The sequence below is a fragment of the Methylobacterium sp. WL7 genome (assembly GCF_008040085.1).
GTDB lineage: Bacteria > Pseudomonadota > Alphaproteobacteria > Rhizobiales > Beijerinckiaceae > Methylobacterium > Methylobacterium mesophilicum.
The window spans coordinates 1-56,769 of the sequence record NZ_VRVG01000018.1 but is presented as its reverse complement, the minus strand read 5'-3'; the positions used below and the strand labels follow the sequence as shown (position 1 = coordinate 56,769).

The following is a 56,769-nucleotide window of genomic DNA, read 5'->3' as shown; positions in this document are numbered from 1 at the left end:
CCTTGAGATCGGGCGATGTCCATGAAGGCCCGCTTGTCAGGCGACCCTTCGCCCTCGATCAGCAGGTCGATGTCGAGGGCCGTTTCCAGGGACTCCAGCATACCGCGCGCCTCGATCGACCGGTTGATCGCCCGCTTTGTCTCCTTGACGAGGTTTGGGTCGATCGCTGCGATGTGCCGGGCGAGATGCATCGCGCTGTCGTCGAGATCCGCGGTGGGGACTACCCGATTGACCATGCCGATCTCGTAGGCTCGACGCGCTGGGATCCGGTCTTCACCCGTCAGGATGATCTCTTTGGCCACCTTCGGACCGACGATCCACGGCAGGATCATCACGACGATGCCGGCCCCAAACTTCAGCTCCGGCTCGCCAAAGAAGGCGTCCTCGGCCGCCACGGTCAGGTCGCAGGCCAACGCCAGCTCGCAGGCACCCGCGAGGCACGGGCCGCGCACCGCCGCGATCGTCGGCTTCGGGCAGTGCCAGAAGCGCATCGGCACGTCGAAGTCCTTGCGCAGGATCGGGCGCCATTGGCTCACGCCCTCGGGGCGCAACGCCATCTGGTCCTTGAGATCAAAGCCCGAAGAGAAAGCCGTCCCGGCCCCGCGCACGATCACGACGCGCACCGCAGCGTCGGCCTCTGCCGCGTCCATCGCCAGCGCGAGTTCGTCGAGCATGGTCGCACTGATCGCGTTGGTTCGCTCCGGACGATTCAGCGTGATCCGGGCCACCGGCGCGAGCGTCTCGTAAGTGATTGTCGTGAAGGCCATTGACGGATTCCCTCTCGTTGTCACTTGCGTCCTCCGGCCAGTCGCGCGGCCTCAGGAAGGCGTCGCAACCGCAGCATCGAGACCAGCCCGAGGAACGGCCCGATCGCGAGCAGCGCGAAGGCGAAACGCCAGCCGAGGTAGGTGCCTGCGAAGGCGATGAGCTGGATGCTGACGAGCGTCAGCAGGAAGCCCACGCAGGTCTGGACGGTCAGCATCGTGCCGATCAGTCGGCGGTCGCTGAGCTCGCTCACCGCAGCGGAGAACTGCGCCGAGTCTGCGATCACCGCCACGCCCCAGAGCACGCCCACCGACAGCACCGCCCAGGCAGGGCCGCCGAATAGGAAGCCGACCGCGATGGCGCAGCAGCCGCTGGCGAGCATCGAGGCGCCGGTGACCAGGGTGCGTCCGAACCGGTCCGCTGCCCAGCCACCAAGCATGGCGCCAAATGCTCCAGCTGCCACTACGGCGAAGGATGCGAGTTCTGGGGGGAATGGCGGAGCGTTGCCGTAGCGTTCCCGAAAGCTCGCCGCCATGAAGGCGCCGATCCACGCCCACATCGCGTAGAGCTCCCACATGTGGCCGAGGTAGCCGAGGTTGGCGAGCCGCACGCCGCGGTTACGCCATGCCTCCAGCGCGTTTTCCAGGCGCAGGGGCGGCGCCTCGGACCGAAGCGGGCCGAGGCGTACAAAGCGAATCAGGGCCGCCGACAGGAGCGCACCCAACGCTGCGCCGAACACGGGCAGGTGCCAGTCGAGCTGGCCGAACGCGGCGACGAGGTGCGGCAGCGCCGAGCCGAGAGTGAGTGCGGCCACCAGCAGGCCGATCAGCAGCCCTAAATCGCCCACCGCCCAGGTCGCGGCGATCTTCATGCCGACTGGGTAGACGCCGGCCATGCAGGCTCCGGTCACGAAGCGCAGCAGTGGCACCACCGGCGAAGTCGGCTCGAAGGCCAGCATCGCCAAGTTGGCAAAGCCCGCCACTACAGCGCACCAGCAGAACAGCCGGCGCAGGTCAAACCGGTCGGCGAGGCCGAACAGAGCACTGACCAGGGTGCCGGCGACGAATCCTGCCTGCACACTGTTGGTGAGCAGGGCCTCTTGGAAGGGGCTCAGAGGCCAATGCGTGCGAATTGCCCCGATAGAGGCCGTGGTCGCGAACCACGTCGCCATCGCGGCCACCTCGCTGAGGAGCAGCAGCACAATCGCTGTCCGTTTGCCGGTGGTAGCCGCGGTGTCGACGACGTCAGGAAGCGCCATGGCCTCAGCGCCTTACTTGGCGGCCGTGTGGGCAACGAGGGAACAGCCCCCGTCGGCGATGGGCCGGAACGCTTGGTCACCGGGGATGGTATCGAGGAGCTTGTAGTAATCGTACGAACCCTTCGATTCCGCCGGGCTCTTGACCTGGAACAGGTAGAGGTCGTGGATGGTACGACCGTCGGCACGAATCGAACCGTGCCCGAACAGCGCGTCGTCGGTCGGCATTAACTTCATCTGCGCGACAACGTCGGTGCCGTGATGCGCCTTGTCCTTGTCGATGGCGGCAACTGCCTTCATCCAGTGGAGCATCGAGGCATAAGTGCCCGCCTGGTTCATGGTCGGATAGCGACCGCCACTGCGGGCCGCGAACCGTTTCGCCCAGGCGCGCGTGCCGTCGTTGAGATCCCAGTAGAACGCCTCGGTCAGGGTAAGGCCGTGGGCGACCTTCAAGCCAACCGAGTGAATATCCGAGATGAAGGCCAGGAGTGCCACAAGCTTTTGGCCGCCATCTGTAAGTCCAAACTCTGAGGCTTGTTTGATGGCGTTAATAGTGTCTCCGCCGGAGTTGGCGAGCGCTACGACCTGCGCCCCACTGCCCTGAGCCTGGAGCAGGTAGGAGGAGTAGTCAGTGCTCTGGAACGGGGCGAGGACGTGCCCGAGGGACTTGCCGCCGGCCTTCGTCACGGCTTCAGTCGCGTCACGCTCGAGGGCGTGGCCGAAGGCATAGTCGGTAGTGAGAAAATACCAAGATTTTCCGCCTTGCTTGATCACCGCGCGCGCGGTGCTGTTGCCCAGCGCCCAAGTGTCGTAGGTCCAGTGGACGTTCGTGCGGGTGCAGTTCTTGCCGGTCAGATCCGAGGAACCGGCGCTGGCGATCAGGAAGGCTTTGTCCTTTTCGCTGGCGATGTTCGACACGGCGAGCGCTACCGACGAGGTCGGCACGTCGACGATGGCGTCTACGCGGTCGACGTCAAACCAGCGCCGCGCGATGGCTGCGCCGACGTCGGCCTTGTTCTGGTGGTCGGCCGAGAGAACCTCGACGCGGAAGCCTTTGTCCTCCGGCTTGAAGTCTTCGACGGCCATGCGCGCGGCCTCGACCGAGCCGGGGCCAGCGATGTCGGCGTAGAGGCCGGACTGGTCGTTCAGCACGCCGATGCGAAAGGTCGGCAGCGGATCGGCGTACGCAGCAGCCGTGCCGCCGAATAGCATCGCCAGGGTAAATACACCCTTCATGGTCGTTCCTCCATTGTCATGATCGGACTGCGGTTTTTTTAGTCAGTCCGGCGGCGGCGCCGCGCTGGTCGTCAAATCATCGTATTCAGATCTTCCTCGAACTCTCGACAGGTATTCCAGCAGCCGAACCGCCGCGTCGGGTCGAGACCACTAGCGATTGACGTCAACGACCATACGGCCGCGTACCTGGCCCGCCATCAGGCGTTCTGCGGTAGCAACGACATCCGTCAGGCCAATCTCGTCCGTGATTGCGTCGAGCTTGGCCGGATCCAGGTCACGGACAAGCCGGCCCCAGGCTTCAAGCCGCTCAGGCCGCGGGCACATCACGCTGTCGATGCCGATCAGGCTGACACCACGCAGGATGAACGGGGCCACACTCGCCGGCAGGTCCATGCCCTGCGCTAGACCGCAGGCCGTGACGACGCCGCGGTACTTCATGGCAGCACAGAGGTTCGCGAGGGTGTGGCTGCCGACCACGTCTACGGCGCCCGCCCAGCGCTCCCGGGCGAGCGGCTTGCCCGCCTGCGAGAACGCCGCCCGGTCGAGCACCTCGGCTGCGCCGAGGCCGCGGAGGTAGTCGGCCTCCTCCGAACGTCCGCTTACCGCCACGACGGTATAGCCGAGCCGCGACAGCAGGGCGACCGCAGTGCTGCCGACGCCGCCAGCCGCGCCGGTGACGATGATCTCGCCCTTGTCCGGGCTTACGCCGTGGCGTTCGAGCGCGATCACGCACAGCATCGCAGTGTAGCCGGCGGTGCCGATGGACATCGCTCGGCGCGGCGTGAAAGCCTCGGGCAGCGGGACCAGCCATTCACCCTTGACGCGCGTGACCTGTGCCAGCCCACCCCAGTGGGTCTCGCCGACGCCCCAGCCGTTGAGGATGACCTGATCACCCGTCTTGTAGTCGGGATTCCGAGACTCGCGGACGGTGCCGGCGAAGTCGATGCCCGGCACCATCGGAAACTTGCGCACGACCGGGCCCTTGCCGGTAATCGCGAGTCCATCTTTATAGTTGAGCGTCGAGTAGTCGACATCGACGGTGACGTCGCCTTCAGGCAGTTGCGCTTCGTCGATCTCGCGCGAGTCGGCACGGTAGCCAGCCTCGTCCTTTTCAATCACGATCGCCTTGAACATACGGTGCACTCCGCAGGGGGCGCTCAGCGCGCCAGATTGGCTAAGAACAGGTTGGCGAAGAGGTCGAGGGGCTCAGGGCTGCGCTCGAGTTTTGCGCGGAGGACCGCGCCCTCCCAGCCGATCCAGAAGAAAGCCGCCAGCGCCGTGCAATCCGCGTCCGCCGCGATCTCACCGGCGGACTGAGCATCTCGGAGACAGCGCTCCGTCCGCGTCTGCCAGTCCAGCAGAACCCCATGTAGGCGGTCCCGGAAAAGCTCCGGCAGGGCACTCATCTCTTGCCCGAGATTGCCGACTACGCAGCCGCGGCGGAACTCGTAGCGCGCCATACCGACACGCGCGTCGGCGACGAAGTTCCTGATGCGCTGGAGTGGGGCCGTGCTTTCGTCGAGCAACCAACGGTCGAGCTTGCGCGCGAAATAGGTCGCGTACGCGTCGACGAGTTCGGCACCGAAGACGTCCTTGCTCGCGAAGTAGTGGTAGAACGAACCCTTCGGCACACCGGCGATGCGTAAGACCTCTTCGAGGCCGGTAGCCGAGTATCCCTTCTCCGACAAAAGCGCGACGCCGGCCCGGATCAAGGCCTCCCGCGACATGCCGTAGGCTGGTTCCGGCCGCGGGGGGCGGCCCCTCTTACGTACCGTGACTGCTGAGACCGATTCGGGCTTCATGATTTAGAAATAGACCGGTTAATTATTAAATGCAACGGCGTATGAGTACAGGTCCTGAATCTGTCTCGTGCCCAGCTGTTCGGCGAAATCGGGGCACGGGCCGTGAAGGGTTGAGGCCTTGTTCCGGAGCTACAGCGGCGGGCCAGGGCCAGGGCCGAACACGCTTTCGCAGCGAAGGTAGGTCGATAACGGCGTGTCGGCTTCCACCTGTGCAAAGCCACAAAGCGGACGTGCTGCTATCGGCCAGTTCCGGTCCCGTCGGCGGGCGCCTCCGAACAGCTGGGTTGGGTGGTTTGCGGTCCGTCGGCTTCGGAGCGGAGCCTGCGTCAAAGCCAACATTGCTCAAGCAGGTTCACCAGCCTCAATCATGCGCCGAACCATTGCGTCATAGCTTGGCCGATGGCCGCCGCGTCGGGCGCGGTGTCACCTGCCCAGGCGACGATCCCGTCGGGCCGCACCAGCACGGCCTGCAAGCCCAGCCGGTCCTGCACGTTCCCCGCGACATAGTCGATCCTTACGGCTCGTCGGTCCGCTAGCGCCCGAAGCGGCGAACCGGGAACGAAGTCCAAGAGCAAGCCCCTGCCTTCGCGCAAGGGGCTGCAGGCCCTCCGCCCGTCGCTCAGCACGAAATCGGGAACGCTGCACCCCGTCAGCGGATGGCTGCCGCCGAGATCGTAGCGGATTGAGACGCCCCACACGCGCTCGGCGAAGTACGTCGCGCCGTCTGGGGTCTGGATAAGGTCGCGGATGATGGCTTCGAGCGCGCGCGAGCTTCGGCTCGGCCGCATCAGCGCGACCTGGGCCCGCGACCAGTCGAGGACGCGTGCACCGACCGGATGCCGTTCGCGCTCATAGCTGTCGAGGAGGCCCGCCGGCGCATCACCGCGGATCGTGGCTGCGAGTTTCCAGCCCAGGTTCATCGCATCGCCGAGTCCGAGGTTGAGGCCCTGCCCACCCAGCGGCGAATGGATGTGAGCGGCGTCGCCGGCTAGCAGCACGCGGCCGGTGCGATACGCGCTCGCCTGAAAGGCGCGGTCGGTCCAGGTGGTGGCGAGTTCGAGCTTGGTCACGGTGACATCGACGCCCGAGATCCTGCGCAGGACCGCCTCAACGTGTTCGCGCGTGATCGGCGTGGTGCGATGGAAGGCGCCCCCGTCGAAGTCGGCCATCGCGATCGTGCCGGGCGGCGTGAACAGGTACATGCCCTCCGCGGTGTAGTGGCGGCCGGGCGCGAGCGCGTCCGCGCCGGCTAAAGCGGCTTGGATGGAGTACCCTGTAAATTCAGGCTCGGTGCCCTCAAAGCCGATGCCTGCCGCCTTGCGCACCACGCTGCGGGCGCCGTCGCAGCCAACGAGCCAGCGGCCTTGGAACGCCTGACCGCCTGCGTGGACGACAACGCCCTCATCCGTCTGAGCGAAGCCCTCGACACCCCTGCCTCGTAGGAGCTCTACGCCCGACGCCTGCACGCGCGCGGCCAGCACGCCTTCGATGCTCGCCATATCCGCAGCCAAGTTGCTGACCGGGCCGGGAAGGCGATGTGGCCAGCGCGCGGTGTCGATCTGGTCGTGGAAAAACTGGATGCCGGCAAAATGGCCGCCCGGACGGCGCGGCTGCTTCATCCCATGCGCTGTCCCCGGCGTTGCGCGGGTGGCCGCGCGGGCCTCAATCTCGCCCAGCAGACCGCGTCGGTCGAGGCTTTCGATCGTCGGGACCGAGAGGCCACGCAGCCCGAACGGAGCACGCTTCAAGGGTGAGGACGGATCGCGCGCCTGTTCGAGGACCAGGACAGAGCAGCCGGCTAGCGACAACTCGCAGGCGAGGAACAGGCCGACGGGACCTGCGCCAGCGATGATCGTATCGTAAAGCGTCGTTGATGCGGGCATTATTGGGCTCCGATGTCGATGTTCGACCGGAGCGTTTCCCGAACCTGAGACCCGCACGGACGAACAGCCGGACGCGCCAGGGCGTCCTTCGTTCGTCGTGGGGATCTGCGGCACGGAGCCAAAGACCAGAGCTTTCGTCACCGAAAGGACTTGGGCTTACCAAACCAAGTCTGCCTTTTCCGACGTCGTCAGGATAGCGCGCCCGCAAACAGGCTGCAATGGCCACGCTGCGCAGGTTGGAGAACCGCGTTCTCAACAAGGTCCGCTTGCGGGTACGGCACAACGTTAGTCCACCGTCTGGCTAGGGTCGGTAGGAGCTCGTCCGCTTTTGCGGCCGGTCTGCTCCGAAGCGGACCAGCCGCTTACGGCCAGTTCCAGTCCCGTCGGTGGGCGCCCTTGAATGGCTGGGTTGGGTGGTAAGCTGCCGGTCCGCTCTCGGCGTCGTGTCGCTGAAAGCGGACCTCGCGGCCAAAGCTCACGACGCGGAATACTGTCCTTCGGTGACTTGCTCCACCCGAGAGCGAGTGAGCGAGGAAGGGGTTTCCTCAGAGCATCTCGTTTGGGGCTTGAACCTGCGCGCCGCCGAACACGACGGCCTGCCGCAACGACGGTCGGGACAGGCCGTAGATCAGACGCGGCTCCACCGGTGCGCTGACCGCATCCAGGGCGGCGCGATGCTCCGGGGAAAGCATGAGATCGAGCGCGGCGATGTTGTCGGCCACCTGCTCCGGCCGGCTCACCCCCATCAGCGTCGAGGCGACACCCGATCGTCCGACCACCCAAGCGAGCGCAACGCGCGCCGGCGATTGCCCGATGGCCACCGACACCCGGCGCACACCTTCGACGATGTCCCAGTTGCGCGGCGTGAATAGGCTGTCTCCGAACGGGTTGGACCCGTCGAGACGCTTGTCGTCGGCGGGGCGCGCCTCGCCCGACTGAGCAGCATCCTTCGGCAGGCCGCCTGCCCGCGGACCCGCAGCCTCAACCGTCACGCGATCGTACTTGCCGCTCAACAGCCCGTAGGCGAGCGGCGACCATGGCACCACGCCCATGCCGAACTCGGCAGCGAGCGGGACATGCTCGTCCTCCACCTCCCGGTTCACGAGCGCGTAGAAGTATTGCAACGCGATCGGCCCCGGCAGGCCTCGTATTGCGGCCACCGTCGCGAGCTTGGCGACGTACCACGCGGGCGTGTTCGAGAGACCCCAGTACCGGACCTTCCCGGCGCGCACGAGACCAGCCATGGTCTCCAGCAGCTCCTCCGCCGGCGTGATCCCGTCCCAAACGTGCACCCAGTAGAGATCGACGTAATCGGTCTGCAGGCGACGTAGTGAGCCTTCCAGCGCCGCGTGAACATGCTTGGCGCCGTTGCCGCCCGCGTGCGGCCCCTTGCCCGTGGCAAAGCCAGATTTCGTCGCGAGGACGATCCGGTCGCGCAAGCCGCGCTCGCCGATGAAGCGGCCGAGCATCGCCTCGCCCTCACCGCCCGCGTACACATCGGCTGTGTCGATGAAATTGCCGCCCCGCTCCAGGTAGGCATCGAACACGGCGCGGCTGCCGGCCTCGTCCAGCCCCCAGCGCGCGGTGCCGAAGGTCATGGTGCCGAGGGCGAGCGGACTGACCGCAAGGCCGGAGCGGCCGAGCGTACGGTAATGCGTGAGGTCCATTGTTGCATATCCCTGCTGATACCCCACAGGATAGAGCCGCCGTTCGTAGGCGATTAGCCCCAAACATCGGCAAGGGCTTGTGAGCGGAGTTCAGGAATGCGACGGGGCACGCTCGATGATCTCGCGGCCTTCGCGGCGGTCGCGCGCACCCGCAGCTTCACGCGGGCGGCGGCCGAGCTCGGCTTGTCCCCCTCGGCGCTCAGCCACGCCGTGCGGGGGCTGGAGGAACGGCTCGGGGTCCGGCTGCTCGCGCGCACCACGCGTAGCGTCGCGCCGACGCCGGCGGGCGAGCGGCTCGTGCGTTCGCTGGCTCCGGCGCTGGCGGAGGTCGAGCGCGGGCTTGCAGCGCTTGCCGACTGGCGCGGCGCGCCGTCTGGTTCGCTGCGGCTGACGACCTTTTCCTCGGCCGCGCGCCAAGTGCTCGACCCAGCCCTGCCGCGCTTCCTCCTCGATCATCCGGCCGTCTCAGTTGAGGTCGTCATCGACGACCGCCTCACCGACATCGTCACTGCCCGTTTCGATGCCGGCATCCGCTTCGGCGAGACGGTGGAGCGCGACATGGTAGCGGTGCGGCTGGGACCGGACCTGCGCACGGTGGTGGTCGGCACACCCGCCTACTTCGCGCGCCATCCGCGGCCCGGGACGCCTGCCGACCTGGAGGCGCACAACTGCGTCAACTACCGGCTGGTCGGCGGGGGTGGATTGCTGCCGTGGGAGTTCGCGCGCGACGGCCAAGACGTGCGCGTGCGTGCAAGCGGGCAACTCACCGTCAATGATGCGGCCCTTGGGGGGGCGGCCGTGCGGGCCGGTGCCGGGCTCGGCTACATGCTGGAGGAGGATGTGGCCGCCGACATCCAGGCGGGCCACCTCGTGCAGGTTCTGGCGGACTGGTGCACGCCCTTCCCCGGTTACCACCTCTACCATCCGAGCCAGCAGGCTACCCCGGCGCTCCGCGCCCTGATCGACGCCGTGCGTTGGGTTGAAGCACGACCTGTTTAGGTCGGACACGGTCGAATGCTCCTCCGACCGCGGGGAGTTGGAGCGACTACTTCGCGGCGTGAATGTTCGGCGGCCCGAGATGCTGGAGAAAATCCGGCTTGCCGAGGCTCACGCCAGCGCCGCGGAGGATCCCGTAGGCTGTTGTCACGTGGAAGAAGAAGTTCGGAAGCGCAAAGCTGGTCAGATAGGCCTGCCCACTGAAGCGGTATCCCATGCCATTCGGGAACTTCAGCTCCACCTCCCGGTTCGCGCCTGAGGCCAACGCCGCCGGATCGATGCCTTCAACGAAGGCGATCGTCCTGGCGCAGCGCTCCTTGAGTTCGGCGAAGGTCGCCTCGACGTCGGGCATCGAGGGCGCTTCGATCCCGGCGAGCCGTGCCACCGCGTTCTTCGCACTGTCGGATGCCATTAGATACTGAGCAGGCAGAGGCTTCATGTCGGGAGCCAGCCGCTGGACGAGCAGCTCGGCTTCTGGCTTCTCCGATGCCGCCTTGTCGAGCCAAATGCTCATGTTGCGAAGCGCGTTGACGAAGACGGGGACGCTGACGTCGTAGATGCTGATGCTCATCTGGGCTCCCTAAGGCACCTGCTATAAAAGACGCGGTGAGAAGGCGCACACCGCAAAAGGGTGCATCGAACGAAGACGCTAGACCGCCGACGAACGGCCGCTTCGGAGAAGCGACGGGAGGGGTCCGGGCGGCTAGGTTGGGTCGAAAAATGACCGTCCGCTTGTCGTTTTGGCTGACGGCAAGCAGACGACATCGGCTCAGTTCGAGGGGCGCGAATAGTCCATCCGCTCAAGGTCGGAGATCAGCCCCTGTCCGGTCGGCTGCCAACCAAGCCGGTTCCGTGTCTGCACGCTCGACGCCGGCATATCGAGGCCCACGAACGCGGATAGCCATCCGAAATGCTCCGCCGCCGCCTCCGATGACAGGGCGACCGATGGCACTTTCAATCCACGACCGATGGCCTCCGCCATGTCGCGGGCGGCGACACCTTCCTCGGCGACGGCGTGGTACCGGGCACCCGCCTCGCCCTTGTCATACGCGAGTGCATAGAGGCGAGCGACATCGAGAACGGGAGCCGCTGGCCAGCGGCTGGCTCCGTCACCGACATAGGCCGAGACGCCTTTCCGGCGGGCAAAGTCGACCAGATAGGTGATCAGCCCCTGTTTCACCGTATCGTGTACCTGCGGTAGGCGCACGACCGACACGTTGACGCCAGCCTCCAAGAGCGCGGCGCCTGCCATTTCGGAAGCGATGCGGGGGTTCGGGTGCTCCACATTGAAGACGTCCTCGGTCGCCAGTCCGCCCCCCGTGGGGCTGCCCATACCAGTGCCGGACGTGATGAGGAGCGGTCGATCCGATCCCTTCAGCGCGGAACCCAGGGTCTCGATGACGCGCCTATCCTTCTCGCAGTTGGCGACGAAGTTCGAGAAGTCGTCGTGATCGAACGCGGTGTGGATTACCCCGTCCGCCTGGGTCGCGCCGCTGCGCAGGCTGTCCAGGTCCATGAGGTCGCCACGATGGGGTTCGACGCCGGCGTCGATCAGTTTCTGAGCGCCCGCGGCCGTTCGTGTGAGTCCGAGCACCTGGTGCCCGGAACGGATTAGTTCCGGGATGATCGCCGAGCCGATGAAGCCGGTGGCGCCGGTGAGGAAAATGCGCATGAGTTGCAATCCGATGTCGTCTGGACGGCCTCTATCAGCGCACAACCGATCCCGTTAAAGTAGTGACCTTATCCCGGTATAGTCACCAACAGGATCGCCATGCCTGCCAGTTCCGAAACTCCGCTGGGAGTCTACCTGCGGGATCGACGGACCAAGCTCGATCCGGCTGCCTTCGGGTTCGCGGGTCGCAGGCGGACGCCGGGCCTGCGCCGGGAGGAGGTCGCCCAGCGTTCGAACATCAGCGCCACCTGGTACACATGGCTGGAGCAAGGCCGCGGGGGGGCGCCTTCCGCAGACGTACTGAACCGCATCGCCGCCGGGCTGATGCTGACCGAGCCCGAGCGAGAGCACGTCTTCATGCTTGCCCTCGGGCGCCCCCCGGAGGTTCGCTACAGGCCCATGGAGGGGATTACGCCGCGCCTACAGCGGTTGCTCGACACGCTTGAGGTCAGCCCTGCAATCGTCAAGACGGCGACATGGGACGTGGTCGCCTGGAACCGCGCCGCTGCTGTGGTTCTCACCGACTGGGATGCGCTCCCTCCCGGTGAGCGCAATATCCTTCGCCGCATCTTCGGTGACCCGCGTGTGCGGACGGCGCAGCATGACTGGGAAAGCGTTGCCCGCTTCGTGGTCGGTGCGTTCCGGGCGGACGCGGTACGGGCAGGCGCCACGTCCAAGGTCGGCGAGCTCGTAGACGAACTCTGTCGTACCAGTCCCGAGTTTGCTGCCTTGTGGCGGGAGAACGACGTCCATTCACACGGAGATGGGATCAAGCGGCTACGCCACCCAACCTTGGGATTGATCGATCTGGAGTATTCCGCCTTTGCGGTGGATGGCCGGCCCGACCTCGGAATGATCGTCTACAACCCTGTTACTCAGGAAGTTCGGAACCAGATCCGCACGCTCGTAGGGTCAGCTCTTTAGGGGGCCAAATTCGAACGCCCCCATGGATGCAAATGGGCGTCGGATTCGAGTGGTTATCTCCTGGTCTGCTATCGGGCACCGTATACAGAAAGCGGACCCGCGCTTCTCGGCGGTTCTCGCTGCCAGTTCGAGGCTCGAAGTCAGCCAATCCTTTCAACCCATTGCGAACGTGAGTCTCCTGGAGCGAATGGATCACCGAAATATTGCGTTTCTCGGACGACCGCCCCGTCACGAAACTCCATGATGCTCACCGTGTAAGACGGCTTGCCGTCATATGAGAGCATGTACTCCGTCACCCACAGATCTCCAGAACCGACGATTCGTCGCACAGCAAACCGTTTCTTGTTGGGTTGCACCGTACGAGATGCCTGGATGTTACGCCGCCCGCTGATGCGCTCGCCGGACTGAGGATATTCAAGCACGGCGTCGTCGCGATAGATCTGGTGCTCTTCCTCGAAATCGTCAGCGTCCGAGGCAGCCCAATGCCGGTCGAGAGCGCGTCTGATCTCCTGATCGTTCATGGAAGACCTCCCCCGTCTCTTTCAGCTCAACTCCAGCGTCGAGCGGCATGCTGTGGAAGCACGCGCAGTCAGCCACCGAGACCGCTGCGCTATGCACTGCTGCTTTGGAGCATCTGACAAGCCACCACCAACGTCATTTTTGGTTCGAGACCCGTCCGTCCGTTTTACGACCGGGTTGGGTGGGGAGCAGTCTGACTGCTTAAAGTCACGGGATCTTCTGAAACAGCCACGCTTTTGCAAACGTTCGTCTCGGCTCTGAAAGGTCGAGTTCCGTGACGCCGTCCCTGTCCGGCCGGGGATCGCCTCCGAGCCTTATGGTCCAACCTTCGGCCGTGCGTCTGAATCCGGAACGTACCAGGTTCACCGCGATGCCTGCCCCAAGTCGGCCGGGCCTGTCAGGTCGTCCATTATCAGCAATGCCGACGCGATTGCGGAACGCAGTTCCGGGATGGCACTTCCGGCAGGGCCATGGCCGGCATGCACGTCGTCGAAGGCTCCGCAGGCAGCGGACAGGCGGGCGAACCCCATCAAGCCCGCTTCCGACTTCAGTCGATGGATCGACGCCAGTCCGTCCGGACCAACGAGCGACCCGTCGGTATTCCCTGCCAAGTCCGCAGCGAGCCCGCGCAGCATGAGCAGCAGCGGACGGGCATGCATGGCGCCCAGGAGGTTCGTGACCTGATCGTGCGTTGTCCGGTCGAGATCCTTGGGCCAGTCGGCCATTGCGGGCGCTCCGTCGTATCGAGGCATGCGTCACCGAGCCTGGTAGGGAGACCGGAGGACGACGCGGACTTCCCTTCGTTCACCGCCGTCACGTGCCGTCATCCCAGCCCAGTCGGGTTCCGACACGGCGGTCGGCCAGATCACCGGCACTGCCATCATCGCGATGGCAGGCATCCGTGGCGGTGGCGAGGCGGGCTTCTCGGGCCAGAAGCCGAAGCCGAAGCCGACGCCGGCTGCGGCCATGGCGATGGCGGGTGGGATGAGGAGATGGCTCATTGCTTCCGGGCTCGGTGACGGCGACCTTCGCCTTAGGGCACGGACCCGCCGGGGACGTCATCTCGTCCGTATGGGCGGCCCTGTAGGCCGGGTGGCCTATCGGGCCGCCGAGAATGCCCGCGCCTGGCGGAGATTGGCACCGCCCCACGCCGCCGCGGCGGAGCGGTTCGGGACGCCGAGCACCTTGAGAAGGGTCGCCACGTGGATCTTCACGGTCCCCTCCCCGAGGGTGAGCGTCCTTGCGATCTCCTTGTTGGACCGCCCGGCGACGATGAGGTCGAGGACCTGGCGCTGGCGCGGGGTGAGGTCGGCCGTCGGGTCCGCTCGGTCGGAGCCGAACCGCACGGGCGCGGCGCGGGCGGGATCCTGTCCCGGCGTCCCCACGTCGTCCGGGCACACCCGGGTGATGAAGGAAGGGACGTAGACGAAACCTGCGAGCACCATGCGGAGGGCCTCGGTCAGGGCCTCGACCGTCGGCCCCTTCGGGACGAAGCCGTGGACGCCGGCGCGCAAGGCCATGAAGACGTCCTCCCGGCGCGTCGAACCGGACACGACGACGGTCAGGACCTCCGGATGGCATTCCCGCACCGCCGAGAGGCTTTGTGCTCCCGCCATGCCGGGCATCGACAGGTCGAACAGCGCGAACCGGACCGTGGGCTTCTCGGCAAGCGCTTCGAGGGCCTCGTCGAGTGAGCCGGTCTCATGCACCGCCTCGAAGCCGAGCTGCGTCGTCAGGACCGCCGCCAGCGCCATGCGGAAGAACGGGTCGTCATCGGCGATGACCGCTTGGCCTAGGGCAGGCATCGATCCAACGACCTCCGCGCGAGCGCTCCATCGAGCCCGGGGCGAGTTCCCACGGAATAGACCATCAGGTCTATCGAGAGGGGATTTCCAGCTCAACCGGACTAATGGCTATGCCGAGGCTTCCTTTCTAGCATCGAATTCGTGGCCCGGCCCCGGGATTTCTCCGGGATCGGTCCCACGGCGAGCCGGAGACGTCCTTCATGACCATGTCGTCCAGAAAACCCGTCATCGTCGTCGCCGAGGACGATCCGGTCGCCCGCGGGCTCATCGTGGCCGAGATCTCGAAGGCCGGCTTTTTCGCGATGGCACACGGGGACGGCCTGTCGGCCCTCGAATACTTCGCCATGGGAGAGAGGGCCGACGCGCTCGTCACCGACGTCCATATGCCGGGCTCCGTCGACGGCCTGTTCCTGGCGGTCGAGGCCCGGGCGCAGCGCCCCTACCTGCCCGTCGTCTACACGTCGGCCAAATCGATCCGCGCGCAGTCGATGGTGCCGGGCGCACGTTTCGTGTCCAAGCCCTATCCCATGGGACAGGTCGTCGGGACGCTCCGCACCGCGATGGACGCGTCCGCCGCCCGGATGATGGCCGAGACGTGGTCGCTCCACGCTGAGATCGAGCGCAGGTTCCTCGTCACGGATGACGGCTGGATGGGAAGCGTGACCGGTTGGCGTCGGCTCACCGACGGGGTGCTCGGCGAGTTGCGCGGCGTGAAGATCCGGGTCCGCGAGGACGAGGGGCGGGCCTGGCTCACCGTGAAGGGACCTCGCGAGGGGCTGACCCGGACCGAGTTCGAGTACGAGATCCCCCTCTGCCAGGCGCGGGTCATGCTCGACTCCGACGTGATCGACGAGCCCGTCGTCAAGGTGCGTCACCTCGTTCCGTATGCCGGGGTCACATGGGACGTCGACGTCTATCAGGGGCGCCTCGCCGGCATCGTCATCGCGGAGGTCGAGATGCGGCACGAGACTCAGGAATTCGACCTTCCGCCCTGGATCGGGCGCGAGGTCACGGGCGACGCTCGCTTCGGTCGGAAGGGTCTCCAGGCCCTGTCGTGGCAAAGCGCCTGACCTGGGTGATCCGGCCGGAATGGAAACGTGCCGCTTCGCATGACGGGGCGGTGTACGACTACGGAAGCGGGTTGGACGCGATCGGCAAAAGCCGACGCGTCGGGGGAGTGTGACCATGGCCGGGTTGGAAGCACGAGGCGCAATCGGCGAACCCACCTTCGGTAGGCATCGGGCTCTCCCCACGCGAACGGCGTACCCATCGCCGCACGTTGCATTCGCCGTCCTGGTCGTCCTCGGCCTCGTCATGGCATGCGCGACCACGGCCTGGATGGAGGCGCGCAATGCCGGCGTGACGTCCGGGCGCCTCGACGCCGCCGCCTCACGTGTGGCCTCGGCGGTCTCCGACCGCATGGCGAAGTACGAGTATGGGCTCCGGGGCGCCCGGGGGGCCATCGTCGCCGCCGGTCGGGACGGGATCACCCGGGAGCGCTTCAGGGACTACAGCCTGACCCGCGACATCGACCATGAGTTTCCCGGGGCTCGCGGCTTTGGGTTCATTCGGCGCGTCGGGGCGGCCGACGAGGCCGCCTTCCTGAAGGCGGCCCGGCTCGACGGCGCCCCGGACTTCGCGATGCGCCAGATTACGCTCCATCCCGGCGAGCGCTACGTGATCCAGTACGTGGAGCCGATGGAGCGCAATCGCGAGGCCATCGGCCTCGACGTCGCCTCCGAGGACCATCGTCGCGGCGCCGCGCTCGCCGCAATGGAGACCGGTCGGGCGACGCTGACCGCGCCCATCACCCTGGTTCAGGCCAGCGGCATGCGTGAGCGGGGCTTCCTGCTCTACCTCCCGGTAGCCCGGGTCGACTTGCCGGGCGGGACGGCTGCCGAACGTCGCGCCCGTACGTTCGGATGGGCCTATGCGCCCTTGGTCATCGACGAGGTCCTCATGGGTCTTGACCTCGACCCGGCCGAGCTCGACATGGCCGTCTCCGACGCGACCCCCGAAGCGACCGTGCGGTTCTTCGGAACGTCAGGCGTGTCGGGCACGGTCGACCCGGCGCTGGTGCGGCGCAGGTCCATTTCGGTGTTCGGGAGGACCTGGGAGGTCGAGATCCGTGCCTTGCCTCCGTTCGCGGCTCACCTGAACCTCACCTCACCGATCCTTCTCGGGAGCTCCGTACTCGCGGGGATGCTGATGATCTCGGGCATCGTCTACCTCAGGCTGTCCGGGCGCCGGCGGGAGGTGCTCACCGGGGTGGAGCGAAGCCGCCTCGCGGCCATCGTCGAGAACGCCGAGGACGCCATCGTCGGCAAGACCCTCGACGGCATCGTCACGGACTGGAATCCCGCGGCCGAACGGCTCTTCGGCTTCGCGGCCGCCGGGGCCATCGGACGCCGCGCCCAGGATCTTATCGTTCCAGCCCATCTTGCGGCCGAGGAGCGCGATACCCTGGAACGGGTCAGGCGGGGCGAGCTCGTAGCGCCGCTTTCGACCCTGCGATTACGCCGCGACGGGAGCGTGGTCCCCGTCCACGTAACCGTCTCGCCGATGAAATCGGGGGATGGTGACGTGGTTGGCGTCGCGATGATCGTTCGCGACATCACCCGGGAGGTCGCGGTCGAGGAAGAGATCCGCTCGCTCAATGCTTCGCTGGAACTGCAAGTCGCCGAGCGGACGGCACAACTCAGGGCCTCCTCGGCTTGGCAGGACGCGATCCTCCGGCATGCCGGCTACGCCGTCATCGCGACGGGGCTCGACGGCGTCATCAGCCTGTTCAATCCGGCGGCCGAGCGGATGCTCGGCTATGCCGCAGGGGAGCTCGTTGGTGCGTCGACACCGGGCGTGTTCCACGATCCGCGGGAGGTCGCCACCCGTGCGGCCGAACTGTCGAGCGAGTTCGGCGAGCGGATCGAGCCGGGCTTCGAGGTGTTCGTGGCCCGGGCCCGGCGAGGTCTGTCCGAGACCGCGGAGTGGACCTACGTCACCAAGGCTGGGGAGCGTCATCCGGTGTTGCTGAACGTCAGCCTCCTGCGCACCGCGGACGGTCGCGACCTCGGCTACCTCGGCATCGCGATGGACCTGTCCGAGCGGCGCCGGCACGAGGCCGAGATGAAGGCCGCCAAGGCCGGCACCTGGAGCTACGACGTCGCGACCGGACGCGTCCTCATGTCTGCGGAGTGCGCGCGCCAGCACGGCCTGCCGGACGCCGAGACCGAGCTCGACGTGGAGAGCGGGTGGCGCCCGCTGGCCCACCCGGCGGATGTCGGGCACGTCCTCGCCGACCTGGGCGCGGCGGTGAAGACCGGCGGGAGCTACACGACCGAGTTCCGCATCCCGCTGCCCGAAGGCGGCCTGCGCTGGATCTCGGCCATGGGACGCGTGGAGACGGATGCCGACGGCAGGACGTCAAAGGTCCTCGGCCTTACCCTCGACGTCACCGCTCGCAAGCTGGCGGAGATCGCGGTGGGCGAGGCCAAGTCGCAGGCCGAGGCCGCACGCGCCGAGGCCGAAAGGGCGAACGAGGCCAAGACGGACTTCCTGGCCTCGATGAGCCACGAGATCCGGACGCCCCTGAACGCCATCATCGGCTTCACCGACCTGATGCTGGCCTCGGACCGGCTCGACCCGGACCTGCGCCGGCACGCCAAGCTCGTGGGATCGTCCGGCGCCGCGCTCCTCGCCATCGTCAACGACATCCTCGACTTCTCGAAGGTCGAGGCCGGCGCCGTCGAGCTTTCGCCCCGGCCCTTCGCGCTGTCCTCCCTCCTCGACGCCTGCACCGCCATCGTACGCGGACAGGCGGAGGCGAAGGGGCTGCAGATCAGGACGAACCTTGCCGGCGACCTGCCGGAATGGGTGCTCGGCGACGAAGGCCGAATTCGGCAGATTTTGCTCAACTTGCTCAACAACGCGGTCAAGTTCACCAAGGCAGGCGCTGTCACCCTCGACGTGACGTCCGAGGGGGACGATCCGACGGGTCGGCGCCTGCGCCTGCGCGTGACGGACACCGGCATCGGCATCCCCGAGGAAAAGCGCCGTCGCCTCTTCCAGCGCTTCAGCCAGGTCGACGGCTCCATCGGTCGGGACTACGGCGGCACGGGCCTCGGCCTCGCCATCAGCAAGCGCCTCGTCGAGTTGATGGGCGGCGAGATCGGTGTCGCCTCCGACACGGGTCGCGGATCAAGCTTCTGGTTCCAGGTCCGGCTCCCCCTTGCCGAAGCGCCGGACGGATACGTCGCGTCCCCGGCAGCGGTTATCGCCCGAAGGAAAGGTCGTCTACTCCTCGTGGACGACTCCCCCATCAACCTGGAACTCGCCAAGGCGGTCCTGACCGGAGAGGGCCACGAGGTCGAAGTCGTGGGTGACGGGGCGGCGGCGGTCGCGGCGGTCGCGGCCGGCGGCTTCGACCTAGTGCTGATGGACGTGCAGATGCCGGGCATGGACGGCATGTCGGCGACGCGTGCGATCCGGCATTCGAAATTGCCGACGGCGACGATACCCATCATCGCGATGACGGCGAACGTCCTGCCGGAGCAGGTCCGCGCCTTCCGCGACGCCGGCATGGACGACCATGTCGGAAAGCCCTTCGAGCGGCGTGCGCTGTTCGAGACAATCGAGCGGTGGCTCGGCGCCGGAACATCGGGGGCCGGCGCTCCGGTTGATCGACGGACGCCGACGCCCTTCGACCGCTCGGTCTACGAGGCGGTCGGACGATGCCTCAAGCCGAGCCGGCTTGAGGAAATCCTTCGGTTGCTGATCATGGAACTCAGGACGAGCTTCCAGGGCGACGCCGCCTTGGCCGACGCCCGCTCGTGGCTACGCCATCGCGCCCATTCCATGTCGTCGGCGACGGGGATGCTGGGGTTTACGGACCTGGCTGGCGCCTGCCACGCCTTGGAGCGCTGCGAGGAGGAGCAGATGCAGCGGGAGGGGTCCGAGGTGTTCGCGTTCCTACTGGAGCGTGTCCGGCTGCTGTCGGACGACGCGGTGATCCTCGCCGAGCAACTCCGACGCACCATCGCCGGAACGGGATGATCCGCGGCCATTGATCTAACATAGCGCCAGACCGGAGGGAGCACCCGAGGGGACAGTGCTGGTTCAGATTTTCCTTCGTGCGTGCCCCTGCGTCGGGCGGCGGAAACGTCCGTTCGCCGATCGTCTACCGGACTCCCTGGAATGACCGAGTTGGGTGGATAGTGGCCAGTCTGCTTCGGGGCTGAGGTCTATAAAGCAGACATCGAAAAACGGAGGTTGGGCCCCACCCCTGTGGGACCACAGTTCAGCGTAATGGATGTGCCTTGGTCGCCGCGTCAACCAGGAAAATGCCTTATTCGGCGCACCAGTTCATCGTGATTCGGCAGCCGCCCCCGGGGGCTTCCCCGATCTCCACACTCAGCCCGTGCAGTTTCGCGACGGCCAAGACAAGGCTGAGGCCGAGACCATTGCCAGGGCTGCCGCGCGCGGGCTCCAAGCGGTGGAAGCGCCCGAACACCTGTACCCGCTCTCGCTGCGGTACGCCGGGACCGGTATCCTCCACCGCGATCGTGGCTGCGTTGTCGCGGCCTTGCAGGCCGATGCGGACCTCGCCACCAGGGGGCGTGAACTTCACAGCGTTCTCGACGAGGTTCGACAGGGCCTCGAACAGTAGGTCGCGGTCGCCTTTGATGGCGGGGACGGCATCGGGCGGTAGCAGGCGCAGCATCACACCCTTCTCTTCGGCGACCGGCTCGTGGAACTCAGCCACCTCGGCGACGATGTCGGCAAGGTCGAGGGACGCGAAGGCGGCGCGGCGACGGCCATGCTCAATCTCGCCGATGCGGAGCACCGCGTTGACCATCGCCAGGGTCTGGTCGATCCAGACCAGTCCCTGATCGATCGCCTCACGGAACTCCTCGACGCTCGCGGCCCGCGCGCGGCTCGTTTCCAAGCGGGTCCGCAGCCGGGTCAGGGGCGTGCGCAGATCATGGGCGACGGCGTCTCCAACGCCGCGCACCTCCTCCATCAGCCGGCCGATCTCGTCGAGAAGCGCGTTCACGTCGCGGGCGAGACGATCGAACTCGTCCTTCGTGCCATGGATCGGCAGGCGCTGATTGAGGTGTCCGTTCATGAGGCGCGCGAGCGCAGCCTGGGTCGCCACCATCCGGCGGCGTCCGCGAGCGGCAAGCACAGTGCCGCCGAGTGCAGAGAGGGCCAGCATCGGCGCCAGCGCAAGGCCTAGCGCGCGCAGCACGGTCACCCGCGCTCGGTCGATCTCGTCGGTATCGTGCGCCACCACAACGACGCGGCCGTCGGGAAGCGTCAGCGCCGCCGACCACAGTTCCTCGTGCAGTGCACGGCCCGCGATGGCGACGAGGGTGCCGATCCGGCGAACCTCGCCGTCGGGCGGCAGATCAGGTGGCAACGCATCGATGTTTCCGAGATGCTTCGTACCGTCGGGACCGAACACACCGCCGAAATGGACACTGTGAAGGTCGTCCCGGATCCAGGATTCCACGCGAACACCGGCCTCGTCGGGCTGCTGCGCCGCGTAGAGGACCTCGTGCCGGACGACGTGGGCCAGTTCGTCCTGAACGAAGGGCGCGGTCTGCCAGTAGACGAATCCAAACAGCACCAGCGTCATGAAGGTCGACCACAGGGCAATGCCGAACGCCCACCGCACTGCCGTGATGCGGAACAAGTCAGTCATCGGCCGACAAGGTGAAGCCGACGCCGCGCACGTTTTGGATCAGCGGCGCCTCGCCGCCGGCCTCAAGCTTCCGGCGCAGCCGCCCGACGTGCACGTCGATGAGGTTGGATTTCGGGACGAAGCGGTAGTTCCAGACCTCCTCGAACAGCATCGCTCGGGTCACCACCTGACCAGGATGCCTCATCAGGTAGCCAAGGAGCAGGAGCTCGCGCGGAAGCAAGTCGAGGTCGCGAGTACCCCGTCGGCCGGACCCCGCCACGAGGTCAAGTTCGAGGTCGCCGACCCGCAGGACGGTCTCACGGGTCTCGACGGGCCGACGCAGCAGCGCCTCGATCCGGGCGGCGAGTTCGCCGAGCGCGAAAGGCTTGGCGAGATAGTCGTCGCCCCCCGCACGGAGGCCGCGAATGCGCTCGTCGACGTCGCCAAGCGCGCTCAGGACGAGGGCGGGCGTCCGGTCACCCTCGTGACGAAGCTCCTGCAATACTGTGAGCCCATCGAGGCCGGGTAGCATCCGGTCGAAGATGATCGCGTTCCAATTGCCGCCGCGGGCCGCGGATCTCCCCTCCAGGCCATCCGCAACCCATTCGACCGAATGTCCGCGCCCGCGCAGGTCGCTAAGGACATCCTCGGCGGTCTCCACGTCGTCCTCGATGAGAAGTAGCCTCGCCACCCGTCGACATCCCGGCCGGCACCCTCGCGCCGGTGACGAAGTTCTAGCCCGCAATGGCCGTCACGGTCTCAGTCAAACATGGAGTCTGACACCGAATTTAATAGCCCGACCGGCACTTAAGTCCACTTACTGGAATCGATCCAAACAGGGCGATACCGGGTGGCATGTCAACAAGAAGCGTCGCATCAGGGGCCGGTCCGGCACGTGTCGATGGCTAGGAAATCGCGGCCGCGGCGCCTGATCACCCGCTACGCCGGCGTGCGGCTCTACGACGTCGCAGCCAAGATCTACGTCACGGACGCGGATCTCAAGGGACTGCGTGCGGACGGCTATGATGTCGTTGTGCGTGATGCCGAGACCGGCCAATACGTCACCGAGACGGTGCTTCGGCCGGAATTCGACGCATGAGGAGCGATGACGCCGACGGGCGCGTCTCCTGGCCGCTCGCCCTCGAACCGCAGGATGAGGTAAGCACACCAGAGAACCTGGACCGCCGCACGCCGCGGCCCGGCGATTGGCCTACTGAGGCCGTCAGCTCCGTCGCGGACGGGACGCCCGTGCAGGCACCCAGGCGTCGGCGCGCATGGCTGCTGCCCGCGCTTCTCGTGCTCTGCGCGGGCCTCGGCTTTGCAGGCTGGCACTACGGTGATCCGCTGAAGGCCGCGATCGGCCTGTCGCCGACAGAGACCGCGGCGCCAGCGAAGGCCGATGCGAGCGATGCTCAAACTGACGCGGACGCCGTTACCCTCGACGTGGAGGGCCGCAAGCGCCTCGGCCTCAGCGTTGGCCGCGCCGAGATCCGACGGATCGTCCGGTCAGTGAATGGCCCCGGCATGGTCGCATTCGACGAGCGCCGCGTCACGCATCTGAAGCCGCGGACGCAGGGCCGCGTCCTCAGCCTCTCGGTCCAGCCCGGCGACCGGGTGACGGCGGGGCAGACGCTCGCGACGCTGGACGCGTCGGGCGTGCTCGACGCGCGCAACGGGCTCGCCGGGGCACGCGCTGGCTTGGGCGAGGCGCAGGCCTCCCAGAAAGTGGCGGAGACCAACCTCAAGCGCGGCACCGACCTCCTCAAGTTCGGTGGCGTCGCCGAAGCCGAGGTCGACCGGCGCCGGGTCGACCTCGCCAAGGCGCAGGCAGCGGTGCAGTCGGCCCAATCCCAGGTGGAGATGTTCAAGGCGCAGTACGAGCGCCTCGCCCCGACCGCCGATCTCGCAGCCGGCACGAGTGCCATCGTCGCGCCGATCGGCGGCGTGGTGACACGGGCGGAGATCACGCTCGGCGAGGTCGTTGACACCAATCGCGACGCCTTCACCGTCGCCGATCCCTCACGGATCCTGGTGCTCGCCAATCTCTACGGCCACGACATCGACGTGGTGAGGGCCGGCGCGCCGGCGGTCGTCACTGCGCCGGTCTCCGACCATCCGCGCTTCGACGGGCTGGTGCACTCAGTCAACGCCGCGCTCGATCCGGCCACCAACACCGCGCCGGCGCGGATCGAGATCGCCAATCCCGATGACCTGCTGCGGGCCAACATGTTCGTCACAGTGGCGATCCAGGCTGATCTCGGCCGCGACGGCATCACGATTCCCGCCAGCGCCGTGCAGCAGACCGAGGCCGGCCCGATCGCCTTCGTGCGCACCTCGGACGACCGCTTCGAGAAGCGCGACCTGACGCTGGGCCTGCAGCGCGCCGACTGGGTCGAGGTGACGGCCGGCGTCAAGGACGGCGAGGCGGTGGCGACGACAGGCAGCTTCGGGCTGAAGGCGATCCTGCTGCGTAGCCTCCTCGGCTCGACGGATTGAGGACGCCGACATGACGACGTGGTTCGCCCTCCTGATCCGCCGCCGCTGGCTCGTCCTCGCCCTGGCAATCGCGGCGGCGGCTGGCGGCATCGCCAACCTCGAAGGCCTGCCGGTAGACGCAGTGCCCGACATTTCTCCGAAGCAGGTGATGATTCTTACGGTCTCGCCGGGCCTCGGACCGCTGGAAGTCGAGCGGCTCGTAAGCTTCCCGGTCGAGAACGCCATGGCCGGGGCGCCGAGCCTAACCGGCATCCGTTCGACTTCCCGGTACGGCGTGTCGGCGGTCTACGTGACGTTCGACGACGCCATGCCGATCACGGAGGCCCGCTCGCAGGTGTTCCAGCGTCTTGCCCAGGCGCGCACGATGATGCCGGCCGGCATCGGCGACCCACAGATGGGGCCGATGGCGACGGGGCTCGGCGAGGTCTACCAGTTCGAGTTGCGGGGGCCGGGCTACGCGCCGATGGCGTTGAAGCGCATCCTGCAATGGACGATCGCGCCGAAGCTGAAGCTGACGCCGGGCGTGGCCGACGTAAACATCTACGGCGGCCAGATGCCGACCTACGAAGCACAGGTCTCCTCGGATGCGCTGCGCCGCTACGGCGTGACCCTGGCCCAGGTCTACGACGCGCTCACCCGCAACAACGCCGCGCGCGGCGGCGCCTATATCGAGCACAACGATCAGCAGGAAGTCATCCGTGGCCTCGGCCTCGCCAAGGGCTCCGACGACATCGCCAACATTGTCGTCACGACCGGGCCGGGCGGCGTGCCAATCACCGTCGGGACACTAGGCGCGGTAGTCGAAGCGCCCAAAGTCAGGCTCGGCGCCGTAACACACGATGCAGCAGGAGAGACGGTCGTCGGCATTGCGCTGATGCAATACGGCGAGAACGCCGACGCGGTGGTCGCACGGGTGAAGCAGACGCTGGCCGAGATTGCCCCACAGCTGCCGCCGGGCGTCGAGATCAAACCGTACTACGACCGCAGTGCGCTCGTGGAGCGCACGATCCACACGGTGGCTCACAACCTCGTCGAGGGCGCCGTGCTCGTCGTCGTGGTGCTGCTGATCTTGCTCGGCAGCCTACGCGCGGGCTTGCTCGTGGCTGTGGCGATCCCGCTCTCGATGCTGATCGCGTTCGCCGGGATGCGGTGGCTGGGTATCTCGGGCAACCTCATGAGCCTGGGGGCCATCGACTTCGGCCTGATCGTCGACGGCGCTGTGGTGATGATCGACAACGTGCTGCGGGCCCGCGGCGAGAATCCAGGGCGACCGCCTCACGACGTCATCCGCGATGCGACGACGGAGGTGGCGCGCCCAATCCTGTTTGCGGTGGCAATCATCATCCTCGTCTACATCCCGATCCTGGCGCTCGAAGGCGTGGCTGGCAAGATGTTCCGACCGATGGCGCTGACGGTGATCCTAGCGCTCGCCGGCTCGCTGTTCCTGACGATGACGCTGATGCCGGCGCTCGCTGCGATCTTCCTGTCTGGGGCCGGGATTTCCGAGCGCGAGACCCGTATCGTCCATTGGGTGCGTGGCACCTACACCCCTGTCCTGCGACTGGCCGAGCGCCGGGCCGGCATAACGGTGCTAATCACGCTGGCGCTGTTCGGCGGCAGCTGTGTGCTGGCGACGCGCCTCGGCGGCGAGTTCCTGCCGAAGCTTTCCGAGGGCTCGATCGTCATCACCTCGGAGAAGCTGCCGGGCATCGACCTCACCGCCTCGCTCAAGGTCGTCCACCGCATCGAGACAGTGCTGAAGACCTTTCCGGAGGTGAAGAAGGTCGTCTCGCTCTCGGGAAGCGCCGAGATCCCGACCGACCCGATGGGGGTTGAATCCACCGACAGCTTCATCACGCTGACCGACCCCGCGACCTGGACGACGGCGCAGACGCAGGACGGGCTGGTCGCGGCCTTCGACAAGCGCCTTCAGGAGGAGGTGAAGGGCGTCGCCTATTCGTTCTCGCAGCCGATCGAGATGCGGATGCAGGACCTCTTGGAGGGCGTGCGCGGGGACGTGGCGATCAGCCTCTACGGCGACGACCTCAAGGTTCTGAAAGACAAGGCCGACGCCATCGTGCGCACCGTGTCCGGCATCGACGGGGCGGCCGACGTCAAGGCGGAGGCGCAGGCCGGGCAGCCAGCGCTCACCGTCCAAGTCGATCGCGCCAAGGCGGCCCGCTACGGCATCAACGTCTCCGACGTGCTCGACGTGGTCGAGGCGATCGGCGGGCGCACCAGCGGCATGGTCTACGGCGACGACAACTCGATCACCGACATCGTCGTGCGGCTGGCGGCCGGTGACCGCGGCGACCTCCAGCGCATCCGTGACCTGCCGGTGGGGGCCAGCGGCAAGATGATGGTGCCGCTCTCGATGGTCGCCTCGGTGGAGGTTGCCTCCGGGCCGGCCCAGATCAGCCGCGAACGGTTGCAGCGCCGCATCTCGGTGCAGGCCAACGTGCGCGGGCGCGACGTGCAGAGCTTCGTCGCCGCGGCCCAGGCCGCGGTGAAGGAGGAGGTGCCGTTGCCCCCGCGCTATTCCTTGGTCTGGAGTGGCCAGTACCAGAACCTGCAGGAGGCGACGGCCAAGCTTTCGGTCGTGGTGCCGGCGGCGATGGCTGCGATACTCGTGCTCCTCGTGGTGATGTTCTCCGACCTACGGCTGGCCGGCCTGATATTCCTCAACGTCCCGATCGCCGCCACCGGCGGCATTGTCGCCTTATCGCTGAGGGGGATGCCGTTCTCGATCTCGGCGGCGATCGGCTTCATCGCGACCTTCGGCATTGCCATCCTCAATGGGGTGGTGCTCACGAACACCATCCGCGAGATCGAGGCGAAGGGCGTCGATCCGCGAGAAGCCGCGACCCAGGCCGCCGAGATCCGCCTACGCCCGGTGTTGATGACCGCACTCGTGGCGACGCTGGGCTTCCTGCCTATGGCAATCTCCACTAGCGCTGGCGCCGAGGTACAGCGGCCGCTGGCCACTGTCGTCATCGGCGGACTGATCACTGCGACCTTGCTGACCCTGATCGTGCTGCCGACGATCTATCCATTCGTCGCAGGCCTGCACGTCTCCTTCGGTCGCAACCGGTCCGCTTCATCGCGGCAGCCAGGGGCCAGAGACGTCAAAGCGCAGCGGCGGGAGGACGTCGATGCGTGAGGCGCGCCGTGAACGCGTCCGCCGCGTCCGCCGCGTCGGGCTCCTCGCGACGTGGCTCGTAATCAGTCTGTCGACGCAGGCTGGTCAGGCGGCGGATTTTGACTGCGACGGCTTCCTACGGATGCACGGTTTGGTGCGCAATGCGGCCCGCGTGTGCGGCTTCAGCCGCTACAACGACGAGATCGTGGAGCGGGCTCGCTCTTGCTATGAGACGCTCGGCAGCAGGCAGGGTGCGCACGATATCTATGCCGGAGCTGAAGAATTCACGGCTCTCGTCACAAAGCGCGGTCAAGACGCGCTGTGCCCTGATCTTCTGAGACGATTTCCAATGGTCGTACAGCCGTAAGATGTTCCTCGCGGTCGATCTTGGGCACAAACGCCATGCGAGCAGCTGGTCCGTTTATGTCCGCTTTCCGGCAGCAACAATGTCGTCTCGTACGGCTGGGTTGGGTCGAAAGCGGAACGTCCGCATCTGCCTTCCATCTCCAGAGCCTCGGTTCGGGTGTCTCCTCGCCCTGTCGGCATGGGCCGGCAAGGAGACAGACGATGGGACACTCTGCACACGATCCGGCTACGAAAGGGCGACCGGCCTGGAACGCCGGCCGCAAGCTCGGCGCTAAGCGGGCCCTCAAACCTCAGCAGGTCTGGGCCATCCGCTTCTGGCTCGACCGCGAACGGCGCGTGCGCGACCGTGCGATGTTCGACCTCGCTATCGACAGTAAGCTGCGCGGCTGCGACATCGTCAAGCTCAAGATTGGCGACCTCGTCAGCGGGGGGCGCGTCCGTAGCCGGGCCATCATCATCCAGCGCAAGACCGGCCGACCAGTGCAGTTCGAATTGCTCGAACCCGCTCGTACCAGCATCCTGACATGGCTGGAGGCCCGGGGCGGAACGCTCGACGACTATGCCTTCCCAAGCAGGCTCGACGGCGTCATGCACATCAGCACCAGGCAGTATGCGCGGTTGGTCGATGAGTGGGTGACTGGCATCGGGCTGCGGAGCGAGGATTACGGGACCCACTCCCTTCGTCGCACAAAGGCGTCGTTGATCTACAAACGGACCGGCAACCTTCGTGCCGTCCAAATCCTGCTCGGCCATACCAAGATCGAGAGCACGGTCAGGTACCTCGGTGTCGACGTCGAAGATGCCTTGACCCTGGCCGAAGGCACGGAGATTTGAGCGTTCGGCCCCTCGGCTTCAGTGTCGAGGGGCTTTCAGAGCAGCCCGGCAGAAAAGCGCCCCTTTCCGCCGTTCAGTTGCAGCCGGCGGCAGCTCGGAAGCGGACATTTCGTCAGTGAAAGTTTTGGCTCTGCGTCACGTCAGGAGCCCACATTTGCCTATCGACGGGGTGACATTCGGCCAACGAGGGGAAGTCAGCGCTCCTGCCGCATCACGGAGTACCGGCTTACGGATCCCTGACCGCACATGTCACATTTACGCACCCGCTCTCGTCCCTGTGCGGAGGCGCGCGTTTCCTGATCCTGGTGAGCCGGATGACCGCGCGTCCCGATCAAGGGGCAATCATGAACACTTCAATGACCGGCCAAACCGATAAGGGAGATCGTCAACGAGCGCGTCCGGGCTCGGAGGAGTTGGTACCGTCACGATACGCGGTGCGCATCGGCGAGATCGACGTGCTGGTCGTCAGCGATGGGGTCTTGCCCCTTCCGACGGCCATGCTCGCTCACAATGCGGACCCAGCGCTTCGGGCGGAATGGCTGGACGACATGTTCCTGGCGCCGGACGCATTCGACTGGCCGCTGAATGCCGTTCTGGTGCGGAGCGGCGGGCAGACCATCCTCATCGATGCCGGGCTCGGGTTGGATCCGAACCTGGATCTGCCGCGAGCCGGCCAGCTGGTCAAACGTCTGGAAGCGGGCGGAATCAATCTGGCATCTGTGACCGACGTGGTGCTGACGCACATGCACATGGACCATATCGGCGGACTCCTCATCGACGGGGTCAAGGAACGGTTGCGGCCCGACCTGCGGATCCACGTGGCGGCCGCCGAAGTCGCGTTCTGGGAAGCACCCGATTTCTCCCGCACCTCCATGCCAATGGGCTTTCCGGAGGTGCTACGGTCCACGGCCAGACGGTTCTCGGAGGCGTATCGCAGCTATCTGCGAACCTTCGAGGAGTCGCATGAGGTCGCGCCGGGGGTGGTCATTCATCGCACCGGTGGCCACACCCCCGGGCACAGCGTGGTCCGCCTGGCATCCGGCGGAGAGCGCCTCACGTTCGCCGGCGACGCCATCTTCCCCGTCGGATTCGACCAACCCGACTGGCACAACGGTTTCGAGCACGACCCCGAGGAGGCGGCCCGCGTTCGGATCCGTCTTCTCCGGGAATTGGCCGGGACCAGAGAACAGCTGGTAGCGACGCACCTGCCGTTCCCGTCGGTCGGCAGGGTCGCGGTCGATGGCGACGTCTTCCGCTGGGTGCCGGTGTTCTGGGATTACTGACCGCGCACCACGCAAGGGCGAAGTCAGCGGTGACGCTGGAAAAGGTCCTCCAGCGTTGCCGGTGGGAAGGACGTCATCCCCCAGCTTGGCGCGGGGAGCGGCAGTCCCGCGATTCGCTCCGAAGGGACTTCCCGCACGTGATGCCGGAAGCGCCGCGGCGAACCGTTCGAGGATGACCGCCGTGCCTGGAGTGGCGAGACTACAAGGATGCCGGTCGACCCGGTCCGCCATCGATCACGCGTCGGCCGGTTCCGGTGCATGATCGAGCACGCCGCGAACCTTGCTCGCAAGCTGCTGCATGGAGAAGGGTTTCGGCAGGAAATGCGTGCCGGGATCGAGCACGCCGTTATGCACCACGGCGTTGCGCGTGAACCCTGTTGTGTAGAGCACCTTGAGTTCCGGACGCCGCCGGATCGCCTCTTCAGCGAGCCGACGACCGTTCATGTCAGGCATGACGATATCGGTGAACAACAGCGCGATATCGGGCTGGGCGTCCAAGACATGTAATGCGGCGGCACCGCTCTCGGCGTGGCGCACGCTGTAGCCGAGTTCGCGCAAGGCCTCGACACTGAGCAGGCGCAGAGCCTCCTCGTCCTCGACGACGAGGACGATCTCGCCTCGGTCGCCGAGGGGCGGAGCAGCCATGAGATGACCATCCCGAGAGGATCCGGCAGCTTCCCCCTCGCCATAAAAGCGCGGCAGGTAGAGCTTCACGCTCGTGCCCTGCCCAGGCTCCGAATAGATCCGTGCGTGTCCCTTCGATTGACGCACGAAACCGTAGACCTGCGACAAGCCCAACCCCGTTCCCTTGCCGACCGGCTTGGTGGTGAAGAACGGGTCGAACACCTTGGCCAGGACCTCCGGCGATATGCCGGTTCCGGAGTCGGTCACGGCCACCAGGACGTACTGACCGGGTGAGATCTCCACGCTCCTGGCATAGGCCTCATCGAGATGAGCGTTGGCCGTCTCGATAGTCAGGCGGGCGCTCCCGGCATCGGTATCCGGCATGGCGTCCCGCGCGTTGACCGCCAGGTTGAGAATGGCGTTCTCCAGTTGGCTCACGTCGGCATGGGTGCGCCACAGGCCGCCGGCAAGCACGGTCTCCAATCTGATGCCGCCACCGAGCGTGCGACGTAGGATCTCGGACATTCCCGACACGAGCTTGTTGGCATCGATGGGCTCCGGCGCGAGCGGCTGCTGGCGCGAGAAAGCCAGCAGGCGTTGGGTCAGCGAGGCCGCGCGGTTTGCACCATCCGTCGCGACATCGATGAAGCGCTCGATGTCGCTCTCGCCGCGTGCCATGCGCTTGCGGATCAGGTTCAGGCTGCCGATCACGATGGCGAGCATGTTGTTGAAGTCGTGCGCAATGCCGCCGGTGAGCTGGCCGACGGCCTCCATCTTCTGCAACTGCCGTAGTTGGGCCTCGGCCGTCTCACGGCTCTGCATCTCGCCGATGAGCGCGCGGTTCGCGTCGTTGAGTTCCTGCGTGCGTGCGGCGACACGGTTTTCCAGCGCCAGGTTGAGGTCGCGCAAGGCGAGCTCGGCGACCTCGCGCTCGCGTGTCCGTGCCTGCAACTGAAGCGCCGCCGTCGCAAGCGCTGCCCCGATCCGGTTCACCTCCAGGATGGGGGTCGCAATGGCCTCGACCGGGCTCCCTTGGCCTATCGCCTCTGCGCCTTCCCCGAGGCGACGCATCGCACGGTCCACCCGTCGGCCGACTCCCAACGCGATACCTACGACAGGCAGCCCGAGGACGAGCCCTAACCCGAAGAGGATCATGATCGAACGTTGCAGTGGCGCCTCGGCGAGCTGCCGGTCGACCACGACCGCCGCGGTCCAACCCGTCAGCTTCGACTTGCCATAGCCGACCAGGATATCCTGTCCGACCCTGTTACGGCCGTAATACCGTCCGGCGTCGTCGACCGTATGGGAGCGGAAATCCGCCGAGGTCAGCTTGCCGACGAAGTCCTCCTGCCGCTCGGTGCGGACTGCGACGATTCCGTTGCGATCCACCAATGACCCGATCCAACCGGACGGGAGATCCTCTCGGCGCGTCGTTGCCACGAGGTGACCGAGGTCGAGGCTCGCCGCGAGGAGATAGGTCAGCGTTTCGCCGATGCGGATAGGGGCGCCGACGATCTGGAAGAAGGGCTGCTTCGAGACCGAGGTCAGGAAGATGTTGCTGACCACCGCGACGCCCGTTCGCAAAACTTCTCCATCGATCTCCGCAAGGGCCAGGGGCGCAGGTGCGGCGGTTCCGAGCGGCGCTCGGGTCGTCAATGCGGCAGTCCCGTCGATACGCCGGAGGTTGATGTTGATCCCCTGCAGGCGGGTGATCTCCTGCATCTGGGCGTAGAAGGCCGGCAGGTCGTGAGCTGCGAGGCTCGGTGAGGTCGCGAGCGCCTGAAGTGTCGAGAGCACACCATGGATCTCGCGGTCGAACGCCACGGATAAGCCGTGGGCTCGGATCTGCACGTCCTGTTCGACCCGCGTGCGTTCGGACGCGGCGAAGCGCCAGAGCAGGACACCGACGAACAGCAAGGTTGGGACCAGCAGACCGACGAAGAGAGACAGGAACTGCCATCGGAGCGGACGGGGAGGCTTCAACCCTTCGTCTCTCGCCTAGCGAGCTGGCGGGTTCGGTCCCGCCTCGGCCTCTCGATGGAGGGCGTCATGATCGTCGTTCCTCGCGATGCTTCCTGCATGACGAGGGTCGAAGAGCGGACGTGACATGGCGGAACGGATTTTCCTGGCCGTAGGGGCGTCTGGCCTCCGCTCGGACCAATTTCATTGGAGCCGATGTCACACCAGATGGGACCGTTCTCGTCTTGTTTTCGAAAGTCCCCACCGGGACCGGACACAGGACGGAGCGTCACATGAAGATCGTCGTCATCGGCGGCACGGGGCTGATCGGCTCGCAGGTCGTCGCAATTCTGAAGGCCGCCGGCCATGACGCCCTTGCGGCCTCGCCGAACACCGGCGTCAACGCCGTCACGGGCGAGGGCCTCGCAGTAGCGTTGAAGGGGGCCGCCGTGGTGGTCGATGTCGCCAACTCGCCATCGTTCGCCGACGACGCGGCCATGGACTTCTTCGTCCGCGCCGGACGGAACCTCGCCGCGGCCGAGAAGGATGCCGGCGTGTCCCACCACGTCGCACTCTCGGTGGTCGGCACCGAGCTCCTGCTCGACAGCGGCTACTTCCGCGCCAAGCTCGCCCAGGAGGAGTTGATCGCCTCCGCGGGCGTACCCTGGACGCTTGTCCGTGCCACCCAGTTCTTCGAGTTCGTCGCCGCCATCGCGGGAGCCGCGCTCATCGACGGCGTCGCGCGCGTGACCTCCGCGTCGATTCAGCCGATCGCGTCGGCCGACGTTGCGGCGAAGGTCGCAGAGGCCGCGTTGGCGCCGCCCCTGAACGGCATGGTCGAGATCGCCGGGTTTGAGCGGCTGCCGATGGTCGAGCTGGTGAGGCGTCACTTCCAGGGCCTGGGCGAGACGCACGAGGTCCGCACGGACGACACCGCACCGTACTTCGGGGTGGTCCTTGAAGGCCCCTGGCTGACGCCAACAGGTAACGCGTGGCTCTCGCAGCGGCGATACGGCGACTGGCTGGCGGCACAGCCGAAGCGCACGGCCTGAGGCCTCCCGCCGATGGATCCTACCTACATCCCGGCGCTGTCCGCGCTGGCCGGGTCAGCCATCGGCGCGATGGCCTCCTTCGCGACCACTGGGTTGACGCAACACAGCCAGGAGCGCGCGACCCTCCTGGTGCAGGACCGAGTGCGACGGGAAGCGCTCTATGGCGAGTTCATCCGAGAGGCGTCGACCTTGTTCGGCGACGCCTCTCGGCACGACCTCGACGGCCCGGTCAAGCTGGTGAACCTCTATGCCATCGTGAACAAGATCCGGCTCTTCGGAGAGCCGGAGACGCTTAAGGAAGCCGAGCGCGTCATGCAGCGCATCGGCGAGACCTACTCGCCCCGAACAAGGATCTCGCCGCCTTCGCTGACATCCGCCACGCCAGCGATCTCGATCCGCTTTGCGCGTTCTCGACGGTCTGCCGTAGGGAGCTGGCAATCGCCCGCCGGTGAGGCTTATTGAGGCACCGGCGCTCCCGGCAATCCACCGAACGACACCGCCATTTTCTGGAGCTTGTCCGGGTTACGGGTGAAGTAGATGTCGACGATCATCCCGCCCTGGATATCCAGGGCGACGGTCTGGAGCATCCCGCCCGGCTCCAGGCTAAGGTAGCCCGGCAGGCCATCGATCCAGAGGTCCTGCAGCTTCCGGGCATGCTGGATCCACGATTTGCGTGCGACACCCTCGAACATGCGCGTAACCTTCTCGATTCCGATGATGGGCCGCGGGAAGGCGAGTACCTTTCCGCCCCCGTCGGAGTGCACCACAACGGCATTGGCGAGCATGCTGCGCAGCGCAGCGACATCGCCCGTCGTCGACGCTTCGAAGAAGGCCTTGGCGATACGCGCGCCCTCTTCCCGCTCGACGGGGAAGCGAGGGCGGGCGGATTGCACGTGTTTCCTGGCCCTCGCGGCGAGCTGACGAACCGCCTGTGGCTCACGCCGGAGGGTGACAGCGATTTCCGCGAGCGGGACCGCGAAGACGTCGTGCAGGAGGAACGCGGCCCGCTCAAGCGGCGAGAGCCTCTCCAAGGCGAGCATCAGCGTGAGCGTCAGGTCGTCGCCAGGGGCCTCGTCCGGGACCAGGGCAACAGGCTCGGGCAACCAGGTTCCGACATAGGTCTCACGCCGGACCCGGGCGGACTTCATGACGTCCAGGCAGAGCCTCGTGACCGTCCGTGAAAGGAAGGCGCCGGCCGAGGCGACCTCGGCATGGTCGACGTGTCGCCAGCGTAGCCATGCGTCCTGTACAACGTCCTCGGCCTCGCCGAGGGACCCGAGCATGCGGTAGGCGAGCCGGACGAGCCGCGCCCGCTCCTGCTCGAAGACGCGGGTCGGATCATCGATGGTCGGCATGGCGGAACGACCAGACGCTGAAGGCGACCGCGATAAGTGCAGGAAGCGTCACCGCGGGGAAGTCGCGGGACAGAACCTCCGGCCCGCAGATGCCCACCGCAACCTCCCAAAAGTGGAACAGCGCGTGGCCCGAGAGCCAAACAGCACCAAGCGTCCAGAGCAGCGAGCGCGGTCCGGGTCGGGCCGCGCCGTACACGAACCCCGCCCCGATGAACACGAAGATCAGGCCGATGTCTCGCAGGAAATGCTGATTGAAGGGCCCTGTCGTCGTTACGCCCGGTACCGCGAAATACCATGCCTCGGGCGCGACGAGCATGAACACGCCGTTCCCGGCCAGTCCTGCGCCGAGGATGCCGGCGAGTACCGGAATGACTTTTATCATCGAACTCACCCCTCGTGATTGGTTCACGTGAGTGACGATGCACTGCTGTCCGATGTGACATGGGACGCAAGTTTCCGCTGGGCACCTTTCATATCATCGGCTTTGCACAGTTCATGTCACCGAACACCGGCTGCCTGACCCAATGGTCGAGCGCCACTACGAAGCACTCGATCAAGCCATGACACGGGACCCACGGACAACCCAACCGTGACGACATCCATCGATGAACGACCGCTTTCGAGATGCCCAGGTGTGCGCATCAACGGCAACGTCGGGTCGAAAGTAGACCCAAGCGGCTGGTACCGAGCGTCGGATTCGGGCCGATCGTTACGATGTTCAGACCCGGCGCCGTTCAGGCGCCAATGCTCTCCAGCCAAGGACCCTTAGCGGAAATCAACCCGTGCCCGTCCTGGGCCAAACTCGACGATCGTAGGGGCCACTCGTCGATACAGGAAACCCGCCGGTCCTGGGACCAGCGGGTTCTCACGAATCCAGGGGTAAGAACCGCGCGGATCAAGCCGCCTTGCGCGCCTTCCCACGAGGCTTGGAGTTCGAGCCGGGCTGCCCCAGCCCGATCGCCTTGGCCAGCGCAGAACGCTGTTCGGCATAGCTGGGGGCGACCATCGGGTAGTCCGTGGGCAGGCCGTAGCGCTCGCGGTATTCCTGGGGGCTAAGCCCATTGGCGGTCAGGTGCCGCTTGAGCGTCTTGTACGTCTTCCCGTCAACGAAACTGATCAAACCGTCCTGCTGAACCGACTTGCGGATCTGGGCGGGGGATGGCCGTACAACTTCTGGCTGGGATTCGGCGGCACCGACAGCCGAACCTGAAGCAAGCGCGGCGATGGTGTCATGCATGGCCCGGATCAGACCGGGCAACTCAGCGACCGGCACGGAATTGTTCGAGATGTACGCGGCGACAACCTCACCCGCCATCCTCACGGAATCAACCTGAGGTCCGGTATCTTCTGGTATCATTTTACTACTGCTCAGTTGGAAGCTTAGGTGCGTGCGTGCACCGCCGCCACACAACTTAGATCAGCAGCTAAAGGCGGGATTCAACCCCCGTCCGCTTGGGATTCGAACGTGGTTAACAAGATCCTCGCGGCAGTGGCTGAGCACGGTACGGCGATCCGACATGTTAGGGGCTGTCATTCGGGCGCCCTCATCCCTTTCAGCAGCCGCTCCAGCATCTTGAACCAGACCTGTGCCTCAACCCGATTAGTATAGTCTCGGATTTCTAGCTGATGAGGCGGGCAAGTTCCTGGCTCCCAATCATCCTTTGACGGCAGCAGCCTGAGAACGACCTGATATTTCCCGTCGTCCAATTCGAAAATTTCTGCTGAGTTAGTGAGCAGTGGATCTCCGACTTCGATCCGTTTTATGGATTTCGCGGTCATCGTGGCCCTACCGTTCATTGAACCTATCGACATGTGGCTGCACGGCGAAGGTTCTATGTATATCGTGAGTAGCATATCGAACGAACGCTATAGCCACGTATTGGCAGATTATTACGAATTCAAACCGGCAGATAAGAACCGCCTAAGACTGATTGACGTAGATTTGATCAATCGCCCGGAAAAATGGCTCGCTTGCGTGGTTTGGCGCAGTGCATTCCAAGTTGGGTTGTGCAAAATCGATCGCGTCGGCGTCCAGCCGATAGCTCCCACGCCAGTGTCAACTCAGCCCCTCGATCCGCTGGCGTGGGTGCTCTCTTTGGGAGCGGAGCAACCTTCGAACCCCCGCCTCGATAAACGGACGCACACGTGACAGGATCGCCAACCAGTATCGACGAACCACTACCGGGACCGCGAACGTATTGTGTGTTCCGCATCGGCCATGACGGCACCGTGGGGAAAGCCGACATCCTGGATGCTGATACCGACGATGAGGCGAAGGCCATGGCGGCCATGCTGCCCAACGGTCATGGCATCGACCTGTGGGAGCGAGCCCGTTACCTCGCCAGCTACCCGCCCAAAAGCGCGCTGTATCCCGGCAGAGAGTGATTCCGGCTCGGTGCTCGTGACAGCCTGGATAGTTGGCGGGGTTTAGTTTCGCCTGACCGTCCGCTGCACGATATCTCGAAGCGTCTCGATATGGTCGGCATCCAACTCAAATTTGTCGATGAGCATTTGAATCGCGGCCTCCATCTGCCCCGCGTGATAGATGATTTCGAAGATCGGGTGTGAGGGAGGCGCCTGCCCCAGGTCGTCGAACAGACGTAACACCGGGTCTCTCTCTTCGTCTTTAAATGATATTTTCCACGTCAGATGGACGAGTTTGATCCAACTCACGCGTTCTCTACGGGCTTCCGTCTCGTTTGGTTCGTCTTGCTTGCCGGGCATTTTCCCTCATCGGCGCGATTGAGATAGATTGCGCACAATCAAACTCCTTCAGCCGATGCGATGCCGTGTGCTACCACACAGACCTATCCAAACCCGAGCTGATTCCCGAACGAAGAGAATTCGTATTACTTCCGAGTTGTTTCGGCAGATGCGATCCGTCAGCCAAGCTCTAGATGCAGGAACTGGTTGAAGTCGCTCGCTGTGTAGGACCCGAACGCCTCGCTATTTACGAAGCCTCGCCGCCGATACAGCCTGAGTGCCGGTTCGAACGCAGGCCCGCTCCCAGTCTCCAGGCTCAATCGGCGTATGCCACGGGCCGCTGCATGCTCGATGATGGTGTCGAGGATGGCTGAACCGGCCCCCATTTCGAGAAACTCGGGATGGGTCCGCATAGATTTCACCTCCGCGGTGCCATCCTCCGAGACCTTAAGCGCTCCAACACTCGCGATCCGATCTCCGCGCCATGCCGTCCACACGGTCACGCCCGGTTGTGTCAGACCCGAGAGATCGAGCGCGAACACGCTACCAGGCGGTGAAGACGCATGCATGCCCGCCAAATGGAACGCGAGGAGCGCCCGTGTCGGTGCACCTGAAAGGTCATCCTCTCTGATCTCGTACATGCTGCTGACCGTCCGTAACGTCGAATCGAGCGTGCAGGATGGCGCCCAAGGACACCACCGGCAAGATTCCTATTGAAACACAGGTGGCAGTCTGGAAGCCGCCTGAACCCGTGGATCACCGCGCGCGCCGACCAGACAACACGGCCCAGTGCCAAACAGTATCGCGACTGATTAATATACCGACTCCGCGACCGTTGTTAGCAGAAGCTCCATGCAATAATGGATAACATCAATGACCTCGATGATTGATGAACAGGACGGCAAGCGCATCACAACATACCGAGCTTGGAACACGATGAAGGCATGCTTAAACTACCGTTCTCAGAACGGCTAACTGCGTGGCATCACCTACAACCCGGAGTGGGAGGACCTCGAACAGTTCCTCGCCGACATGGGCGACAAGCCGTCGTTCCGTCACTCCCTCAGGCGCATCGATACGACCAAGCGCTACGAGAAGACGAACTGCCAGTGGCTGGAGATGCCGCATAAGGCCAGTGTCACCATCACCCTGAGCGACGATACTCGGACGCTGATTGAATGATCGGAGGCCACGGGGATTCCGTACATGCGGCTGTATCAGCGCGCCAACGCTGGCTGGCCTTCCGATCGCATCCTGACGGAGAAGCCCCAGCATCGGCGTCGCTGAGTGTGATCGGCCCAAGGGTGCGAGGTGATCCAAATCTGACATTCGGGTACCCAATCGCCCGGTCCGCAACGGGTGGGGACCTGCCCGTCTGCTTTCGGACGAGTGGATCGCAACTCCGTCGTCCGGCACATGTCACATCAGGCACCTGCCACTTCCCGACCCGTAATAAATCAGTGCCCGTGCGGGAACATGAATTGAGGCTTGAAAGATACCAAACGGTCTGTATGTATGTGCCTACCGATTCACCGGTGAGACCATGCCGAGCCAATCTGTCGCCTACGCAGCCCTGGCCGTCGCCATCGCGTGCGAGGTCGTGGGCACCACCTACCTGCAGAAGTCCGAGCAGTTCACCCGGCTCGTGCCGACGCTGGCGATGGTGGCGTTCTATGCCGGCGCGTTCTACCTAATGACGCACGCCCTCAAGGTTATGCCGCTTGGGATCACTTACGCCATCTGGAGCGGGGTCGGCGTCGTGCTGACCGCCGTGATCGGCGCCACGGTGTTCAAGCAATCGCTTGACGTGCCGGCCATGGTCGGAATCGCCATGATCGTCGGCGGTGTCGTGGTGATGCAGGTGTTCTCGACCTCGACGGGGCACTGACCATGGAGAACGCCTACCGCCGCAGGAAGCAGCCCGAACTCGTCCGGCGCACGCTGCTCGATTGTGCGGCTCGGCTCGCCATGGAGCAGGGGCTCGCCGCCGTGACCGTTCAGGCGGTCTGCGAGGCGGCGGCCGTCACTAGGGGAGCGATGTTCCACCATTTCGCGAGCAAGCAGGCGCTGATCGACGCCGTGGTCGCCGAGCTCTTGGAGAAGCTCGACGCCGACATCGAGGCGGCGATGGCGAGCGATCCGCAGCCGTACGGTCGATTCACCCGAGCCTACGTGACGGTCACCCTGGACGACCTGATGCTGAACCAGGGCAGCCAGTGGACGGCCCTCTACATCTCGTCCCTGACGGAACCGAGCCTGCGGCGGGTAACGGCGGAGTGGTTTGCCAAGTTCGTCCGGCGGCACCGCGAAACCGACGACCATCCGACGCTGGAGATCGTGCGGCTGGCCGCCGACGGGGTCTGGCTCGCCGGCCTCCTGCGCGACGATGGCGGCCCGATGCCGGACCTTCCCACCCTGCGCAAGCGTCTGGTGGCGATGACGCTTCCCGACTGAGCGGTCCTGCCGGACCGTCCTGCCCACCATCCCGGACCAAGGACCCGCCGCCCCATGCGAGAGCGTGAACGCAGACGCCTGCCCATCGTCCCGGTGATCGCGCCCTGCATCGTGATCCTGGCCCTGTTCGGCTGCAAGCCGAGCGCCACCGACCCGACGACGCCCGGGGCGGAGACGCCCCCCATGAACGTGTCGACCGTGACCGTGGCGGCGACCACCATGCCGCGCATGCTCGACCTGCCGGGACGTCTCGCCTCGACCCGCGTGGCCGAGGTCCGGGCGCAGGTCTCCGGCATCATCCAGCAGCGCACCTTCGAGGAGGGCAGCCTCGTGGGTAAGGGCGACGTGCTCTTCCAAATCGATCCGGCGATCTACAGGGCGGAGGTCGACGCCCGGACAGCCGCGGTCGCCAAGGCTGAGGCGACGCGGGTGCAGGCCCAGCGCCAGTCCGAGCGCACCGAGACCCTGGTCGAGCGGCAGGCCGCCAGCACCGCCCAGAACGACATCGCGGTCGCCACCCTGCGACAGGCCGAGGCCGACGTCGCCAGCGCGAAGGCACAACTCGCCCGCGCCCGGATCGACCTCGACTTCGCCACCGTGCGGGCTCCCATCGCGGGACGGATCGGGCGTGCACTGATCACCGAAGGGGCGCTGGTCGGAGGGACCGACGCGACGAAGCTCGCGGTCATCCAGCAGATCGACCCGATCTTCGCCGACTTCAACGCTTCCGCCTCGGACCCGGGCCGGCTCACAGAGCGCGCCGCCGGCAGGGAGGCGACGGAGGTGAGGCTGGTCCGGGCTGACGGTAGCTCGTACCCGGATGCGGGCCGCCTGCTATTCACGGATGTCGGCGTCGACCCGGGCACCGGGCAGGTCAGCCTGCGCGCGACCTTCCCGAATCCGAGGGCCGCCCTGCTGCCGGGGACCTACATCCGCGTGCGCGTCGCGCAGGGTATGAAGGCCGACGCCGTCATCGTCCCGGCACAGGCGATCCAACGCAGCAGCGCCGGCGAGGCCCAGGCCTACGTCGTCGAGGACGGGAAGACCGCCTTACGGCCACTGCGCACCGGCGCGCTCACCGATGCCGGCTGGATCGTCGAGGAGGGGCTCAAGGCCGGCGAGGCCGTCGTGGTCGAGGGCTTCCAGAAGATCCAGCCCGGCATGGCCGTCAATGCCGTCGCCTGGACCGGTGGCAGGACGGCCGCCGCCCCCGAACCCCGCTGATCGCGGTCGGCATCCTCGACGTCCCGACCCCGCTTGCGCAGGCGCATTCCCATGACCCGGTTCTTCATCGACCGTCCGATTTTTGCCTGGGCGATCTCGCTCTTCATCATGCTTGTGGGCGCGATCTCCATCGCCGCCCTGCCTATCTCGCAGTACCCGGACGTCGCCCCCGTCACGATCCAGGTCACCGCGACCTACCCGGGTGCCCCGCCGGAGCGGCTCTACGACGGCGTCACCCGCATCATCGAGGAGGAGCTCAACGGCATCCCGGGGCTGATGTACTTCGAGAGCGCCAGCGACACGTCCGGCACAGCGCAGATCATGGCCTCGTTCGCGCCGGGCTCGGACGCCTCCAAGGCCACGGTCGCGGTCCAGAACAGGATCAAGCGCATCGAGGCGCGGCTGCCGCGCGCCGTGACCCAGCAGGGCGTCATCGTCGAGGAGGCGAGCACGAGCTTCCTCCAGTTCGTGGCCTTGAGCTCGCGAGACGGCAAGATGAGCGACACCGACCTCGGCGACCTCGCCGCGCGCCGGGTGGTGGGCGAGCTGCGCCGGGTACCCGGCGTCGGGCGCGCGACCCTGTTCTCGTCCGAGAAGGCCCTGCGGATCTGGATCGACCCGGTCAAGCTCGTCGGCCTCAACATGACGCCCGGCGACGTCACTACGGCGGTCGGCGCCCAGAATGCGCAGATCGCCTCCGGCATCGTCGGGGCGCAGCCGGCCAGGGAAGGCAAGCGCATCGCCGCGAACGTGCTGGTGAAGGGACAGCTGACCACGCCGCGCGAGTTCGGTGAGATCGTTCTTCGCGCCAACATGGACGGATCGCTGGTGCGCCTGCGCGACGTCGCCGAGGTCGAGCTCGCCGGGCAGTCTTACACCATGCAGACGCGCCTCGACGGACGCCCGGCCGCCGGCATCGGTATCCAGTTGGCGCCCGGCGGCAACGCGTTGGCGACGGCGACCGGCGTGAAGGCCAAGATTGCTCAGCTCGGCAAAACTCTGCCGCCGAACGTCGCCATCACGGTGCCCTACGACACCACGCCATTCGTCGAGGTCTCGATCCGGAAGGTGCTGATGACGCTCGCCGAGGCGATGGCGCTCGTTTTTGCGGTGATGTTCCTGTTCCTCCAGAACGTCCGCTACACCCTGATCCCGACCATCGTGGTGCCGGTGGCCCTGCTCGGCACCTGCGGCGCGCTGCTGCTCGCGGGCTTCTCGATCAACGTGCTGACCATGTTCGGCATGGTGCTGGCCATCGGCATCCTCGTCGACGACGCCATCGTCGTGGTCGAGAACGTCGAGCGCATCATGAACGAGGAGGGACTGGCCCCGCGGGCAGCGACCGCCAAGGCCATGGGCCAGATCACCGGCGCCATCGTCGGCATCACCCTGGTGCTGATCGCGGTGTTTGTGCCGATGGCGTTCTTCCCCGGCTCGGTCGGGGTGATCTACCGCCAGTTCGCGGTCAGCATGGCGACCTCCATCGCCTTCTCCGCCTTCCTGGCGCTGTCCCTGACCCCGGCGCTCTGCGCCACCCTGCTCAAGCCGGTCGAGGCCGGCCATGCCCATGGCAAAGGCGGTGTCTTCGGCTGGTTCAACCGCCGCTTCGCCTCGGGGACGCACGCCTACCGTTCCGGCGTGGCAGGCATACTGCGCCGCCCGATGCGCGCGCTCCTCGTCTACGCCGTGCTCGTCGCCGCGCTCGGCTGGGGCTACGTGCGGATGCCGTCGAGCTTCCTCCCCGTCGAGGACCAGGGATACGTCATCGTCGACGCGCAGACGCCGCCGGAATCCTCCGCCGAACGAACCCTCGACGTGGCCAAGCGGATCGAGGAGCACTTCGCCCGCGAGCCCGGCGTCGACAACCAGATCCTGCTGCTCGGCTTCGGCTTCTCCGGCCAGGGCCAGAACGCGGCGCTCACCTTCGTCGGATTGAAGCCGTGGCAGGAACGCGGCCCGAACGACGGCGCCGAGGCCATCACCGCCCGTGCCAATGCGGTGCTCGGCGCCTTGCCCGACGCCATCGCCATGTCGCTCGCCCCGCCGGCCATCGACTCCCTCGGCAATTCCAGCGGCTTCAGCTTCCGCCTTCAGGACAAGGGGCAGCAGGGCTACCTCGCGCTTGCCGCCGCTCGCGACCAACTGCTGGCTGCCGCTTCGAAGAGCCCGGTCCTGAAGGGCGTCTACGTCGAGGGCCTGCCGACGGCGCCCCAGGTCGAACTGATCCTCGACCGCGAGAAGGCGAACGCGCTCGGCGTCACCTTCGCCGACATCAACGAGACGCTCTCGACCAGCCTCGGCTCGGCCTACGTCAACGATTTCCCGAACCAGGCCCGCATGCAGCGGGTCATCGTCCAGGCCGAGGCCGGCCGCCGGATGAAGGCGGAGGACCTGCTCGAACTCAACGTACGCAACGCCAAGGGTCAGATGGTGCCGCTGCAATCGTTCGCGCGGATCGAATGGACGATGGGGCCGTCGCAGGTGGTCGGCTTCAATGGCTACCCCAGCATCAAGTTCGGCGGCAGCGCGGCGCCGGGCTACGCCAGCGGCGATGCAATGGCCGAGATGGAGCGGCTCGGGGCGAAGCTGCCGCCCGGGTTCGACCACGCCTGGACCGGACAGTCCCTGCAGGAGAAGCTCTCGGGGAGCCAAGCGATCTACCTGCTCGCCCTGTCTCTGTTCTGCGTCTTCCTCTGCCTCGCGGCACTCTACGAGAGCTGGTCGATCCCGTTGGCCGTGCTGCTGGTGGTGCCGACCGGCGTCGTCGGGGCCGTCTTCGCCATGCTGCTGCGGGACATGCCCAACGACGTCTACTTCAAGGTCGGCCTGATCACGGTGATCGGCCTGACCGCGAAGAACGCCATCCTCATCATCGAGGTGGCCAAGGATCTCGTGGCCCAGGGCCGCTCGGTCCACGACGCGGCGCTGGAGGCGTGCGAGCTGCGCTTCAGGCCCATCGTGATGACCTCGTTCGCCTTCATCCTCGGCGTCGTACCGCTCGCCGTCGCCACCGGTGCGAGCATGAACAGCCAGCGGGCCATCGGCACCGGCGTACTCGGCGGAATGGTCACGGCGACGGTGCTGGCGGTGTTCGTCACGCCGCTGTTTTACGTACTGATCGCCTCGACCTTTCGCGGGAGGTCAAAAGCCACGTTTTCGCGTGCGGATGGTGAAACGACGAGCTTTCCGTCGGACACCAATATGACGAGCGGTGTTCGATGAAGGTTGGCGGATTGCTGGAGCCTTGCTTCCCGGCAATCGACGAACTCCATCTTTCTTGCGCTCCACGCAACCCGACCACGAACCAACACGCACCGCGCAACGAACGACCGCTTTCCGGTTGGTTCCGGCGAGGGAGCAGTGACCGGGTTGGGTCGGGTGGAGCCTGTCCGCTTTTCCGGCCGACCTTCTCCGAAGCAGACAGGCGGCTTTCGGCCAGGCTACGTCACGCCAGATCGCCTGAGCGAGCAAAACCGGACGTTCGGCTGTGCGCCCATTGCTGTCGTACGGCGTCACTCCGCGGCATCCCGTAAGCAGACGGCGTGTAATTACCCACCCCCGTAATCTCGGGGTTCAGGCGCCGACGGTTTTGAGAATGGTGCCGAAGGAGCTGCTGCCTGTGAGGCGCGCGGTATCGACGACGGTGCGGATGGCAGCTTCGCCCTTGGCGGCCCACATCGCGCGGTAGCCGTTGGTGACCTTTCGCTGGATCACGGATGGGCGCAGCAGCCGCTCTGAACCGTTGTTGGTTGGTTCGACCGAGCCGGGATGAGCAAGGAAGACGAGGAGCTGATGGCGAGCTCGGCCGATCTTCGCTTGCAGGGCGCGGGTCAGGTCGCAGCCGCTTCGTGTGGCGAGGATTGCGCCGAGTTGCCGATCCAAGGTCCGGCGTTTGGCAGCAAGCGTCGAGGTGGTCAGATCGGTGACGCGCTCGGCTATGGCGAAGACAGAGTGCAACCAGAGCTGCAGACGCCAGGGCACGGGATCATCGCTGGTCTCGACGGCGTAGGCGACGTCGCGGGCGAGATGGGCGAGGCATGTCTGATGGGCGGCGGCGTGCCCCTGCTGGGCGGTGTAACGGTCCGAGATCCAAATCGCGGGCCGATGCCCGTCCATCATCTCCCGCACCACGATGGCGCCCCGTGTCGGGGAGGCCGTGTGTACCACGGCGTGCGCCGAATGGAACACCCAGTGGTAGGCGTTGCTGCCCTCGATACGCACGCCGGTCTCGTCCGAGGCGACCACCGTGGCTTAGCGCAGGCTCGAGACGGCCTCGTCGCGACCGGAGCAGAAGCACTTCTGCGCGCGCTGGAGAAGGTTCATCAGCCCGCCCTGGCTAAGCGTTAGCCCGAACAGGTCGGAGAGCGCCGCCTGCAACCGCTCGTAGGAAAGCGCCTGGAAGGTCTTGAGATAAGTGGCAACCGCATGCAGCCGCGGGCCGAAGGGCGTGCCGCGTGCCGCCTCCGGCACAGGTGCGATCACGCGCGCCCCGCAGGTCGGGCACTGCACTGCCAGCCGTTGATGCTGGGTGACGACCGGTGCGACTTCCGGCAGCTCGATCCGTTCGGAGAGGCTGACGACCTCGGTGGGAAGGTCCCCGTGCAGGCCGCCGCCGCAGCATGCGCAGCGATCTGGGCGATGCGCGACGACAGTATCGGGATCCTCGCTCATCACGCGGTTGTGGCCTTCGTGCCCGGGCTTGGCCCCACCGGGTTTGGCCTGCTCGCGCCGCTCCTTGCGATCCGTCGCGGGAGGCTTCGACGAGGTGCGCGAAGTCTTCTCCGGGCGCTGCATCCGCAGCACCACCTCATCCTGAGCTTGTCGAAGGATCGATCAGCTCTTCGCGTCTCAACCGCTCAAGATCGCTTCGGCCCATCTCACGAAGGAATCAGCGAAATCCACCCCGCGCAAGGGGGTGGGTAATTACGACGGCGTGAGATCACAGAACCAAAATCCAGATCTCGCAAGCGGGTACGCCGTGCTACCTGCTATCGATCCTCACCCTTGCACCAAAGCCGTTAACGCCTGATGCTTGGCCCCTGACAATCATTTAAAGAAAGAAAATCTCCATTGTGGTGTTATCGTAGTAGCAAGCTGTCCGGCTCAGCGACGGCTTGCTCGAATGATGGCCCCCAGTCGCCGTCCGTACATTCAGATTGCGTGTTCGTCTATCGGGCCTGGCGCCATTTCAGGTAGGCATGATAGACCTCTTCCTTGCCGGCCAGCGGGCTGGACTGCGAACGGAAGAATTGGTCGAGATCTGGTTGGGAGGCGACGTGCTGCTCGCTGTGGTGGTCAAGCCAGTCTTGGGCGGGCTGGAAGCGTTTCCAACCACTCACCGAGGCTGCAAGATTAACCTCGCGCCATTTCGGATGCCGTTGCGGGGCCTGGAATTTGTCGAACTGACCGAAGAACGCGTCGACGAAGCGGACGAGCTTGTCGTAACGCGGCGATCCCCGCGGGCTGTTGTAGACGCCTAGTACCGTGCCGACGGCGACGGTCTCGACCGCGTCTTCGTTCATAAGCTTGGGATAGTCGGCACGGTCGAGGCTGGCCGGCACGTAGGCTTCGCTGATCGTGTCCGGGTAGGGTGCCTTGACTAAGTGGAAGCGGTCCTCGGGATCGAAGCCAGCGATGAATGCTACCGGCTTGGCCGCCACCGAGACAACCGCCTGAATCTCGCCCTTGCGCAACAGCTCAAGGGCGGTCGGTTGGTCGACGTTGATCCCTTCCACAGCGATGCCGAGTTCGCGGAACATCGCCCGGCCGCTGTAGTCTGTGCCGCTGCCCTTAATGTCGAAACTGACCCGCTTGCCAGCGAGGTCGCTGGCCGACTTGATCACATTCGGCGCGATGATGTGTAGTTCGTCGTCAAACAACTTGGCGATGAATTGGATGTGTCGCTCGACGTTCTTCAGGCGCTTGTCCTGACGTAGCTGCTCTAGCGTATCAGTGCGCACGAAGCCCAGATCCACGCCCTTCAGGAAGCGGATGTCGTAGGCGTTCTCGCCCGCGCCCTTGCCGAGGATTGGCAGGATCCGCAGTTTGTCGCCGTCATCCAACACGAAAGCGAGGTCGGCGCCGACGCGGAAATAAGTCCCGCCCGGCGTGCCCGTCACAACCGTGACGGTACTTGCGTTCATGTGCTCGCCGAGGGAGGCCTCCGTCAGTGCCCCGGTGTGAGTGGCGGGTTCCACAGCCTGCGCGGTGGAGCCGATTGTGAGGGCCGCAAGGCAGACGAGAGCGGCAAATTTGATAAGCCTCGACATATGCGTATCCTTCGATGATCGTCCGACCGGCCTCAGCGGCCCGTCGCGGCGAGTTGCCGCTCATCCGTCCGGCCCTGGTCGGCGGCCTTCGCGTAAAGGTTCCGGGCGCGGTCGGGGTCCGACCGCAGGCCGCGCACCTTCCAGGCCCGATGCATCTCGGGGTCCCAGGTCTGGGCCAGCAAGAAGGTTGCGTTCGGCGCGTTGCGCGATTGGGCCCGCTCCAGCAGGAGCCGCGCGCCACTGATGTCGCCGAGTCGAATTAAGCCCTTGGCCCGCTGCACGAGCGGGTCGGGGCCCGTCGACGATTGCGCGGGCGCCGAAGCGGGTGGGAGATGGGCCTCCTCGACCGCGCCGTCCGGCCTGGGGCCGGGCGCACGGGACGGCGCCGGACGGGTGATCGCCGCGGTACTCTCGGGGGCGGCCGGGGCCAGCACCGGCACGGCGCCCTCGCCGGTCTGGAGAGCGATGGCTTGGGATGCCAGGGTCTCCGAACGCATCGGAAGTGCGTGCCATTCGGGCTCAGCATGTTCATCGGCGGCACCGATGCGCAACCGGTGTTCTGCAGCGAAGTTGACGGTTAGGCGGCTCGACGTGACATCGATGTGACCGCCGGATTCCGGAGTCCAGATTGCCGCGACCGCAAGCGAGAAACTGCTCTCGCGCTGATCGCTCTGTGTGATCTGGATCTTCGACAGATCCCACGCACTCACATCCACGTCGTTGTTGTCGCTCGACGACGAGAAAGTGTTGCAGGAATCGTTGATCGTCGCGCCCCGGGGCAGACCGAGCAGCTTGATTGCCTCGATGTAGACGTTCCGCACTCGGACCAGCTTGATCTCCAGCGGGAGGGCAACGCCGAACGTCCCCGAGGCATTTCGAGTCTCGATCAGGAGATCCGACGCCTTGGTGCGCACCAGATCCTTAGCGCTTCTATTGTCCGGGACCGCAGACTCAGAGTGTTGGCGCTTATCGGAAGGCCGTGCCGACACGGCTGGTGACAACCAGATCGTCACAGCAATGGCTACCGCTGTCGGCGTGCGTCCAGCTCGTATTGGGCGGGGCGTTTCCATCGGATGCACTCCATGCTGGGCGCATTCTCAATCATATTTTTGATGAATAAAGTAATATTTAGCAAAACCCAATAAGGATAATTCTCTACACGGCGTCGTTGCACTGTTGGGATTATAGTCGCCGTAGCCTGTAACGGGACTGTGCTTACGGGAAGGGGGGAAAGGGCTGCCGCTGCGCGAGCGTCCGGCGTGGCTGCGGACGGTGCGTTTCGACTCCCGACCCGTCAGATCCGTGGCGCGCTTTCGCCGCCGTTGCCGTGCCCGTTCCCAGTGCCGAAGTTCCCGTGGCCGTTCGATTGATTGCCGTTGCCGTTGTTCGAGCCAGTGTTGCCGTTGCCGTTGCCGTTGCCGCCGGCGGGCCAGATCTGTCCGTCCGGCCGCACGAGAGCGGTCGCGACGCCCGGCGCTGCCTCTGCGCCCGAGGGAATGAGCAGGCTCAGAGCGAGGATGGTGAGGGATTGGTACATCGGCTGCTCCATCGAGCTTGTTTGTGGCTCCTGAAGTGCGGCGGCGGTCCGGCGTCAGAGCGCTTTGAGACCGACCGCCCAAATTTTCCCGCCTTCTTAGGCGTGGCGCAGCCGCCTCGAAGGAGTGCTCTGGCCGACCGCCCGGGCTCCGGAGATCATGTCGGGGCCCGCTGACGCGGGCACCTCAGGAGGGTGGCGGAGGCGGGCAAGACCCAGTCTTAAAGAGGCTCCGGGAGCCACGCCATTCCGCGTGGTGCGCCTGCATCGCGCGTTGCGCCACATCCGGTCATCGGTGCACCCTAAGACGTAGTGGTTTTAGAGCGCTTGCCGCCGAAGTGGATGCCGGTTCGGCGTCAACGAGCGCATCAAAAAAAAATGTTTAAATTCACGGCCCGATCCAACTTGGTCCGCCACAACTCTAGCGACGGAAGAACGACGGCAGGAATGAGTTCCCATTGAGGTTCCCGTTCCCGCCACCGATATTGCCATTGCCGTTGCTGCTGCCGCCGTTGAGATTGCCGTTCCCGGCGCCGACATTGCCGTTCCCGTTAGACGAGCCGGAATTGTAATTGCCATTGTAGGCACCGACGTTGTTGCTGCCGTTGCCCGAACCGGTATTGCCGATACCGTTGAACGCGCCCGTATTGCCGGTTCCGCTGTTGAACGCCCCGACATTGTTTGATCCGGTGTTAAAGGCGCCCATATTGCCGTTCAGGACGGGCGTGCCGGTGCCGTTGCCGTTGCCGGTGCCGTTGCCGGATCCGGTGTTCCAATTGCCGTTGTTGTTGCCGTTGAGGGATCCGAAATTTCCGTTACCGTTCCCGACGCCGTTCCCGATGGCGTAGATCTGAGCTTGCGCCGGAAGCGCGGCCGAACCGACCAGCCCGAGAAGGGCCAGGGGAAGGAATGGAGATTTCATCGCGCTGCTCCCTGTTCCGCGCCGGGCGGTCCCGGGCGCGCATCCACCTCCGACGGCCGTCCGGATCGGGACGGCCGTCGCCTCGCGAGCCTCAGCCCGTGCGGTCCACGGGCGCTGAGCCCTGGTCTTGGATAGCCTAGTTCCGGCTGCCGTTCCGGTTTCCGTTGGAGCTGCCGAAGTTGCTGTTCCCATTGAGGGTGCCGTTGCCGATGGCAAAGGCATTCCGGTTGCCGTTGAGGTTGCCGTTGAGGTTGCCGGTGTTGAGATTGCCGTTGGCATTCCCGTTGCCGATACCGAAGAAATTGGCGTTGCCGTTGAGGTTGCCGTTGCCCGAGCCGGCGTTGGCATTCCCGTTCAGGTTCCCGTTCAAATTGCCCAGGTTGAAGTTACCATTGCCATTGCCGTTCAGCGAGCCGGCATTGGCGTTGCCGTTGCCGTTGCCGTTGCCGGAACCGAGGTTGCCGTTGCCATTGCCGTTGCCGTTACCCACCGACTGAGCCGACGCCATCGAGGGCATGCCGGCGAGGGCGAGGGCGGCGACGGCCGAAAGCAGGATTATCCTCATCGCGCATTCCTCCTGTCCGAAGCATGCCCAATCCCGTGTTGGGCGGGCAATGCGGTGTGTTGCTCCGCTTGAACAACGACTTCAGGTTGCTGTGCTCGATCGGCCGTGAATAGCCGTAAATCTGAGCTAACCTTTGCTGGTTACCCCTTTTGGATGATGAAAATCACAATTTATTATCATCGCGTTCGGCAACTTTTGCTGCAATGCGGTATATCCGTAAACTATTGATAGTAATCTGTTTATATGGAAAACGGCGCGCCTCGTAAAACCAGTATATTGACGTGAATTTTCTCGCTAATACAGGTTTCGATACGATGTCGCGTGTTGTATGATGTCTAGAAATTGGGCAGCGTCCGGCACGCAGCTGGGGCGCGCACGGATGGAGGGGAGGCAAGGCGGTGCGGGAACTGGAAGGCGGCGGTTCCGAACGGCAGACAGGGGGCCGGAACAGTCTCTCGGCCCGCGATCTGCGCGAGACCCTCGCAGAGGTCGGCATCTGCACCTGGTCGCTCAATCCCACGACTGGGCGGGTCACCGTCTCGGAGAACTGCCATCAGGTACTCGGCGTGCCTGCCCGGAGCCTGTCCGATCACGACGCCTTCCAGGCCGTCGTGCATCCCGAGGATCGTGGCGCCCGGGCGGCGGCGGTCTGCTGCGCGCTGAATCAGGGTGGCCGATACAGCATCGAGTACCGCGTCCGTCAGGCTGACGGCGAGGTCCGCTGGGTACGTTCCCAGGGCCGGGCCGAGCGCGGCCGCGGCCCGGCAGCGACCCGTTTCCGCGGTATCGTGTACTGCATCGACGAGCGCCGCCAGGCCGAGGCGCGCCTGCAGCGGCTTCAGGCAGACCTGATCCATGTCTCGCGGCTGTCCGCCATGGGCGAGATGGCCTCGGCGCTCGCCCACGAACTCAATCAGCCGCTCGGAGCGATCAGCAACTACGCAGCCGCTTGCGACCACTTTCTCGCGGAGCCCGGGCCTGTGCGGATCGACGAAGCCCGCGACGCGATCGCCGCGGCGACCGGGCAGGCGCAGCGCGCGGGGGCGATCATCCGGCGCCTGAGGGACTTCGTGACCCGCGGCGAGACCGACCGGCAGTTCGAGAGCGTGGCGGGGCTCATCGGTGACGCCTGCGATCTCGCCTTAATTGGGGTCGGCGAGCAGGGCGTCGAGGTGCGGATCGATCCCGGTCCGCCCGGCGCCCGGGTTCTAGCCGACCGGGTGCAGATCCAGCAAGTCTTGGTCAACCTTATTCGGAATGCCTGCGAGGCGATGCGCGACAGTGCGCGCCGGTACCTGGCAATCACCGCTGCCGTACAAAATGACGGCGTGGTCCGCATCAGCGTCTCGGATACCGGCCCAGGCATCCCCGCGGCGATCGCCGACACGCTCTTCCTGCCCTTCGTCACGACGAAGCCCACCGGGATGGGCGTCGGATTGTCGGTGAGCCGGTCGATCGTGCACGCCCATGGCGGCGGGTTTTGGGTGGACAGCACCGCCACGGGGGGCGCCACCTTCCATTTCACCCTGCCCACGGTTGAGGACTAACATGACGATGGTCCCTATCTCGACGATCCACGTCGTGGACGACGACGACGCGATGCGCCACTCGCTCGTGCTCCTCCTGGGCGTGTTCGGGCATCGCGTCGTGGAGCATGCAGGCGCGGCGACGTTGCTCGACGAGCCAGGCCGCCTGAACGGCTGCGTCGTGGCCGACCTGCGTATGCCACACATCGACGGGCTTGAGATGCTGGTCCGCCTCCGGGCCGCCGGCGCGACGGTCCCGATCGTGATGATGACCGGACACGGGGACATCCCCACCGCAGTGCGGGCCATGAAACTCGGGGCCTGCGACTTCCTGGAGAAGCCGTTCGCCGCCGCGCTCCTTCTCGACGCGGTGCGGGAAGCCCTCGCGGTCAGCAGCGGGGCGGAACCAGCCAACTATGATGACGCGGCCTTCACCGCGCGGGTGAGCCGTCTGACCGGGCGGGAGCGCGACGTTCTCGATCTCGTCTTGCTCGGGCACACCAACAAGGAGATCGGTCAGGTCCTTGAAATTAGTCATCGCACTGTTGAGATCCATCGCGCTAAAATGATGACAAAGACGGACTGTGAGTGCGTCCAAACATTGGTGCGCATGGCCGCGCGAAATGCGATGGTATGATCACTTGCTAGTAGAATTTTTCAATGTAAGAACGTTCACAATGCGAACCAAGCCAGTTCTATATAGTTCACAATGCATTTTAATGTATACTGAATTTTGAATCTGACACATACGTATTGATACTTAAGGGTTCGATTTGAGTTTCCAAGCACAGAAACATCTGTAATTAATTCACTAATCCCCGGGCCATGGAGCCCGAGGCCACTGCCACGAGACCTGGGTCGTCCAGGGCCTACAGGGCGGACAAGCGGGAGGTCTCGCACGTGGCGCGTTGGTTGCCTGACAACCTGATGACGCTCGGCTTCGCGGCGGTGGCCGCCTTCGCCCTGCTCACCTACGTCAATCCCGATGTCGGCGGCTTCGGCTCCGCACCAGGCGGATCGCCGGCCGCGGCTGCGGCCACGATCCAGGAGACCGCCGCCGCAGCGCCCGAGCCGGGCCGGTTCATCACGGCGACGATCCAGCGCGGCGCCTTAGAGCAGCTCATCACTGCCACCGGCACCGTGCAGCCCGTCGATACGATCGAGGTGGGCTCACAGCTTGCGGGACAAATTGCCAAGCTGCATGTGGATTTCAACGACCGCGTCCGTCTAGGGGACCCGCTCGCCGAACTTGATCAGCGCAGCTTCGTCGCCAAGGTCGAGGAGAACCGGGCTGCTCTCGAGATGGCAGCGGCTAACGTGAAGGTTCAGCAGGCCCGGCTCGACCGGGCCCGGATCGACCTGGACAACGTCCGCGGCACCAAGGCTGTGCTCCAGGCCAAAGTCGAGAGCGCGCAGGCCGTGCAGCTCGCCGCTGAGCGCAATCTCGATCGCAAGGTCGCCCTGCGTGCCCGTGAGGTCGCCGCGCCCGCTGCCCTAGAGGAGGCGCAGACCGATCTCACCTCTCGGAAGGCACAGGCGCGCGAGGCGAGCACAGTGCTTGACCTCAACGGTTTCGCGGTGGAAGGCGCCGTCGCAGAGGTTCGTCGCCTCGAAGCGGAATTGACTCAGGCCCGCGCCGCTGTGCCCCAGCGCCAGGCGAGCCTCCGGGGCGCCGAGATCGACCTTGACCGGACGGTAATCCGCTCGCCCATCGAAGGCGTCGTGGTCGGCCGCTTCGTCAACCAAGGCCAGACCCTGGCGGCGGGTCTGGAAGTCCGCACCGCCTTTAACATCGCCAAGAACCTCGCGGAGATGGAAGTCCATGCCCGCGTGGACGAAACCGATATCGGGCGGGTCGCGGCAGGGCAGCGCGCCACCTTCGGGGTGGACGCCTATCCTGGCCGGCGGTTCGAGGCCGTCGTACGCCAAGTCCGCAAAGCGCCGCTCGTAACGCAAAACGTGGTCACCTACACGGTGGTGCTGAAGACCGACAATCGCGACGGCTTGCTCCTGCCCGGGATGACCGCCCTTGTAAAGCTGACGATCCACAAGGATGAGAACGTCCTAAAGGTGCCGCTGGCCGCCCTGCGCTTCCGACCGGAGGGTAGCGCGGCGCGCGACTCGGGCGCGCCAGCTGTTTGGGTGCGGGGCATCGATGGAAACCTTGAAGCGGTCCGGGTTGAGACCGGCGGGATAAGTTCCGACCTCGTCGCCCTGCGGTCAGCGGGGCGCCTGACTGAGGGCAGCGAGGTCGTGATCGGGCAGGCCGAGCTACAGGCGGGTCACCGTCTGTTCGGTGTACGGCTGGGGTTCTGAGATGCCGCTCCTCGCCCTCGAAGCCGTGCACCGGACGTTTCGGGTCGGGACCGTATCGGTGCCGGTGATCCGTAACATCACCCTCGGCGTCGAGGCGGGCGAGTCCGTCGCCATCATGGGGCCGTCGGGTTCGGGCAAGAGCACCTTGATGAACATGGTCGGGCTCCTCGACCGCCCGACCTCGGGGTCGATCCGCCTCAACGACGAGGACACGGCGCGACTCTCCGACGACGCCCGGGCTCGGATGCGCCGGGATTGGATCGGCTTCATATTCCAGTCTTACAATCTGCTCCCGCGTAGCACCGCGGTGGAGAACGTGGAACTGCCGCTGATCTATGCCGGCATTGCATCGCGTCTGAGACGGCTGCGTGCCCGCGCCGCCCTAGAGGCGGTCGGCATGTCGGTCCGGGAAACGCATTTCCCCTCGCAACTCTCCGGGGGTGAGCAGCAGCGCGTGGCGATTGCCCGTGCCCTGGTGGGCGATCCGGCGGTCCTACTGGCGGACGAGCCGACTGGGGCGCTGGATAGCCGGACCGGCGCCGAAATCCTCGCCCTGTTCCACCAGCTCAACCGCGGCGGCCAAACCGTGGTGATTATTACCCACGACGCCGCTGTCGCCGCGCAATGCGCGCGCACTGTCCATCTGCGCGACGGTGAGGTCGTCGATGATGTGCATAAGGGCTTCAAGCGGGCTGACGCCGCATGAGCCTATACCAGACTCTCCTTGTGGCCCTCCGGTCCCTGCGCCTCAACCCGATGCGCAGCTTCCTGACCATGTTGGGCATCGTTATCGGCGTCGCCTCGGTTGTGACGGTGCTGGCGATCGGCAGCGGCGCGCAGGGACGGGTCGCCGACCAGATCCGGGCCGTCGGCGCCAACGTCCTGATGATCAATCCCGGCACCGCTAAGAAGGACGGGGTCCGGCTCAAGGCGGGAACCCGCTTGACGCTAACGGAAGGTGACGTCGACGCCATCCTGGCGCAGGTGCCGCAAGTCCGCGCTGCGGCCGGATCCTTGTCGGGGAGTGCGCAGATCGTGCGCGAAAACAAAAACTGGAACACGACCGTCAACGGCACCACTAACGGGCATTTTCTCGTGCGCGACTGGTCCGTGGCGTCCGGGCGCACCTTCAACGGCACCGAGCAGAACAGCGCCGCCAAGGTCGCGATCCTCGGCAGCGTCGTGGCCAAGGAGTTGTTCGGGCGCGACAACCCAGTCGGGACCGAAGTTCGCATCATGAGCGTGCCGTTCGAGGTGGTGGGCGTGCTTGACCCCAAAGGGCCGGACCAAGACGATGTCGTGTTCGTCCCCCTGGAGACCGCCAAGCTCCGCTTTCTTGGCAGCGCGAGCGGGGTCAATCGTGACGCCGTCGCCTACATCGTCGCCAAGGCCGTCTCGGACGAGGCAATGGCCCGGGCGCGCACCGAGATTGAGGAACTCCTGCGCCAGCGCCACCGCATCACCGACGGGCAGGAGGACGACTTCAAGGTCTCAGACCCGGCCGCCGCTATGGACGCGCAGCGCGGCGCCACGCGCACGATCGCTCTGCTGCTCACCTCGGTGGCGGGGGTGTCGCTGCTGGTCGGCGGCATCAGCATCATGAACATCATGACGGTCACCGTGACCGAGCGCACCCGCGAGATCGGGATCCGGCGCGCGGTCGGCGCCCGCGGGGCAGACATCCGTCTCCAGTTCCTGGCCGAAGCCCTGGTGCTGTGCCTGCTGGGCGGGCTGGCAGGCGTCGTTGTCGGAACCGGCGTCTCACTCACCGTCGCGCGGTCGGCAGGCTGGGCCACAGTCATCGACGCGCAGGCCATCCTGCTGTCGGTTGGGTTCTCAGCGCTGGTCGGCTTGTTCTTCGGATACTACCCCGCCCACCGGGCCTCGCGACTCGACCCGGTCGAGGCGCTCAAGATCGAATGATCAGGTCCCGTCGGGCATGTCCCGCCGCAGAAGGAGGTCACGATGCTCCAACCGTTTGCCCTAAACGCTCTCTCTGATACTCGAATCACGCTAACCGTACGAGAGCAGGAGATCATCAGGCACATTGCTCAGGGCGCGCAGAACGACAGCATTGCCTATAAGATGGGCATTTCGGCCAACACGGTGAAGACGCATATCGGCAACATTATGCGTAAGTTCGGGCTCCACAATCGGACCCAGATCGCGATGCTGCTCACGCCCCGCCTGGTGACGTTGGCGCCTGCGACGCACCTGAGCGCGCTGGCGCCCCGGTCTGCGCCCTAGCGGGCGGAGCGGGCCGCCGACCGGGCTCCGCGTGGGAGCGCCGGCGGCGCTTCGCGGGCGGGCGCCGGGCGAGGAGATCATCGGGCTCAGTCCGGACCTCCTGATCGAGATCGGCGATTTCCGCGTAGCCTTCGGGGGGCGTGAACCCGACCATCCGTTGCGCCTCGGCCCCGGGGCCGGAGAGGCAGCGAACGCCCTCGACGGCGAGCGCCAGAGCGACGTCGGGATCGTTGCACAGGATCTGCGTGGCCGCGGTCCGGTGGCCGAGGCTGTACAGGGTCCGGGCGTAGAGCCGCAGGTTGCAGCCCTTGTCGGTCAGGGTGCCGCCGATGGTGACGCCGAACCCAGGACCAGCTCCGCCGACGCTGGCGCTGCCAAGACAGCTTTCGATGCCCGCCGCCGCGAGCCCAGGCGCCCATACACCCGGCGTGTTCCGGCCGCTGCCGCTGCCGCCGATGTTCACCGAACTCGACGAGCCCGCGGCAGCCGCGGACGCCAGGACGTTGTTGCTACCATTCCCGTTGCCGTTACCGTTGCCGGCTCCGGAATTGCCAATCCCGTTGCCACTTCCGGATTGGGCCTGCACGGCCGTCGCCATCAGGAGGGCGAGCACGAGGAAAAGCGGACGACGCACGAGCAATCCTCACCTCGGCGATGCGTAAACGAAGCCACGCGAGATCTATACATCGTTCGAGAGT

General features: G+C 65.7%; 52 protein-coding genes and 1 pseudogene (1 of these 53 only partly in view). 25 read left to right on the top strand and 28 right to left on the bottom strand.

Going from position 1 to position 56,769, the window contains the following annotated elements; genetic code table 11:
• The 7 genes from FV233_RS07645 to FV233_RS07615 all read right to left on the bottom strand — a co-directional run.
• Nucleotides 1-767, bottom strand: partial view of an enoyl-CoA hydratase-related protein gene (locus tag FV233_RS07645; protein ID WP_147897117.1) — the 5' portion only. Its footprint begins 55 nt before the window's first position; only the first 767 of its 822 coding nucleotides appear in the window; its start codon is at nucleotides 765-767; the stop codon falls past the left edge of the window.
• A 20-nt stretch (nucleotides 768-787) separates the two neighbouring features.
• Complete coding sequence (locus tag FV233_RS07640) at nucleotides 788-2,023, bottom strand: MFS transporter (RefSeq protein ID WP_147897116.1); 1,236 nt, start codon at nucleotides 2,021-2,023, stop codon at nucleotides 788-790.
• Nucleotides 2,024-2,035: 12 nt separating this feature from the next.
• Nucleotides 2,036-3,256 carry an ABC transporter substrate-binding protein gene (locus tag FV233_RS07635; protein ID WP_147897115.1) on the bottom strand — a complete coding sequence of 407 codons (1,221 nt, stop codon included), beginning with the start codon at nucleotides 3,254-3,256 and terminating at the stop codon, nucleotides 2,036-2,038.
• 150 nt (nucleotides 3,257-3,406) lie between these two features.
• A complete protein-coding gene (locus FV233_RS07630) occupies nucleotides 3,407-4,390 on the bottom strand; it encodes an MDR family oxidoreductase (protein WP_147897114.1) in 984 nt (327 codons plus the stop codon).
• A gap of 23 nt (nucleotides 4,391-4,413) precedes the next feature.
• Nucleotides 4,414-4,983 (bottom strand): TetR/AcrR family transcriptional regulator, encoded by a 570-nt coding sequence (locus tag FV233_RS07625; protein WP_246689935.1) that lies wholly within the window; start codon nucleotides 4,981-4,983, stop codon nucleotides 4,414-4,416.
• A 440-nt stretch (nucleotides 4,984-5,423) separates the two neighbouring features.
• Complete coding sequence (locus FV233_RS07620) at nucleotides 5,424-6,941, bottom strand: FAD-dependent monooxygenase (RefSeq protein WP_147897112.1); 1,518 nt, start codon at nucleotides 6,939-6,941, stop codon at nucleotides 5,424-5,426.
• A 545-nt stretch (nucleotides 6,942-7,486) separates the two neighbouring features.
• Nucleotides 7,487-8,608 (bottom strand): aldo/keto reductase, encoded by a 1,122-nt coding sequence (locus FV233_RS07615; protein ID WP_147854088.1) that lies wholly within the window; start codon nucleotides 8,606-8,608, stop codon nucleotides 7,487-7,489.
• A 96-nt stretch (nucleotides 8,609-8,704) separates the two neighbouring features.
• Between FV233_RS07615 and FV233_RS07610 the strand changes: the two genes are divergently transcribed.
• Nucleotides 8,705-9,607: a LysR family transcriptional regulator gene (locus FV233_RS07610; protein ID WP_147897111.1), complete on the top strand. Its 903-nt coding sequence runs from the start codon at nucleotides 8,705-8,707 to the stop codon at nucleotides 9,605-9,607.
• 46 nt (nucleotides 9,608-9,653) lie between these two features.
• Here the strand turns inward: FV233_RS07610 and FV233_RS07605 are convergent, their stop codons facing one another.
• Nucleotides 9,654-10,175, bottom strand: a complete 522-nt coding sequence (locus FV233_RS07605) for a DUF1993 domain-containing protein (protein ID WP_147897110.1) — start codon at nucleotides 10,173-10,175, stop codon at nucleotides 9,654-9,656.
• Between the two features lie 198 nt (nucleotides 10,176-10,373).
• The gene (locus FV233_RS07600) at nucleotides 10,374-11,276 is read right to left on the bottom strand and encodes an SDR family oxidoreductase (protein ID WP_147853321.1); all 903 of its coding nucleotides are present in this window, start codon (nucleotides 11,274-11,276) and stop codon (nucleotides 10,374-10,376) included.
• A 99-nt stretch (nucleotides 11,277-11,375) separates the two neighbouring features.
• On the opposite strand from FV233_RS07600, the gene FV233_RS07595 reads away from it, so the two are divergent.
• Nucleotides 11,376-12,200: a helix-turn-helix transcriptional regulator gene (locus FV233_RS07595; protein ID WP_147853322.1), complete on the top strand. Its 825-nt coding sequence runs from the start codon at nucleotides 11,376-11,378 to the stop codon at nucleotides 12,198-12,200.
• Nucleotides 12,201-12,340: 140 nt separating this feature from the next.
• Here the strand turns inward: FV233_RS07595 and FV233_RS07590 are convergent, their stop codons facing one another.
• From FV233_RS07590 to FV233_RS07575, 4 genes are all read right to left on the bottom strand, one after another.
• Complete coding sequence (locus tag FV233_RS07590; protein ID WP_147853323.1) at nucleotides 12,341-12,721, bottom strand: nuclear transport factor 2 family protein; 381 nt, start codon at nucleotides 12,719-12,721, stop codon at nucleotides 12,341-12,343.
• Between the two features lie 360 nt (nucleotides 12,722-13,081).
• On the bottom strand, nucleotides 13,082-13,444 hold the full coding sequence (locus tag FV233_RS07585) for a hypothetical protein (RefSeq protein WP_147897109.1): 363 nt from the start codon (nucleotides 13,442-13,444) through the stop codon (nucleotides 13,082-13,084).
• 30 nt (nucleotides 13,445-13,474) lie between these two features.
• Nucleotides 13,475-13,720, bottom strand: coding sequence for a hypothetical protein (locus FV233_RS07580; protein WP_147897108.1), 246 nt, complete (start codon nucleotides 13,718-13,720; stop codon nucleotides 13,475-13,477).
• Between the two features lie 96 nt (nucleotides 13,721-13,816).
• A complete protein-coding gene (locus tag FV233_RS07575) occupies nucleotides 13,817-14,524 on the bottom strand; it encodes a response regulator transcription factor (protein ID WP_147897107.1) in 708 nt (235 codons plus the stop codon).
• Nucleotides 14,525-14,724: 200 nt separating this feature from the next.
• On the opposite strand from FV233_RS07575, the gene FV233_RS07570 reads away from it, so the two are divergent.
• Together FV233_RS07570 and FV233_RS07565 are read left to right on the top strand one after the other, a co-directional pair.
• A complete protein-coding gene (locus tag FV233_RS07570) occupies nucleotides 14,725-15,594 on the top strand; it encodes a response regulator (protein WP_147897106.1) in 870 nt (289 codons plus the stop codon).
• A gap of 244 nt (nucleotides 15,595-15,838) precedes the next feature.
• Entirely contained in the window at nucleotides 15,839-19,573 is a 3,735-nt protein-coding gene (locus FV233_RS07565; protein ID WP_187278071.1) for a CHASE domain-containing protein, read from the top strand.
• A gap of 292 nt (nucleotides 19,574-19,865) precedes the next feature.
• Here FV233_RS07565 and FV233_RS07560 read toward each other — a convergent pair whose 3' ends face one another.
• On the bottom strand, nucleotides 19,866-21,224 hold the full coding sequence (locus FV233_RS07560) for an ATP-binding protein (RefSeq protein WP_147897104.1): 1,359 nt from the start codon (nucleotides 21,222-21,224) through the stop codon (nucleotides 19,866-19,868).
• Entirely contained in the window at nucleotides 21,217-21,894 is a 678-nt protein-coding gene (locus FV233_RS07555; RefSeq protein WP_147897103.1) for a response regulator transcription factor, read from the bottom strand. The genes FV233_RS07560 and FV233_RS07555 overlap by 8 nt, the downstream gene beginning before the upstream one ends.
• Before the next feature lie 210 nt (nucleotides 21,895-22,104).
• Between FV233_RS07555 and FV233_RS07550 the strand changes: the two genes are divergently transcribed.
• The 6 genes from FV233_RS07550 (at nucleotide 22,105) to FV233_RS07525 (ending at nucleotide 29,321) form a co-directional block, all read left to right on the top strand.
• The gene (locus FV233_RS07550) at nucleotides 22,105-22,302 is read left to right on the top strand and encodes a polyhydroxyalkanoate synthesis regulator DNA-binding domain-containing protein (RefSeq protein ID WP_147897102.1); all 198 of its coding nucleotides are present in this window, start codon (nucleotides 22,105-22,107) and stop codon (nucleotides 22,300-22,302) included.
• Nucleotides 22,299-23,699 (top strand): efflux RND transporter periplasmic adaptor subunit, encoded by a 1,401-nt coding sequence (locus FV233_RS07545; RefSeq protein WP_147897101.1) that lies wholly within the window; start codon nucleotides 22,299-22,301, stop codon nucleotides 23,697-23,699. The genes FV233_RS07550 and FV233_RS07545 overlap by 4 nt, the downstream gene beginning before the upstream one ends.
• A 10-nt stretch (nucleotides 23,700-23,709) precedes the next feature.
• Nucleotides 23,710-26,859: a CusA/CzcA family heavy metal efflux RND transporter gene (locus FV233_RS07540; RefSeq protein ID WP_147897100.1), complete on the top strand. Its 3,150-nt coding sequence runs from the start codon at nucleotides 23,710-23,712 to the stop codon at nucleotides 26,857-26,859.
• Nucleotides 26,852-27,205, top strand: coding sequence for a hypothetical protein (locus tag FV233_RS07535; RefSeq protein WP_147897099.1), 354 nt, complete (start codon nucleotides 26,852-26,854; stop codon nucleotides 27,203-27,205). The genes FV233_RS07540 and FV233_RS07535 overlap by 8 nt, the downstream gene beginning before the upstream one ends.
• Before the next feature lie 200 nt (nucleotides 27,206-27,405).
• Nucleotides 27,406-28,038, top strand: coding sequence for a tyrosine-type recombinase/integrase (locus tag FV233_RS07530; protein ID WP_147897098.1), 633 nt, complete (start codon nucleotides 27,406-27,408; stop codon nucleotides 28,036-28,038).
• Between the two features lie 356 nt (nucleotides 28,039-28,394).
• Nucleotides 28,395-29,321 (top strand): MBL fold metallo-hydrolase, encoded by a 927-nt coding sequence (locus tag FV233_RS07525; protein ID WP_147897125.1) that lies wholly within the window; start codon nucleotides 28,395-28,397, stop codon nucleotides 29,319-29,321.
• A gap of 234 nt (nucleotides 29,322-29,555) precedes the next feature.
• Here the strand turns inward: FV233_RS07525 and FV233_RS07520 are convergent, their stop codons facing one another.
• Nucleotides 29,556-31,862, bottom strand: a complete 2,307-nt coding sequence (locus FV233_RS07520; RefSeq protein ID WP_246689934.1) for an ATP-binding protein — start codon at nucleotides 31,860-31,862, stop codon at nucleotides 29,556-29,558.
• A gap of 335 nt (nucleotides 31,863-32,197) precedes the next feature.
• On the opposite strand from FV233_RS07520, the gene FV233_RS07515 reads away from it, so the two are divergent.
• Together FV233_RS07515 and FV233_RS07510 are read left to right on the top strand one after the other, a co-directional pair.
• On the top strand, nucleotides 32,198-32,956 hold the full coding sequence (locus tag FV233_RS07515) for an SDR family oxidoreductase (RefSeq protein ID WP_147897097.1): 759 nt from the start codon (nucleotides 32,198-32,200) through the stop codon (nucleotides 32,954-32,956).
• Nucleotides 32,957-32,968: 12 nt separating this feature from the next.
• Nucleotides 32,969-33,418 carry a hypothetical protein gene (locus FV233_RS07510; protein WP_246689933.1) on the top strand — a complete coding sequence of 150 codons (450 nt, stop codon included), beginning with the start codon at nucleotides 32,969-32,971 and terminating at the stop codon, nucleotides 33,416-33,418.
• Here FV233_RS07510 and FV233_RS07505 read toward each other — a convergent pair.
• The 3 genes from FV233_RS07505 to FV233_RS07495 form a co-directional block, all read right to left on the bottom strand.
• A complete protein-coding gene (locus tag FV233_RS07505; RefSeq protein WP_147897096.1) occupies nucleotides 33,412-34,311 on the bottom strand; it encodes a sigma-70 family RNA polymerase sigma factor in 900 nt (299 codons plus the stop codon). The genes FV233_RS07510 and FV233_RS07505 overlap by 7 nt on opposite strands.
• Nucleotides 34,295-34,720, bottom strand: a complete 426-nt coding sequence (locus FV233_RS07500; RefSeq protein WP_246689932.1) for a hypothetical protein — start codon at nucleotides 34,718-34,720, stop codon at nucleotides 34,295-34,297. Before FV233_RS07500 ends, FV233_RS07505 begins: the two co-directional genes overlap by 17 nt.
• A gap of 486 nt (nucleotides 34,721-35,206) precedes the next feature.
• Nucleotides 35,207-35,626 carry a MucR family transcriptional regulator gene (locus FV233_RS07495; RefSeq protein ID WP_281407994.1) on the bottom strand — a complete coding sequence of 140 codons (420 nt, stop codon included), beginning with the start codon at nucleotides 35,624-35,626 and terminating at the stop codon, nucleotides 35,207-35,209.
• A gap of 447 nt (nucleotides 35,627-36,073) precedes the next feature.
• On the opposite strand from FV233_RS07495, the gene FV233_RS07490 reads away from it, so the two are divergent.
• Entirely contained in the window at nucleotides 36,074-36,460 is a 387-nt protein-coding gene (locus FV233_RS07490; protein ID WP_147897094.1) for a hypothetical protein, read from the top strand.
• Nucleotides 36,461-36,513: 53 nt separating this feature from the next.
• The gene (locus FV233_RS07485) at nucleotides 36,514-36,696 is read left to right on the top strand and encodes a hypothetical protein (protein WP_147897093.1); all 183 of its coding nucleotides are present in this window, start codon (nucleotides 36,514-36,516) and stop codon (nucleotides 36,694-36,696) included.
• A gap of 42 nt (nucleotides 36,697-36,738) precedes the next feature.
• Here the strand turns inward: FV233_RS07485 and FV233_RS07480 are convergent, their stop codons facing one another.
• Entirely contained in the window at nucleotides 36,739-37,035 is a 297-nt protein-coding gene (locus tag FV233_RS07480) for a hypothetical protein (protein ID WP_147897092.1), read from the bottom strand.
• A gap of 158 nt (nucleotides 37,036-37,193) precedes the next feature.
• A complete protein-coding gene (locus tag FV233_RS07475) occupies nucleotides 37,194-37,655 on the bottom strand; it encodes a GNAT family N-acetyltransferase (protein WP_147897091.1) in 462 nt (153 codons plus the stop codon).
• Between the two features lie 391 nt (nucleotides 37,656-38,046).
• Here FV233_RS07475 and FV233_RS30200 point away from each other — a divergent pair, with 391 nt between their 5' ends.
• From FV233_RS30200 to FV233_RS07455, 5 genes are all read left to right on the top strand, one after another.
• Entirely contained in the window at nucleotides 38,047-38,196 is a 150-nt protein-coding gene (locus FV233_RS30200) for a hypothetical protein (RefSeq protein ID WP_187278070.1), read from the top strand.
• A gap of 361 nt (nucleotides 38,197-38,557) precedes the next feature.
• A complete protein-coding gene (locus tag FV233_RS07470) occupies nucleotides 38,558-38,902 on the top strand; it encodes a multidrug efflux SMR transporter (protein ID WP_147897090.1) in 345 nt (114 codons plus the stop codon).
• A 2-nt stretch (nucleotides 38,903-38,904) separates the two neighbouring features.
• Nucleotides 38,905-39,468 (top strand): TetR/AcrR family transcriptional regulator, encoded by a 564-nt coding sequence (locus FV233_RS07465; RefSeq protein ID WP_147897089.1) that lies wholly within the window; start codon nucleotides 38,905-38,907, stop codon nucleotides 39,466-39,468.
• Between the two features lie 54 nt (nucleotides 39,469-39,522).
• On the top strand, nucleotides 39,523-40,692 hold the full coding sequence (locus tag FV233_RS07460; protein WP_147897088.1) for an efflux RND transporter periplasmic adaptor subunit: 1,170 nt from the start codon (nucleotides 39,523-39,525) through the stop codon (nucleotides 40,690-40,692).
• A 51-nt stretch (nucleotides 40,693-40,743) separates the two neighbouring features.
• Complete coding sequence (locus FV233_RS07455) at nucleotides 40,744-43,914, top strand: efflux RND transporter permease subunit (RefSeq protein ID WP_147897087.1); 3,171 nt, start codon at nucleotides 40,744-40,746, stop codon at nucleotides 43,912-43,914.
• A gap of 351 nt (nucleotides 43,915-44,265) precedes the next feature.
• On the opposite strand, the pseudogene FV233_RS07450 reads toward FV233_RS07455, so the two are convergent.
• The 6 genes and pseudogenes from FV233_RS07450 to FV233_RS07425 form a co-directional block, all read right to left on the bottom strand.
• Nucleotides 44,266-45,568, bottom strand: a pseudogene (locus FV233_RS07450) (IS66 family transposase).
• Nucleotides 45,569-45,860: 292 nt separating this feature from the next.
• Entirely contained in the window at nucleotides 45,861-46,961 is a 1,101-nt protein-coding gene (locus FV233_RS07445; RefSeq protein ID WP_147897086.1) for a TAXI family TRAP transporter solute-binding subunit, read from the bottom strand.
• Nucleotides 46,962-46,993: 32 nt separating this feature from the next.
• The gene (locus FV233_RS07440; RefSeq protein WP_246689931.1) at nucleotides 46,994-47,875 is read right to left on the bottom strand and encodes a hypothetical protein; all 882 of its coding nucleotides are present in this window, start codon (nucleotides 47,873-47,875) and stop codon (nucleotides 46,994-46,996) included.
• A gap of 380 nt (nucleotides 47,876-48,255) precedes the next feature.
• Nucleotides 48,256-48,498, bottom strand: a complete 243-nt coding sequence (locus tag FV233_RS07435) for a hypothetical protein (protein WP_147897084.1) — start codon at nucleotides 48,496-48,498, stop codon at nucleotides 48,256-48,258.
• A 418-nt stretch (nucleotides 48,499-48,916) separates the two neighbouring features.
• A complete protein-coding gene (locus tag FV233_RS30195) occupies nucleotides 48,917-49,417 on the bottom strand; it encodes a hypothetical protein (protein WP_187278069.1) in 501 nt (166 codons plus the stop codon).
• A 136-nt stretch (nucleotides 49,418-49,553) separates the two neighbouring features.
• Complete coding sequence (locus tag FV233_RS07425) at nucleotides 49,554-49,982, bottom strand: hypothetical protein (RefSeq protein WP_147897083.1); 429 nt, start codon at nucleotides 49,980-49,982, stop codon at nucleotides 49,554-49,556.
• A gap of 407 nt (nucleotides 49,983-50,389) precedes the next feature.
• On the opposite strand from FV233_RS07425, the gene FV233_RS07420 reads away from it, so the two are divergent.
• From FV233_RS07420 to FV233_RS07395, 6 genes are all read left to right on the top strand, one after another.
• Complete coding sequence (locus tag FV233_RS07420; RefSeq protein WP_147897122.1) at nucleotides 50,390-51,529, top strand: ATP-binding protein; 1,140 nt, start codon at nucleotides 50,390-50,392, stop codon at nucleotides 51,527-51,529.
• 34 nt (nucleotides 51,530-51,563) lie between these two features.
• Complete coding sequence (locus FV233_RS07415; RefSeq protein WP_348642223.1) at nucleotides 51,564-52,145, top strand: response regulator; 582 nt, start codon at nucleotides 51,564-51,566, stop codon at nucleotides 52,143-52,145.
• A gap of 290 nt (nucleotides 52,146-52,435) precedes the next feature.
• Nucleotides 52,436-53,824 (top strand): efflux RND transporter periplasmic adaptor subunit, encoded by a 1,389-nt coding sequence (locus tag FV233_RS07410; protein ID WP_147897082.1) that lies wholly within the window; start codon nucleotides 52,436-52,438, stop codon nucleotides 53,822-53,824.
• A 1-nt stretch (nucleotide 53,825) separates the two neighbouring features.
• Nucleotides 53,826-54,530 carry an ABC transporter ATP-binding protein gene (locus FV233_RS07405; protein ID WP_147897081.1) on the top strand — a complete coding sequence of 235 codons (705 nt, stop codon included), beginning with the start codon at nucleotides 53,826-53,828 and terminating at the stop codon, nucleotides 54,528-54,530.
• A gap of 50 nt (nucleotides 54,531-54,580) precedes the next feature.
• The gene (locus FV233_RS07400) at nucleotides 54,581-55,747 is read left to right on the top strand and encodes an ABC transporter permease (RefSeq protein WP_246689930.1); all 1,167 of its coding nucleotides are present in this window, start codon (nucleotides 54,581-54,583) and stop codon (nucleotides 55,745-55,747) included.
• A 42-nt stretch (nucleotides 55,748-55,789) separates the two neighbouring features.
• Nucleotides 55,790-56,071: a helix-turn-helix transcriptional regulator gene (locus FV233_RS07395; protein WP_147897079.1), complete on the top strand. Its 282-nt coding sequence runs from the start codon at nucleotides 55,790-55,792 to the stop codon at nucleotides 56,069-56,071.
• On the opposite strand, the gene FV233_RS07390 is transcribed toward FV233_RS07395, so the two are convergent.
• Complete coding sequence (locus FV233_RS07390) at nucleotides 56,001-56,705, bottom strand: hypothetical protein (protein WP_147897078.1); 705 nt, start codon at nucleotides 56,703-56,705, stop codon at nucleotides 56,001-56,003. The genes FV233_RS07395 and FV233_RS07390 overlap by 71 nt on opposite strands.
• Between the last annotated feature and the right edge of the window lie 64 nt (nucleotides 56,706-56,769).

Bases quoted from the DNA above. Each gene is read 5' to 3' on its own strand.
- FV233_RS07640 (WP_147897116.1), bottom strand. From the start codon at position 2,023: ATGGCGCTTCCTGACGTCGTCGACACCGCGGCTACCACCGGCAAACGG.
- FV233_RS07635 (WP_147897115.1), bottom strand. From the start codon at position 3,256: ATGAAGGGTGTATTTACCCTGGCGATGCTATTCGGCGGCACGGCTGCT.
- FV233_RS07630 (WP_147897114.1), bottom strand. From the start codon at position 4,390: ATGTTCAAGGCGATCGTGATTGAAAAGGACGAGGCTGGCTACCGTGCC.
- FV233_RS07625 (WP_246689935.1), bottom strand. From the start codon at position 4,983: ATGTCGCGGGAGGCCTTGATCCGGGCCGGCGTCGCGCTTTTGTCGGAG.
- FV233_RS07620 (WP_147897112.1), bottom strand. From the start codon at position 6,941: ATGCCCGCATCAACGACGCTTTACGATACGATCATCGCTGGCGCAGGT.
- FV233_RS07615 (WP_147854088.1), bottom strand. From the start codon at position 8,608: ATGGACCTCACGCATTACCGTACGCTCGGCCGCTCCGGCCTTGCGGTC.
- FV233_RS07610 (WP_147897111.1), top strand. From the start codon at position 8,705: ATGCGACGGGGCACGCTCGATGATCTCGCGGCCTTCGCGGCGGTCGCG.
- FV233_RS07605 (WP_147897110.1), bottom strand. From the start codon at position 10,175: ATGAGCATCAGCATCTACGACGTCAGCGTCCCCGTCTTCGTCAACGCG.
- FV233_RS07600 (WP_147853321.1), bottom strand. From the start codon at position 11,276: ATGCGCATTTTCCTCACCGGCGCCACCGGCTTCATCGGCTCGGCGATC.
- FV233_RS07595 (WP_147853322.1), top strand. From the start codon at position 11,376: ATGCCTGCCAGTTCCGAAACTCCGCTGGGAGTCTACCTGCGGGATCGA.
- FV233_RS07590 (WP_147853323.1), bottom strand. From the start codon at position 12,721: ATGAACGATCAGGAGATCAGACGCGCTCTCGACCGGCATTGGGCTGCC.
- FV233_RS07585 (WP_147897109.1), bottom strand. From the start codon at position 13,444: ATGGCCGACTGGCCCAAGGATCTCGACCGGACAACGCACGATCAGGTC.
- FV233_RS07580 (WP_147897108.1), bottom strand. From the start codon at position 13,720: ATGAGCCATCTCCTCATCCCACCCGCCATCGCCATGGCCGCAGCCGGC.
- FV233_RS07575 (WP_147897107.1), bottom strand. From the start codon at position 14,524: ATGCCTGCCCTAGGCCAAGCGGTCATCGCCGATGACGACCCGTTCTTC.
- FV233_RS07570 (WP_147897106.1), top strand. From the start codon at position 14,725: ATGACCATGTCGTCCAGAAAACCCGTCATCGTCGTCGCCGAGGACGAT.
- FV233_RS07565 (WP_187278071.1), top strand. From the start codon at position 15,839: ATGGCATGCGCGACCACGGCCTGGATGGAGGCGCGCAATGCCGGCGTG.
- FV233_RS07560 (WP_147897104.1), bottom strand. From the start codon at position 21,224: ATGACTGACTTGTTCCGCATCACGGCAGTGCGGTGGGCGTTCGGCATT.
- FV233_RS07550 (WP_147897102.1), top strand. From the start codon at position 22,105: ATGGCTAGGAAATCGCGGCCGCGGCGCCTGATCACCCGCTACGCCGGC.
- FV233_RS07545 (WP_147897101.1), top strand. From the start codon at position 22,299: ATGAGGAGCGATGACGCCGACGGGCGCGTCTCCTGGCCGCTCGCCCTC.
- FV233_RS07540 (WP_147897100.1), top strand. From the start codon at position 23,710: ATGACGACGTGGTTCGCCCTCCTGATCCGCCGCCGCTGGCTCGTCCTC.
- FV233_RS07535 (WP_147897099.1), top strand. From the start codon at position 26,852: ATGCGTGAGGCGCGCCGTGAACGCGTCCGCCGCGTCCGCCGCGTCGGG.
- FV233_RS07530 (WP_147897098.1), top strand. From the start codon at position 27,406: ATGGGACACTCTGCACACGATCCGGCTACGAAAGGGCGACCGGCCTGG.
- FV233_RS07525 (WP_147897125.1), top strand. From the start codon at position 28,395: ATGACCGGCCAAACCGATAAGGGAGATCGTCAACGAGCGCGTCCGGGC.
- FV233_RS07515 (WP_147897097.1), top strand. From the start codon at position 32,198: ATGAAGATCGTCGTCATCGGCGGCACGGGGCTGATCGGCTCGCAGGTC.
- FV233_RS07510 (WP_246689933.1), top strand. From the start codon at position 32,969: ATGGATCCTACCTACATCCCGGCGCTGTCCGCGCTGGCCGGGTCAGCC.
- FV233_RS07505 (WP_147897096.1), bottom strand. From the start codon at position 34,311: ATGCCGACCATCGATGATCCGACCCGCGTCTTCGAGCAGGAGCGGGCG.
- FV233_RS07495 (WP_281407994.1), bottom strand. From the start codon at position 35,626: ATGGCGGGTGAGGTTGTCGCCGCGTACATCTCGAACAATTCCGTGCCG.
- FV233_RS07490 (WP_147897094.1), top strand. From the start codon at position 36,074: ATGGATTTCGCGGTCATCGTGGCCCTACCGTTCATTGAACCTATCGAC.
- FV233_RS07480 (WP_147897092.1), bottom strand. From the start codon at position 37,035: ATGCCCGGCAAGCAAGACGAACCAAACGAGACGGAAGCCCGTAGAGAA.
- FV233_RS07475 (WP_147897091.1), bottom strand. From the start codon at position 37,655: ATGTACGAGATCAGAGAGGATGACCTTTCAGGTGCACCGACACGGGCG.
- FV233_RS30200 (WP_187278070.1), top strand. From the start codon at position 38,047: ATGGGCGACAAGCCGTCGTTCCGTCACTCCCTCAGGCGCATCGATACG.
- FV233_RS07470 (WP_147897090.1), top strand. From the start codon at position 38,558: ATGCCGAGCCAATCTGTCGCCTACGCAGCCCTGGCCGTCGCCATCGCG.
- FV233_RS07465 (WP_147897089.1), top strand. From the start codon at position 38,905: ATGGAGAACGCCTACCGCCGCAGGAAGCAGCCCGAACTCGTCCGGCGC.
- FV233_RS07460 (WP_147897088.1), top strand. From the start codon at position 39,523: ATGCGAGAGCGTGAACGCAGACGCCTGCCCATCGTCCCGGTGATCGCG.
- FV233_RS07455 (WP_147897087.1), top strand. From the start codon at position 40,744: ATGACCCGGTTCTTCATCGACCGTCCGATTTTTGCCTGGGCGATCTCG.
- FV233_RS07445 (WP_147897086.1), bottom strand. From the start codon at position 46,961: ATGTCGAGGCTTATCAAATTTGCCGCTCTCGTCTGCCTTGCGGCCCTC.
- FV233_RS07435 (WP_147897084.1), bottom strand. From the start codon at position 48,498: ATGTACCAATCCCTCACCATCCTCGCTCTGAGCCTGCTCATTCCCTCG.
- FV233_RS30195 (WP_187278069.1), bottom strand. From the start codon at position 49,417: ATGAAATCTCCATTCCTTCCCCTGGCCCTTCTCGGGCTGGTCGGTTCG.
- FV233_RS07425 (WP_147897083.1), bottom strand. From the start codon at position 49,982: ATGAGGATAATCCTGCTTTCGGCCGTCGCCGCCCTCGCCCTCGCCGGC.
- FV233_RS07410 (WP_147897082.1), top strand. From the start codon at position 52,436: ATGACGCTCGGCTTCGCGGCGGTGGCCGCCTTCGCCCTGCTCACCTAC.
- FV233_RS07405 (WP_147897081.1), top strand. From the start codon at position 53,826: ATGCCGCTCCTCGCCCTCGAAGCCGTGCACCGGACGTTTCGGGTCGGG.
- FV233_RS07400 (WP_246689930.1), top strand. From the start codon at position 54,581: ATGCGCAGCTTCCTGACCATGTTGGGCATCGTTATCGGCGTCGCCTCG.
- FV233_RS07395 (WP_147897079.1), top strand. From the start codon at position 55,790: ATGCTCCAACCGTTTGCCCTAAACGCTCTCTCTGATACTCGAATCACG.